This is a genomic window from Paraburkholderia sp. HC6.4b (assembly GCF_014200875.1).
GTDB classification, from domain to species: domain Bacteria; phylum Pseudomonadota; class Gammaproteobacteria; order Burkholderiales; family Burkholderiaceae; genus Paraburkholderia; species Paraburkholderia tuberum.
In genome coordinates, this window is record NZ_JACHDC010000018.1 from 115,343 (window position 1) to 171,190 (window position 55,848).

Here is a 55,848-nt window from a genome sequence, read left to right on the forward strand (position 1 = left end):
CGGGACGGTGCGCGAGTTTTCAAGTGCATCGCGGGGCGTGGGCGGTGTCCCGGCCGCGCCGCCAGACCGGTGGCCACTGCCCGTGAGACACTTTCCCGGGCGGGCCGTCGCTCGCCGCTCGCTCGCGCCACGGAGACCCTGTTCATGTCCGCATCTAACGCTTCAGCGCCGCAATCCCCGCAGCCGGGTCCACGCATCGAGTCGCTCTGTGCGATCACGCTCGCCACCAGCGACATGCAGCGCGCCGTCGCGTTCTACGAAGCGCTCGGCTTCCCGATCAAGTTCGGCGGTCCGCGCGAGGCCTTCACGTCGTTCGCGTTCGGCAGTTCGTATTTGAACCTGATCGCTGATGCGCGCGCGCCGGTCAACTGGTGGGGGCGCGTGATCATCTACGTGTCGGACGTCGACGCGTTCCATGCCAGGGCGGTGGCGGCAGGCTTGCAGCCGACGTTCGCGCCGTCGGATGCGCCGTGGGGCGAGCGCTATTTTCATATCACCGATCCGGACGGCCACGAACTGAGCTTCGCGCAGCCACTGCCCTAGCGGCGGAAGTCGGGGCAAAACTCGCTATCATGGGGTTATCACGCATATGCAGCGGCCGCCCACGCGGTAACACGGCTGACACCTCGCGCTTCGATAATCGAACGCGACCGCGTCGCGCTAGCCGCCGCGCGCCATCCCATTCCTGTTGCGAGGAGAGCCGCAATGAAAGAGCCGGACCCGAGACCCGATATCGAACTGATGGCGGAGCGGCAACGCCGTTTCGAGGAAGACCTCATCGATGCCTACGACGAAGAACTCGAAATGGAGGTCGACGACCGCATCATCGACGGCCCGGCCGGCTTGACGCCCGAGCATCGCGAGGCGCGCAAGCAGTACTTCCGCGAACTGTTCCGGCTGCAGGGAGAACTGGTCAAGCTGCAGGACTGGATCGTCGCGACCGGGCACCGGCTCGTCGTGATCTTCGAGGGGCGCGACGCGGCCGGCAAGGGCGGCGCGATCAAGCGCATCACACAGCGCCTCAATCCGCGCGTGTGCCGCGTGGCCGCATTGCCCGCGCCGAACAATCGCGAGCGCACGCAATGGTATTTCCAGCGCTATGTATCGCACCTGCCGGCGGGCGGCGAGATGGTGCTATTCGATCGCAGCTGGTACAACCGCGCGGGCGTCGAGCGCGTGATGAACTTCTGCACCGACGAGGAATACGAAGAGTTTTTCCGCTCGGTGCCGGAGTTCGAAAAGATGCTGGCGCGCAGCGGCGTGCAGATCCTCAAGTACTGGTTTTCGATCACCGACGAAGAGCAGGAAATCCGCTTCCAGAACCGCATTCACGATCCGCTCAAGCAGTGGAAGCTGAGTCCGATGGATCTCGAAAGCCGGCGCCGCTGGGAAGCCTATACGCTGGCGAAGGAGGTGATGCTGCAGCGCTCGCATATCCCCGAGGCGCCGTGGTGGGTCGTGCAGGCCGTCGACAAGAAACGCGCGCGCCTGAACTGCATTCAGCATCTGCTGAGCCAGGTGCCGTATCACGAGATCGAGCATCCGCAGATCGACTTGCCGTCGCGTGTCTATCACGAAGACTATAGCCGTCAGCCGGTGCCTCAGTCGATGATCGTGCCTGAGCTGTATTAACAGCGGATCGTATGAAATAGCCGGCCAACGAAAAAGCGCGGTACGTATATCAGCGTACCGCGCTTTTCTTCGTGCTTCGCCCCGCCAGATCGGCGAACTCAGAACACCGAACGGAACGCCCAGAACAGCCCGCCCGCGAGCGCGATCGACGCGGGCAACGTCAGCACCCATGCGAGGATCAGACTGCGCACCGTGGCCCATTGCAGACCCGAGCCGTTGGCCGCCATCGTGCCGGCCACGCCGGAAGAGAGCACATGGGTCGTCGACACCGGCAGACCGTAGACGTCGGCGGCACCGATCGTGACCATCGCGACGAGTTCAGCCGACGCGCCCTGGCCGTACGTCAGATGCTGTTTGCCGATCTTCTCGCCCACCGTAACGACGATGCGCTTCCAGCCGACCATCGTGCCGAGACCCAGCGCGATCGCGACCGCCACCTTGACCCACGGCGGAATGAACTTGGTCGCGTGGTCGATCTGCGTTCTGAAGTTGGCGATGACCTTCGCGTCTTCGGGCGAGAACTGCGGCTGATTGGCCTTCTGCATCAGACGGATCGCCTCGGAGGTGACATACATGTTGTTGCGCACGTTATCGACGATGCCTTGCGGCACCGCGGCCATCGAGCCCGACTCGGCGACCTGGCGACCGATCTGCTCGGTCAGCTGCTGCAGCGCCGGCAGCGTGGCGGGCGTCAGCTGACGGGTGCGCACGAAGGCCTCGACGTCGGCGCGCGGATCCGCGGAAGGCGCCGCGCCCTGCGTGTAGCGCGACAGCGTCGCCGCGGTTTGATGCGCGACCGCGACGAAGTTCTGCGTTTGCGCCGGCGTGACCGCCTTGTTCAGCGCGTAGGCGGTGGGCACGGTACCGATCAGGATCAGCATGATCAGCCCCATGCCTTTCTGGCCGTCGTTCGAGCCATGCGCGAACGACACGCCCGTGCAGGTCAGAATCAGCAGGCAGCGAATCGAGAACGGCGGCGGCTCCTTGCCCTTCGGCTCGGCATACAGCGCGGGCACGCGCACGACGGCCTTCAGGATCAGCAGCAGCAGGCCCGCAAGCAGAAAGCCCACGATCGGCGAAAACAGCAGCGACTTGCCGACGCCGAGCGCCTGATTCCAGTCCACGCCACTGGTGCCGTTCGCACCATGCAGCATCTGATTCATCAGACCTACGCCGATGATCGAGCCGATCAGCGTGTGCGAACTCGAAGACGGCAGGCCCAAAGACCACGTGCCCAGATTCCAGATGATCGCGGCGATCAGCAGCGCGAATACCATCGCGAAGCCGGCGCTGCTGCCAACCTGCAGAATCAACTCGACGGGCAGCAGTTGCAGCACGCCGAAGGCGACCGCTCCGCTCGACGTCAGCACGCCCAGAAAATTCCACGTGCCGGACCAGACCACCGCGATATTCGGCGTCAGCGAGTGGGTGTAGATGACGGTGGCGACCGCGTTGGCCGTATCGTGAAAGCCATTGACGAACTCGAAGCCGAGCGCGATCAGCAGCGCGACACCGAGCAGCAGATACGGCAGTACCGAGCTTTCGCGTACGGGCTGCAGATCGTCTATCAGATGAACGCCGCAGTACACGACGCCCGCGATGAGCAGGGCAACGAAAATAACCAGGCCCGCGTTACGGCCTTTGCCGCTGGCGGCGCCTGGTTGCGGATACGAAAGTTCCGGCATGACGTGAGCCCCAAAAAGTGGTCGCAGAGTTCTTGATGCTGCTTTCACTGTGTGTCGCAACGATGACAACTACGTGACGGCATTGGGGGGCGGGAAAAGCAGGCGCGGCGCGCCCTATGCTACGCCGCTCACGCCGGTAAATACTACGCGGGCTGGCGGACGGGAATAGCAAGATGTCCGAACCGAACTAAGCAAGAGCACGAGCGGCGAGCGGGCTTCGGTTGCGCTTACGATGCGCTGACTACTTCGCCGCTTGCGCTGCCACCGAGGGTGCGTTTATAAGCTTGCGCGACGATTTCCGCCGGTACCCCTTGCGACGGATCGCGGCCCATCGATTCGAGCGTTTCGGCGACCCACCCCGGGCTCACCACATTGACGCGGGCCTTGCCTCGCAACTCGAGCGCGGCCGAGCGCGCGAACGCTTCGACACCTGCATTGACGATGCTGACCGCGGCGCTGCCTTCCATCGGCTGTTGCGCGAGCACGCCGCTCGTCAGTGTGAACGAGCCGCCTTGCGACACATGGTCCACGCCGCAGCGCACCAGATTGACCTGCCCCATCAGTTTATTGGCAAGACTAAAAGAAAAGTCTTCGTCGCCAAGCGCCGCGAGCGGCGCGAATTTCGCCGAGCCGGCCGCGCAGATGATCGCGTCGAAGCTGCCGGCTTGCGCATACATCGCTTCGATGCTGCGTTTGTCCGACAGGTCGACGTGCAGTTCGGAGCCTTTGCGGCTCGCGCCGACCACGTCATGTTCCGTGGCGAGCAGCCTCACGATGTGCGAACCGAGCAGGCCGGTCGCACCGACAACGAGTATTCGCATACATCCTCCTAAGGTCTGTTTGCGGCATTTGCCGCACTGCACACTGCATCGTCGCCGGAGCACTCGCCGAACCGTGCAACGCGCGATCCTATCGGTCGAGGATAGACGCTGCCGGCGCGACGCGCCAATGCGTGAGGGAAGAGCCGGCTGACACGCGCCGCGATCCTCCTGAGCATCATTTTTGCTACGCTGGAAGTAAGGTCATGTTTCCCGGGAGCGTCGATGAAGCAAGACAGCGAGACAGTCAACGAGCCGGTAGAGGACGAACCGGCACAGCGAGCCTTCACTTCCTATGCAGCGCCCCTCGTCGATGAGGCGATCCGGCTCGCCAAAGGGGTGCATGGCGACGCGTCACCCGAAGCGCTGCACAAACTGCGCGTTTCACTGCGGCGTTTGCGTTCGTTATGGTGGGCTTTCGCACCGCTGCTCGACAAGGGCGAAAATTCCCGGCAACGCGCGGTCTACAAGTTTCTCGCCACCGCGGCGGGTAAAACGCGCGATTGGGACATCCTGATCGCGTTGCTCAGGCAGCAAGACAGCGGCGCGCAAGCATTGATGCCGAAGCTCGAGCAGGCGCGCCGCGACACACTGGCGACCAGCCGCGAGACGTTGTTGAACGCCGACGTCAAACACCTGCTGCGCGATGCGTTGGCCACCACTTCCGCGCAACTGCAGGCCACGCACGATTCGGCTATTGCGCTGCGCAAATTTGCCGCTCGACGCATAGGGGCGTCGGAGCGCTCATTGAAAAAGCGCATCAAACGCGCGCGCCATGCGAAACGCTCGAATTACGCAGCCTTTCACGATGTCAGAAAAGCGGGCAAGAAACTGCGCTATCTGTTCGAGTTTTTCGGGCCGGTGCTTAAAACCAGCCATAAGCGCACGCTCAAGCGCCTGAAAAAAATCCAGAAGCGCTTCGGCATGCTCAACGATACCGTCGCGAGCGAAACGCTGTTGCGCGACAATGCCGCATCGTTTGCCGACGCGGACCACATCGAAGCCGCGTTGGGTTGGCTCGACAGGAAACGCAAACGCCGCTTGCGCGCGGCGTCGGAGCTACTGGGCTGAGAGAGCGCGTTCGGTCCTCGCTAGCGCGGAGGATCCGCAGCCCAAAATGCACGGCGCACCGCGCTGCGGCCCGAAAGAATAGTCCGCGAAGGAGGCGAGGAGCGTGGCACCGCATGGGCTTTCGCTGCGTCATCGGCTGCGCCTGACGTTGCGCGCCGTTCGAGCCGGGATGACCCGCTATGTGGGCAACCGCCCGTGGGTGGCCGGCATCGCCGGCACGCTCGTCGCGTTGGCGATGTCGATCCTGACGGCGGTGGAGGTCGGCGAAGGCCGCCGCGAAATGCTCGATCATGCGCGCCAGACGTCGCAAAACCTTGTGTCGATCATTTCCGCCGATCTCGCGCGCAACGTCGAAATTTATAGTCTGTCGCTGCAATCGATGGTGGATGCCGCGGGCGATCCGCTCACCTGGACGCTGCCGGTCCCGGTGCGCCAGGCGATGCTGTTCGATCGCGCGACCACCGCCGCGTTTCTCGGCGGCGCGTATATAGTCGGCGCCGACGGTGAAGTGGCCGCCGCGCAGTACGCCGACGCCAACACCACCGTCCATCTCGACGATCGCGAATACTTTCAGGTGCATCAGCGCAATCCGGCGGCGGGCCTGTATTTCTCGCATCCGTTCATGTCGCGGCTGCGTGGCGGCAAGCTGTCGATCGCGCTGACGCGGCGCATCGACGATGCGCAAGGCCGCTTCGCCGGCATCGCGCTGCTCGCGATCCGCATCGAGTATTTCCAGCACCTGCTGGACCGGATCGACACCGGCGAGCAGGGCTCGGTTTTCATCGTGATGGCGGACGGCACGCTGCTCGCGCGCAAGCCGTTCGACGCGCGCGCTATCGGCACCAGCGTCGCCAAGTCGCCGACCTTCGCACCGATGACGGTGCACGACTCCGGCACCTACGTATCGGTCTCGCGGGTCGACGGTGTGCGTCGCATCTTCACCTACACGCACGTACCGGGCACGCCGCTGATCGTGGCCGTCGCGCCCGCTGTCGATGACGTGCTCGCGCCGTGGCAGCGTCGCAGCCACGTGGCCGCCGCGCTGACCATCTCGTTCGGCTCGGTGTTCGTGCTCGTGTCGTGGCTGCTCGCGTTCGCGCTGCGCGACAAACAGCGCGCGCAGGCCGCGCTGCTGCGTCTTGCCGCGACCGATCCGCTGACCGGGCTCAACAATCGCCGCGTGCTCGACAAGCGGCTCGACGACGAATGGAAGCGTGCGCGACGCGAGAACAAGCCGCTGTCGGTGCTGTTCATCGATATCGATCACTTCAAGCGTTTCAACGATACCTACGGCCATGAGAGCGGCGACGAGGTATTGGTCGCGGTGGCTGATTGCATCGCGTCCGTGGTGCGGCGCTCGGCCGATCTGGTCGCGCGCTACGGCGGCGAAGAGTTCGCGGTGGTGCTGCCGGATACGACCGCGCAGGGCGCGTTCGCGGTCGCGGAGCAGATTCGTCGCAAGGTGGAAAACCAGGTCATCGTGCGCGGACACGATGCGCCGCAGGCGGTGACGGTGAGCGTCGGCTGCGCGACGGCGCTGCCGAGCGCCACGGATGTCGCGAACGGACTCGAGCTGATGGCGGCCGCTGATGGACAGTTGTATGTGGCGAAGAACGAAGGGCGCAATCGCACCCGGTCGGCGCAGTGGGACGAGTATTCGGCGACGCAGGGGGTCTCGCGCACGGGGGCGGCGCCTTAACGCCAGGTGTTCGTTCGCGTGAGCGTGAGCGCCTTCCCGGCCCAGATTGTCGCGACGCAGCGCAATTCAGGCGCGCTCCGCACTGCGCGGCGCGAAGCCGCGCAACGTCACCGCCGCTGGTGTTTCGTCCCGCAACGCCGAGCGCGGCCGATCGGCGGCCGAACCATCCGCGTAAGCCAGCAAGCCCACCGGGAAGCCACGCCGCTGCCATGCATCGAGCCCGCCGCGCAGTGCGCGAATCCGCGTGTAGCCATTGCTGCGCATATGTTGCGAGACTTCGAGCGCGGTCGCGCTGTCCGGGCAGATGCAATAGATGACCATGTCGTGCGTGCGCAGCGCGCCGTCGATCTGCTCAGGCGAATGCGGATCGAGCGCGCGCGCGTCGGGAATCTGGCGTCGCAGATCGAGCAGCGGAGCGCCGGGCCGCGCATCGAGCACGCGGGACGGCGCCATGCGGCGCAGGCGGCCGGAGCACCGCCAGCGCCACGGCATGCTCGACGCGGCGGCACTCGCCGATGAGGCCTGCGTCGGCGCGGCCAGCATCGGCTCGGCTTGGGCCGACGTGGCTCGCGTGAACCGGCGCCGTTCGTAATATCGCAGATACAGCCGGTAGAGCAGATAGACGAGCGCCACCGCAAGAAGAATGTCGGCGATCGTGCCGCCGCGCTGCTCGACGAACGCGCGCAGCATATGCACCTCGCGTTCCACGGCCGCGCCGCCGAGCAGCCAGAACGTCGCCCACGCGATCACGCTCGCCAGATCCCATAGTGCGTAGATGCGGATGTCGACGGCGGTCGTACCCATCAGCGGCGGCGTGATCAGGCCGAGGCCGGGCACGAACTTAGAGATCGACACGAGCGGCACGCCATAGCGTTCGAATAGCGCGCGCGCGGTTTCCAGCCTCGTATCGACGGCGGGCGACAAGCGGCCGAGCCACGCGAGCAGTTTGCGTCCATACAGACGGCCCGCCGCGAACCAGGTGCCGTCGCCGATCAATGCGCCCAGCACCGCCGCGCCGAGGGTCGGCCAGAACGCCAGGGTGCCCGCAGCGATCGCCGAGCCCGCGAACAGCAGCATCGGCACGGCCGGAATCGGTACGCCGAGGCGCGTCAGCAGGACGTTGACGAACACGATAGCGCTGCCCCAGGTTGAAACCGCCGACAACGGAAACTCGACCAATTGAGGCGCTCCTGTTGCTGCTGTTGGGCTGGCATGCGTGGACGGCCGGTATCGACCATCGGCCTCAATCGTCAATACGCAACTAACTGTCAACCCCGCGTGCCCACCGCAAGGTGGCCGGCGCGCTTGAAGAGAGTGCGCGCGGACGCGCACGCTGGATTCGCAGGGGCGGGGGCTGCATCGTCAACGAACCACGAGCAGCCCCCGGGTCCACCTCATCAGGCATTCGGCACTGCCACCACGCCCGGATTCCCGACGATCGCCAGAAACTCCCGCCGTGTCGACGGATCGGTGCGGAACGTGCCGAGCATGCGCGACGTGACCATCGTGACGCCCGCCTTGTGCACGCCACGCGTCGACATGCACTGATGCGCGGCTTCGAGAATCACGCCCACGCCGGCCGGCTGCAGCACGTCGTTCAGCGTATCGGCGATCTGCACCGTCATCTTTTCCTGGATCTGCAGCCGTTTCGCGAACGCATCGACGAGGCGCGCGAGCTTCGAAATGCCGACCACGCGATGGTTCGGCAGATACGCGACGTGCGCGCGTCCGATGATCGGCACCATATGGTGCTCGCAATAGCTTTCGAAGCGGATGTCCTTCAGCACGATCATTTCGTCGTAGCCGTCCACTTCGGAGAAGGTACGCGCGAGGATGTCGCGCGGATCGACCTGGTAGCCGACGAAAAACTCGTCGTAAGCGCGCGTCACGCGTGCCGGCGTGTCGATCAGGCCTTCGCGCTGCGGATCGTCGCCGGCCCAGCGCAGCAGCACGCGCACGGCTGCCTCAGCTTCTTCGCGGCTCGGGCGTTCGGCGGCCGCTACGGGTTTGGTCTTCTTTGCCTTGCTGCTGGTCATGCGTCGTCCTCCTGGATCGCGCGTCGACGCTGCGCGACGCGCGGGGTCAGTAACTGAGGTCATTGTTCCATGTTTTGCGCCGAAGGTGCCGATGCCCCTTTCGCGGCCGGGGCAGTCGCGGGCGTGCTGCGCACGGCTACTTCGGCCATTCGTCCATCGCATCGTTGAACAGCTCGGCGACCACGCCGCGCAGCCAACTGCCGCGCGGATCGTTATGAAACTTGCGATGCCAGTGCTGCCGCAGGTCGAAGCGCGGCAGCGGCAGCGGCGGCTCGACGAGCATGATCGACGCATGCTCCGACACGTACGCGAAGCCGATCGCGTGCGGCACGGTCGCGAGCAGATCGGTGCGCGCGAGGATGAAAGGCAGGCTCATGAAGTGCGGCGTTTCGAGCACCGCGCGTCGCTTGATGCGCTTCTTTTCGAGGTACTGCTCGAGCACTTCCTGGCTGCGTCCCTCGGCGCGCACGACCGCATGCCCGGACGCCACGTATTGCTCGAGCGTGAGCGGCCCCTTCGACAGCGGATGTCCGCTGCGCATCAGGCAGATGAAGCGATGCGTGAAGAGCCGCTGCTGAAAGAAGTTGTTGCCCGCCAGGTCCGGAAAATAGCCGACAGCGAGGTCGACATCGCCCGATTCGAGCCCGCGTTCCACTTGCGACGGCGACAGCGTGACCGAGCGCAGTTTCGCGGACGGCGCGCGCTCGGCGAACAGCTGCAAAAGACGCGGCAGAAACACGATTTCGCCGACGTCGGACAGCGCGATCGAAAACGTGTGCGTGCTCGTCGCCGGATCGAAATCCTGCACGTCGAGCATGCCTTTCTCGATGCGCAGCAACGCGTCGCGCGCGGCGGGCAGGATCGCGAGCGCGCGCGGTGTCGGCTCCATGCCTTTCGATGTGCGCACGAACAGCGGATCGTCGAAGTATTCGCGCAGGCGGCCAAGCGCGGTGCTCACGCGCGGCTGGCTCACGCCGAGCTGCTCGGCGGCGCGGCTCACGTTGCGCGTGTCTTCCATCGCGACCAGATAGGGGATCAGGTTCAGATCCAGATGTGTCTCGGACATGCTTGTTATGGCTCGCGGGGCGGGCAGGGCAAGGGAATGCTTATGCCGTATCGCTATAGAGCCTAGTTGAAAAATCGCCCATAAGCATAGTGGGATTTTACGCGGCCGGCATTTTCGCGCGCAGGGCGAGCGCTGGACGAGGGCATCCCGGACCTTCGCCGCCGCGCGTGGCGACCTATGATGAAGGGGGTTTCCCTGCCTTGACAACCCGCCCACAGGACAACCATAATCGCCGAAGCGTTCGCTAAACGAATCCATGTTCACGCAACGAACAATTCAACGGCGAAGCAATCGAAGGCGCCAGCCCGCTCTCCCCCTCGCGAGCCGTCGCCAGCATGCCCGGAGACTGTTTCCGCGCGAGCCTTGCCGGTTACGGCTGTGAGCCCAGCGGCACGTAGCGCCCCCAAAGGAAATTCGACATGATCAACAAGATTTTCGAGACACTTCAATCGGCGGTCGCCGATGTCCACGACGGCGCGACCGTCATGATCGGCGGCTTCGGCACGGCCGGCATGCCGTCCGAATTGATCGACGCGCTGATCGAGCAGGGCGCGCGCAACCTCACCATCGTCAACAACAACGCAGGTAACGGCGATATCGGCCTCGCGGCGCTGCTGAAGGCCAAGCGCGTGCGCAAGATCATCTGCTCGTTCCCGCGCCAGACCGACTCGTATGTGTTCGACGCGCTCTATCGCGCCGGCGAAATCGAACTCGAACTCGTGCCGCAAGGCAACCTCGCCGAGCGCATCCGCGCCGCGGGGGCGGGCATCGGCGGCTTCTTCACGCCGACCGCGTACGGCACCAAGCTCGCCGAAGGCAAGGAAACCCGTCTGATCGACGGCCGTCACTACGTTCTCGAAGCGCCGCTGCACGCGGACTTCGCGCTGATCAAGGCGTACAAGGGCGATCGCTGGGGCAACCTGATCTATCGCAAGACCGCGCGTAACTTCGGGCCGATCATGGCGAGCGCAGCGAAGACCGCGATCGTGCAGGTGTCGGAAGTGGTGCCGCTCGGCGGCCTCGATCCGGAAGAAATCGTCACGCCCGGCATTTTCGTGCAACGCGTGATCGCGGTGCCGCAAGCGGCGCATGCCCCGACGCCCAATCCTCACGACGCTGCTGCCTGACCCGGAGACCGACATGAAGAAACTGACTCGCGATGAAATGGCCAAGCGCGTTGCCCAGGACATCCCTGAAGGCGCTTACGTGAACCTCGGCATCGGCGTGCCGACGCTGGTGGCGAACCACCTCGCCGCCGACAAGGAAATTTTCCTGCACAGCGAAAACGGTCTGCTCGGCATGGGCCCGGCACCGGCGAAGGGCCAGGAAGACGACGAACTGATCAACGCCGGCAAGCAGCACGTCACGCTGCTGACGGGCGGCGCCTACTTCCATCACGCGGATTCGTTCGCGATGATGCGGGGCGGCCATCTTGACTTCTGCGTGCTCGGCGCGTTCCAGGTGTCGGCGAAGGGCGATCTCGCGAACTGGCACACCGGCGCACCCGACGCGATTCCGGCGGTCGGCGGCGCGATGGACCTCGCGATCGGCGCGAAGCAGGTCTACGTGATGATGGACCATCTGACCAAGCAGGGCGAGAGCAAGATCACCGCCGAGTGCTCGTACCCGGTCACCGGTATCGGTTGCGTGACCCGTATCTATACGGACCTCGCAATGATCGACGTCACGAAGGAAGGCCTCGTCGTGCGCGAGATTTTCACGGACATCGGCTTCGACGAACTGCTGAAGCTGACCGGTGTGCCGATGACCGACGGCACGCAGGCCGCGCGCGCGGCCTGATGGTTGGCTGAGGCGTCGCGGCGGCGGTCTGCTTTGCGGCCGCGTCGATGGCGTCTCGTCTGAAAGCGGCATTGCGCGAACGGGCCAGCGCTGACGGGGCGAACTCCTCGTCAGCGCTGGCCTGGCAACTTCAGCGACGGGTTGTCCACGTTTGGCGCACAATACGCAGCACATACTGCGGCATACGCACGGCACGAGCGCGGAGCAAGCGCGCTACGAGCGCTTGCTCCGCCACGGCGTCTGCTTCGAACCGCCGCGCGCCGTGCCGCTTCTTCGCTTCCGATTCCCTCAAACATCGTCGTCACCATGCTCGACTCCAGCGCCCGTCTGACTGGCCTTCTTTGCGGCACACAGCCGATGAACGACATCTGGGCGCCGCGTGCCACGCTGCAGCGGATGCTCGACGTCGAAGCCGCGCTCGCGCGCGCCTCTGCCGCGCACAAAGTCATTCCCGAATCCGCCGTCCCCGCGATCGAAGCGGCCTGCCAGGCCGACCAGCTCGACGCCGACGCGCTCGCACGCGACGCCGCGCTCGGCGGCAACCTCGCGATTCCGCTCGTCAAGCAACTGACTGCACGCGTCAAAGCCGCCGATGCCGAAGCTGGCAAATACGTGCATTGGGGCGCGACGAGCCAGGACATCATCGACACCGCGACGGTGCTGCAACTGCGCGACACTTTCGACCTGCTCGACGGTGGCCTGCAAGCTACCTGCGACGCGGTCGCGAAACTCGCGGCCACCCATCGCGCGACACCGATGATCGGCCGCACGTGGCTGCAACAGGCGCTGCCGATCACGCTGGGTCTGAAGTGCGCGCAATGGCTCGACGCGCTGTTGCGTCATCGCGAGCGGCTCGACGCGCTGCGCGAACGTGTGCTGGTGCTGCAATTCGGCGGCGCGGCCGGCACCCTCGCGAGTCTGCGCGAGGCGGCGCCGCAGGTCACGCAGTCGCTCGCCAAGGAACTCGGCCTCGCGGTACCGACCTTGCCGTGGCACACGCAACGCGATCGCATCGCCGAGACGGCGTCGCTGTTCGGCATGCTGATCGGCACGCTCGGCAAGATCGCGCGCGACGTGTCGCTGCAAATGCAAACCGAAATCGACGAACTCGCCGAACCGGCCGCGGCCGGCAAGGGCGGTTCTTCGACGATGCCGCACAAACGCAACCCGGTCGGTTGCGCGGCGGTACTGACGGCCGCGACGCGCGCGCCCGGCCTCGTGGCGACCGTGTTCGCCGGCATGGTGCAGGAGCACGAACGCGCGCTCGGCGGCTGGCAGGCCGAATGGGACGCGCTGCCGGATCTCGCGCGCCTCGCGGGCGGCGCGCTCGCGAACATCGAACAGATCGCTGCGGGTCTGAACGTCAACGAAGCGCGCCTCGCCGCGAATCTCGACGTCACGCATGGCCTGATCCTCGGCGAAGCGGTGATGCTCGCGCTCGGCGATTCCATCGGCCGGCTCGACGCGCATCATCTGGTCGAGCGCGCATCCAAGGCGGCGATCCGCGACGGCAAGACGCTGTATGACGTGCTCGCCGCCGACGCGGCCGTCACCGAACATCTTTCGATCGAGCGCCTGAAGCAGCTGCTCGATCCCGCTCAATACGTCGGCCAGGCGCACGCATATGTCGACGCCGCCCTGACGCTTCACACCACGCGCGCGCAGCGCGCCCATTCCAAGGAGTAACCGGCATGCCCTACGCCGCAGTCAACGGCACCGAGCTTCACTATCGTATCGACGGCGATCGTCACGGCCACGCGCCGTGGCTCGTGCTGTCGAATTCGCTCGGCTGCGATATGTCCATGTGGACGCCGCAGGTCGCGGCGTTGTCGAAGCATTTCCGCGTGCTGCGCTACGACACGCGCGGCCACGGTCATTCGGAAGCGCCGAAGGGTCCGTACACGATCGAGCAGCTGAGCGGCGACGTGCTCGGCCTGATGGATACGCTGAAGATCGCGCGCGCGAATTTCTGCGGCATATCGATGGGCGGCCTGACCGGCGTCGCACTCGCCGCGCGTCACGGCGACCGCTTCGAGCGCGTCGTGCTGTGCAACACGGCCGCGCGCATCGGCTCGCCGGAAGTGTGGGTGCCGCGTGCCGCGAAGGCGCGCAGCGAAGGCATGTTCGCGCTCGCCGACGCGGTGCTGCCGCGCTGGTTCACGGCAGACTTCATCGAGCGCGAGCCGGTCGTGCTGGCGATGATCCGCGACGTGTTCGTGCATACCGACAAGGAAGGCTACGCATCGAACTGCGACGCGATCGACGCGGCCGACCTGCGGCCCGAAACGCCGGGCATCAAGCTGCCGACGCTCGTGATCAGCGGCACGCACGATCTGGCCGCCACGGCCGCGCAAGGCCGCGAACTTGCGCAGTCGATTCCGGGCGCGCGCTACGTCGAACTCAATGCCTCGCATATCTCCAACATCGAAAAGGCCGGTGAGTTCACGAAGACCGTGCTCGACTTCCTGACGGAGGCAAAATGAACGACGAAGACCGTTACGAAGCCGGTATGGAGGTGCGTCGCGCGGTGCTGGGCAACGCGCACGTCGACCGTTCACTCGCGAACCGCGCCGAACTGACCGAGGAATTCCAGAACCTGATCACGCGCTATGCGTGGGGTGAGATCTGGACGCGTGAAGGTCTGCCGCGTCATACGCGTAGCCTGCTGACGATCGCGATGATGGTGGCGTTGAATCGCAGCGAAGAACTCGCGCTGCACCTGCGTGCCGCCAAAAACAACGGCGTGACGCGCGAGCAGATCAAGGAAGTGCTGCTGCAGACCGCGATCTACTGCGGCGTGCCGGCGGCCAACTCCGCATTCCATCTGGCCGACAAGCTGTTTCGCGAGGATGATGCGGCGGCCGCGGCGGCGAAGTCGTAAGGACTGAGCACACGTAACTGATCCTGCGCATCGCGCAGGATCAGGTCGAAGGTGAGGGCAGGCGTGCTCACGACGGACTCCGCAGCTTACGCAGGAAACGCTGCACGGCCACCCGCACGATCTGCTGCACCCGAAGGTGGGTCGCCTTCGACACCGCGCGCAGTTCATCGAGCAGTTCCTGCGGCAGGTACTGGCGGTAGGAAGGGTTGCGGTAGCGGCCGGCCATTTCAGTTCGTCCATTCCGGCCGGCCGCGACAGATCAGGACTGTCTTGGGTTCAATGCAGGCCAGCGGGCCAGGGCAATGAACCACAGCAGAATGACGTTCACCACCGGAATGAAGGCGAGCAGCGACCAGGCGCCCGCATATCCCGCCTTCTTCAGGATCAGCCATAGCGGGATAATCTCCGCGATGACGACAACAAGAACAAACACCAGCCAGTGCCATATGGAAAGAGCGCCCACGCATACCTCCATTTTTTAAAGTTGACGGGCAGAGCTGAGTATAACGACGCACGGCTGACTCCTTTTTCAATATTTCCGGCCGCCATCGATGCCGCACACCCGCTGCGCTTTACGCGCGTAGTCCTGCAACGCGGTCGGTTTCCGTATGGTCGCATCCCCGTCGCTGGTGATACCGAGAAGATCGTCAGCAGCCGCTGCGTCAAGTCCGGCTGTACCGGCTCCATCAGCTCCAACCATCCGTTCGCATCCGACCGTGCGGGAGGCGGCCAGACACTTCCGCGCCACGCAGCTGGCCGTACTCGACGCGTGCGAAGACTGGGAGGGCGATGGTTACATGCGGCCCGCAACGGGCTTTCGCGCCGGAAGCGGTATCGGATCGATTGCCCGCCTTGGCGACTATCTCGTGGAAGCCTACAGATAGACCCGAACCAGACGTACGGGCCGCGCGGGCAGGGGTGTAATGACTGAAACAGAGCGAGGCAGGGGCCTTATGACGCGCCGCTCGCAGGCAAAAAAAGACCCGCGCGATGCGGGTCCGGGTCTGAACTGGCGCGGTTCACTCGATATGCCTGTACCGAGTGTCCCCGCCGCCACGCTGCAACTGTTTCGAAACGATAAGAAACTGCTCGTCACTAATCGTACACTCCAGTTCGCCTATCTCGTACACAGCAATCAGCTTGATCTTATTTCCGTTTCGCTCCTCAAAGGTAATCTGATAGACCCCGCGCCACATTGGTTCGCCATCCTCATATTTACCGATCTTCTCGGACGCCAGTCGCACGGCCCTTGTTTTCGTAGCATCGAAATCCAGGGAGAGGATGTCAGTTTTTCTTAGCGCCATCTGGGCCACATAGGCCGGAAACCGGTCGCCGCATGGCGGGTATGGTCCGGGTTCCGCCAGGCATAGCGCGGGAAGGGATAGCAGCAGGACTGCAAAAGCGTGTTTCATGGATTCAAAGGACCTCACTCTATCTGCTTGAACATTCTGTCAGCCTCGACTCTTGACAGCAAATGCTTCGAAACGACAAAAACCTCTACGGCACTCATTGAGCATTCAAATTCGCCAGCGTCGTTCACAGCAATCACCTTGACCTTGTTTCCGTTTTTTTCGTGAAAGGTGATGTGATAGACCTCACGCCACAACTGTTCGCCATCCTCATCTTTTCCTATTTTCTCGGACGCCAGTTGCACGGCTTGGGTTTTCGTATAGTCGATACTGCCAAGCATGCCAGCCTTTTTTAGTCTCCCCTCGGCTATGTTGGTCGGCCACCTGTCGCATTGGGGTTCTGGTTTAGATTCCGCGAGGCATAACGCGGGAAGGGATAGCAGCAGGACTACAAGAGTGCGTTTCATGGATGTGCCACCCTAAGCGTTCTGTCGCCACTGTTCCAGATTTGCTTGCGGTATGGCAAGTGCAGAACGATACATCCATTTGATGCGTTGCCGGGGTCAGTCTTGCTGTCGCCGTGGATCATGAAGCCGTCGCGCCCGCCCAAACTCGTTCCCGCAACAGGGTTGAGCCGCATCGAGAACGGTCCAGTTTTAGGGTGCGGAAACGGTGCCGTAATTTCATACAGACCGACGGGGATCGGTCCCAGGTCGCGGACATACTGGCTACCGTGTTTATTTTTGTGTACGCCCTTGCCTGCATATCCGTCATCGGTAATGAATTTGTCATCGTGATACAGCTCGCCGCTCGCATGTTTGTAAATCCACACCATTGTTTTTTTTCTCATTGGTTGTACGAACCAACGATTACACCAGATCATCTGGCCGCACACAATTTTTAAGATGTACGTCAGTTTGATCTGCATCCGCGTATCGAGCCGACAGAGGCAAGTGCAATTGATCGCGAAAGATCACGGCGAATATGAGTATGGGGCCGATTCGTGGGGAAAACAGAACCACGCCGCAACGATTGCCGGCGCAACACAAAGAATGCGAATCAAAGCAACAAAAAAGAACGCGAAGATGCAGCCGCAACGAACGTTCAAAACGCAGATGTGCAAAAGCCGGACGTTACGAAGGTCAGCGCAGTGAAGCCTCAAGCCACGAAAACCGCGGCAAACGAAAGCCGCAAAACGAAAACGCCTGTTACCGTTGTGAAGGAATGCGCGCCGTTCAGGATTGGTATCGAAGGAATCCGCACGGCATTCATTCGCGAATTCGGCGGGCGCCGATATTTTTTATGCGGTAGTCGTCGCTACGACGCTCACCGGCACCTGCACGCACACCGCGCGCAACACCGTCTCCTTGATCACCTCGCGCCAATGCGCGAGCGCCGCCTTGTCCATCAGCGGCTCGCCGAGAAACGCGCCGAGCGTGTACTGATTGGCGTTATAGAAATAGCCGAGCGACGCGATCATCAGATACACGTCGCGCGCCGCGATATCGGCGCGAAACACGTCCTGCGCGCGGCCCGCCTCCAATAGCCTCTGCACGACCGAAATCGCGTAGCCCGAAATCTCCTTGAGCTTCTGCGATTTTTTCGCATGCTTGCCCTGGTGCAGATTTTCGCTCGACAGCAGCGTCACGAACTCCGGGTGATCGAGGTAGTACTGCCAGACGAACTCGACCATCTGTTCGAGGCCATGCACCGGATCGCGCAGATCGAGATCGAGTTTGCTTTCCGCTTCGTTGAACTGCGTGTAGATCGTCTCCAGCACTTCGATGAACAGCTGCTCCTTGCTGCCGAAGTAGTAATAGATCATCCGGTCGTGCGAACGCGCGGCCTTCGAAATACTTTCGATGCGGCCGCTCGCATAACCCTGCTTCGCGAACACCCTGATGGCCGCCTTCAGGATCTTGGCGCGCGTGTCCTGCGCCTGTTTCGCGCGGATACCGATGGCGCCCGGCTTGCGGGCGGCGGTGGGGCTCATGACGGTCTCGGATCTCGTTGTCAGCGTAGGTTTGAACGGCGGGCGCGCAGACTCAGCAGGCCGATGCCGCATTGCACCATGATCCCGCGTGACGGAAAACACGTTGCACAGTCGATTTTGATCGAGTAGATTTCAATCGAGTTTGGTGTAGAAGATACTACATGAACGGTGAGTGACCGCAACATGAAAATGGGCGGCCCACGCGGAAATGCCCTGAAACCGGGACGATTCGCGCACCAAGCAGCACCGCCAGCCATGTCGCGCCTGTGATGTCGTACGGAACCCCACGATGACAGAACATACGAAGGTCGATTTCGGTGCAGAGAGTGTCGATCGCGATACCGCGTCGACGCCGGGCCCAACCGTGCTCGAAAAGTCGGCGTCGCGCAGCGAGCGCATGGCCTCGAACAAGATCGAATGCAATGCGTGTCCGGTGCTGTGCCAGATCTCGGAAGGGCGCACCGGCGCGTGCGACCGTTATGCGAATGCGGATGGGCGGTTGATACGCGTCGATCCGGTGGTGTTTCTGTCGCGTGCGAACGATGCCGACGCCGATCCGGCAAATGCGGCGATCGAATTCGGCACAGCCCCCGCCGCGGACCCAGGCACCACCGAACCCGCGCTGTTCGTCACCGGCGTCGGTGCCTCCTCGACCTATCCCGACTACAAGCCCGCGCCGTTCATCGTCGCGTCGAAGCTCGACGACGTCGACATGGTCACCGTCGTCACCGAAGGCATCTTCAGCTATTGCAGCTTCAAGGTGAAGATCGACACCGACCGCTTTCTCGGCCCCGAACAGGCCAACGTGCGCTGCGACGGCGAGATCGTCGGTCACGTGAGCACGGCCGAATACGGCTCGCAGATGCTGAGCCTCGGCGGCGTCCATCATCTGACCGGCGGCAGCAAGAAAGAAGGCCGCGTGACCTGCGACATGATGCTCGCGCTCGGCAACAAGGAGGCGGTCGAGCTTGGTATCGACGGCGGCGCCAGTCTCGTGATTCGCGCCGGCGTCGCGCCGATCGTCGACGGTGTCGAGGAGCAGCGCATGCGCGTCGGCTGCGGCTCCGCGACGATCGGTATCTTCGCGAAGCAATGGTTCGGCCACGTCGATGAGGTGGTGGTCGTCGACGATCACATTACGGGCGTGCTGACCGAGCACCAGGCGGGCCGCTGCCTCGGCATGACGCGCTCGGGACTCAAGATACGCGGCCGCAAATCGACGCCGGGCCGCTATTTCCAGGTTGCCAATCCCGGCACCGGTTGGGGGGGCACCGACATTCAGGACCCGCTCGCGATCGTCGAAGGATTCGATCCGTCGGTCGCGAAGCCGGGCATGCGCGTGCTGATGGTCTCGACGACCGGCGAACACGCGCAATGGTACGAACTCGACGCACAGCTCGTGCCGCGCATCGCGCCGATGCCCGACGCGGTGCGCCGCACGGTCGAGCGGATCGGCGAGAACTGCGAGCCGTCGCTCGCGACGGTGCTGTTTCTCGGCGGCGCGGGCGGCAGTCTGCGCGCCGGCGCGACCGAGAATCCGGTGCTGCTCACGCGCGCGATCAAGCGCAAGCACGTCAACGTCACGTGCGGCGGCGCGCCGGCTTATGTGTGGCCGGGCGGCGGCATCACCGTGATGGTCGACGTGACGCGCATGCCGGACCGCTCGTTCGGCACGGTGCCGACACCGGCGCTCGTCGCGCCGATCGAATTCACGATGACGTACGACACGTACCGCGATCTCGGCGGCCACGTCGAGGCGGTGCGCTCGTTGCAGAGCGTGCTCGCGAGCGGGCCGACGCATACGGAAGGCGCGCCGCTCGCGCGGCGGACGCTGGCTCGCGATCCGGACAATCCGTGGCCGCCTGCAATGCCCGGTTAAGCACCCTGACTAAAAATCACGCGATGACCCCCACCCGAACCCGCCTCGACGAACACCGCTGGCATTGGCAGCACGGGCCGATCGACCTGATCCTCGGCGCCGACGGCGAGCCCGACGCGGTGCGTGCCGCATATGACGCATGCTGGGAGCGCTTCAGCCCTGTGCTGGAAGAGCTGGTCCGCGAATTGAACGCGCTTCGGCAACCAGTGCAGGCTGTGGCGGCACGACATGATTGCCCGCTTCGAGGGCCGGTCGCGACGCGTATGTGGCATGCGTGTCATCCGCATCGTTCGAGCTTCATCACGCCGATGGCCGCAGTCGCGGGCAGCGTCGCCGACGAACTGATCGCCGCGTTCGCGCGCGACGGCATCGCGCGTGCGTTCATCAACAACGGTGGCGACATCGCGCTGCACCTGGCGGCGGGGCAGAAGTATCGGGTGGGCGTGTTGGCGGACCTCGCGCAAATTTCGGGCACGCGTTTCGCGCACGACCCTGCGCTCGACGCGCATCTGACGCTCGACGCTCGGCAGCCGATTCGCGGCGTCGCGACGAGCGGCTGGCGCGGCCGCAGCTTCAGTCTCGGCATCGCCGACAGCGTGACCGTGCTCGCGCGCGATGCCGCGAGCGCCGACGCCGCCGCGACGATGATCGCGAACGCGGTCGATCTCGACCATGCGGGAATCGTGCGGCGTCCGGCGTCGTCGCTGAAGGACGATAGCGATCTCGGCGATCTGCTGGTGACCGTCGACGTGCCGCGTCTGCCGCAGCCGCTGATCGATTTCGCGCTCGCGCGCGGCGTCGATGTCGCGAAGCGGTTGCGCGACCAGGGTTTGATCGAAGGCGCCGCGCTGTTCCTGCAAGGACGGGCGCGGGTCACCGGCATCGACGATTCACGCGCGTTGTCCGCCACGCGCGCTTCACTGACAACGGAGGCTCCGTGTTCGAAATACGCCGCGTGCTGACGCACGTCGAAGACATCTTCCACGAGTTCGGCCCCGCGCCCGCGCAGCCGCTCAGACGAGGCGCGATCGCCGCGGTGATGACGAATCCGTTCGCGGGCCGCTACGAGCCGAAAATAGAACCCGCGATGGAAGCGCTGAAGCCGCTCGGCTTCGAGATGGCGCAACGGCTGCTGACGGCGATGGCGGTGCCGCATGCGTCGATCGAAAGCTATGGGAAGGGCGCGATCGTCGGCGCGCGCGGGGAACTCGAGCACGGCGCGCTATGGCACGTGCCCGGCGGCTACGCGATGCGCGAGCTGCTCGAAAAGCACGGCGTGCCGACCCACGCGATCGTACCGTCGACGAAGAAGGTCGGCGCGCCGTCCACCGCGCTCGACGTGCCGCTCACGCATGTCAACGCGAGCTACGTGCGCAGCCACTTCGATGCGATCGAAGTACGCGTGCCCGGCGCGCCCGCCGCCGACGAGATCGTCTACATCCTCGTGATGAGCACGGGGCAGCGCGTGCATGCGCGGGTGGGCGGCCTCGCGAAAGAGGCGATCGTCGGCAAGGACGGCTTGCGCTGAAGCGGCGCGCGGCAACCATACTGCAAGGCAACGAAACTCGGAGAGCGCAAATGGCAATCAGGCTTCGCAAGCTGGTCGTGCAGGTCGACGAAACACGCATCGAAATGGGCCAGACCGTCGAGCCGCCCGCGCGCCGCGCGGTCGCGATCGCGGTGATCGATAATCCGTATGCGGGCCGCTATGAGGCGAAGCTCGACGCGCTGATCGAAGCTGGCGAGGAACTCGGCGCGCTGCTCGGCAAGCGCTGCGTCGAGGCGTTGGGCATCGCGCCGGGCGAAGCGCAAAGCTACGGCAAGGCGGCGATCGTCGGCGAGGCGGGCGAGCTCGAACATGCGGCCGCGATCCTGCATCCGAAGCTCGGCGCGCCGCTGCGCGCGGCGGTCGAGAAGGGCGCGGCGCTGGTGCCGTCGGCGAAGAAGATCGGCACGCTCGGCACCGCGATCGACGTGCCGCTCGGCCACAAGGACGCCGCCTACGTGCGCAGCCATTTCGACGCGATCGAGGCGCGCGTGGCCGATGCGCCGCGCGCGAACGAAATCGTCGTGGCGGTCGCGGTGACCGCGTCGGGCCGGCCGCTGCCGCGCATCGGCGGCCTGCAGGCGAACGAGATCAAAGGCGAGGACGGCCTGCGCTGAGCGATCGTTTTTTTCAGCCGCCTGTTTGCCGTCGCTTGTTTTGCGGGTTGTTTCGCTGGTAGTGTCCTGCCGTTGACGCGGGCGCGCATGGTGCCGCCCGCGCTGCAACGTCCGCCGATCGGGCCGCTGCGCATGTTGCGCGCGCGCCGTTCGGCGAGCTGCCGAGGGTCGCGATGCTTTCGAATCTGCTGGTACAACTGGTCAATGGACTCGCCGACGCGTCGACGCTGTTTCTGGTCGCCGCCGGTTTGTCGTTGATCTTCGGCGTGACGCGCATCGTCAACTTTGCGCACGGCTCGTTCTATATGTTCGGCATTTACGTCGCGTATAGCATCGCGAGCCGCTTTGGCCACACGGCGGGCGGCTTCTGGCTGTCGGTGCTCGCCGCCGCGCTCGCGGTCGCGGTGTTGGGCGCGCTCGTCGAAATCGTCGTGTTGCGGCGGATCTATCAGGCGCCGGAGTTATTCCATCTGCTCGCCACGTTTGCGCTCGTGCTGATCTTTCGCGACGCCGCACTATGGCTTTGGGGCCCCGACGATCTATTCGGCCCGCGCGCGCCGCATCTCGCGGGCGCGGTCGACTTTCTCGGCCATCCGCTGCCCACGTACGACATCGCGCTGATCGTGATCGGTCCGGTCGTCTTGCTGCTGCTGTGGTACGCGTTGACGCGCACGCGTTGGGGCACGCTCGTGCGCGCCGCGACGCAGGATCGCGAGATGCTCGGCGCGCTCGGCATCAATCAGGCGTGGCTGTTTACCGGCGTGTTCTTCGTCGGCGCGTTTCTCGCGGGACTCGGCGGCGCGCTGCAAGGGCCGCGCATGTCGGCGAACCTGTCGCTCGACCTCGAGACGATCGGCAATGCGTTCGTGGTCGTCGTGGTCGGTGGCATGGGTTCGATTCCGGGCGCGTTCGTCGCGGCGTTGCTGATCGCCGAGATCAAGGCGCTGTGCATCGGTATCGGGCACGTGACGATCTTCGGCATCGATTTATCGCTGAGCCGCTTCACGCTGGTGGCCGAATTCGTCGTGATGGCGGTCGTGCTGGTGGTGCGGCCTTGGGGTCTGCTCGGCCGCGCGAGCGCCGCGGTGCGCGCGATGGGTACGCCGGAAACGCCATTGCGTCCGGCGGGCAGGCGTCTGAAGGGGCTGGCCGCCTTCGTGTCGCTGGTGCTGGTTCTGGCGCCGCTCGCGGCCAACGCGTTTCCGTACATGCCGGTGCTGCTGGTTGAAATCCTGATCGCGGTGCTGTTCGCGGCGAGTCTGCATTTCATCATGGGTCCGGGCGGCCTGCATTCGTTTGGCCATGCCGCGTACTTTGGACTTGGCGCTTACGGCGCGGCGCTGTTTCTGAAGGTGCTGAATCTGCCGATGGAAGCCGCGTTGCTGCTCGGGCCGCTGCTCGCGGTGGTGGGCGCGCTCGTGTTCGGCTGGTTCTGCGTGCGCCTGTCTGGTGTCTATCTGGCGATGCTGACGCTCGCATTCGCGCAGATCGTCTGGTCGGTCGTGTTCCAGTGGGACGACGTGACGGGCGGCAGCAACGGCATTCTCGGTCTATGGCCGTCGAACTGGCTGTCGTCGCCGGTCGCGTTCTACTACTTGACGTTAGCGTGCGCGGTGCTCGGCGTGTGGCTGCTGCGCCGCATGCTGTTCTCGCCGCTCGGCTATGCGATGCGCGCGTCGCGCGATTCCGCGCTACGCGCCGAGGCGATCGGCATCGACGTGAAGCGGGTTCAGTGGGCGTCGTTCGTGATCGCGGCGCTGTTCTGCGGACTCGCCGGATCGCTGTACGCGTTTTCGAAGGGCAACATCTCGCCCGAAGTGATCAGCGTGAGCCGCTCGGTCGATGGCCTCGTGATGGTGCTGCTCGGCGGCTTGCAGACGTTGAGCGGGCCGATCGTCGGCGCGGCCGTGTTTACGTGGCTGCAGGACACGGTCGCGCGCCAGACCGACTACTGGCAGGCGCTGCTAGGCTTCGCGATCCTGCTGCTGGTGATCGCGTTTCCACAGGGTATCGTCGGCTTCATTCGCGAGCGTTTCGGCGACGCGAACGGCGATCAGGCCGACAAGACCAACGGCGGCGCCGCGTCGCCGTCGCAACGGGCCGCCGCGGTCAAGGAGGGGCTATGAGCCTGCTGCGCGTAAGCGGTCTGTCGAGATCGTTCGGAGGACTGAAGGCGGTCGATAACGTTTCATTCGATCTCGAAGCGGGTCAACTGCTGGCGCTGCTCGGCCCCAACGGCGCGGGCAAATCGACTTGTTTCAACATGGTCAACGGCCAGTTGCAGCCGTCGTCGGGTTCGATTCTGCTCGACGGTCATGAACTCGTCGGCATGCGGCCGCGCGATATCTGGCGGCGCGGCGTCGGCCGCACGTTCCAGATCGCCGCGACGTTCAACTCGATGACGGTGCTCGAAAACGTGCAAATGGCGCTGGTGTCGCGCGAGAAAAAGACCTTCGGCCTCTGGAAGCCAGCGGGCTCGCACCATGCCGACGAAGCGTTCGCGCTGCTCGAACAGGTCGGCATGGGCGCGCACGCGAAGCGCGCGTGCGGCGTGCTCGCGTACGGCGACGTGAAGCGCGTCGAGCTTGCGATCGCGCTCGCGAACCGGCCAAAGCTGCTGTTGATGGACGAACCGACCGCCGGCATGGCGCCGAAGGAGCGCAACGAATTGATGGCGTTGACCAAGCGGCTGGTGACCGAACACGAGATCGGCGTGCTGTTCACCGAACACAGCATGGACGTCGTATTCGCGTACGCCGACCGGATGATCGTGCTCGCGCGCGGCAAGCTGATCGCCGAAGGCGACGCCGACACGATCCGCAACGACGCACGCGTGCAGGAGGTCTATTTCGGCACCGGCAAGACGTTCCGGCCGCACGCGCCACTGCAAGACGCGTCAGGCAGCGTGCGGGATCGTGGAGCATTGCAATGAGCGAACCGATGCTGAAAGTCTCCGGCCTCAATGCGTTCTACGGTCGCGCCCACATCCTGTTCGACGTCGGCCTCGAAGTCGGCCGCGGCGAGGTGGTCGCGCTGATGGGCCGCAACGGCGCCGGCAAATCGACGACGATGAAAGCGGTGATGGGACTGCTGCCGCGCCGCCACGGCGAAGTGACGTTTCGCGGCCAGAACATCAGCGCGCTCGCACCGTTCAAGATCGCGCGCATGGGCGTCGGTTTCGTGCCCGAGGACCGCCGCGTGTTCGCGGACCTGACGGTGATGGAAAACCTCGACACGGGCCGCCAGCCGCCGCGCGAAGCCGCGCCGCAATGGACGCCCGACAAGCTGTTCCGCCTGTTTCCGAATCTCGGCGAAATGCCGAAGCGCCCCGGCGGCCAGATGAGCGGCGGCGAGCAGCAGATGCTGACCGTGTCGCGCACGCTAATGGGCAATCCGTATCTGGTGCTGCTCGACGAACCGTCCGAAGGCGTCGCGCCGGTGATCGTCGAGCAGATGGCGAACATGATTCTCGAACTGAAACGCGAAGGGCTATCCATTCTGTTATCCGAACAGAATCTGCACTTCGCCGAGCTGGTCAGCGACCGCGCGTATGTGCTCGAGAAAGGGCAGATCCGTTTCAGCGGGACGATCGGCGAACTCGCACGGAACGAAACAGTGAGGCGCGCTTATCTGAGCGTGTGAATTCATCGGGTAGTGTCGGCGAAAGGAGAGGCAGATGGCGGCAGAGACGTTGACAGGCTTGTCGGGCAAGGTCGCGGTAACGAACATCGGGCTGCTGCTGTCGGGCGATATCGATCAGCCGATTCTCGACGCGGACACGCTGGTGATCGACGACGGCGTGATCGTCGCGCTCGGCCGCGAGAAAGACTGCGATCTCGAAGGCGCGCGCACGACGGTCGACTGCAAGGGCACGACGGTCGCACCGGGCCTGATCGACTCGCACGTGCATCCGGTGTTCGGCGACTGGACGCCGCGCCAGAATCAGCTCGGCTGGATCGAGTCGAATCTGAACGGCGGCGTGACGACGATGATCTCGGCCGGCGAAGTGCATTTGCCTGGCCGTCCGAAAGACGTGCTCGGCGTGAAGGCGCTCGCGATCACCGCGCAGCGCTCGTTCGACGGCATGCGCGCGGCCGGCGTCGGTGGCGGCGTCAAGGTGCTGGCGGGCGCGCCGGTGATCGAGAAGGGCATGGTCGAGCAGGACTTCAAGGAGCTGTCCGAAGCCGGCGTGAAGCTGCTCGGCGAAGTCGGCCTCGGCAGCGTGAAGGGCGGCGAGGAAGCGCAACAGATGGTCGCGTGGGCGCGCAAGTACGGTATCCAGAGCACGATTCACACGGGCGGTCCGTCGATTCCGGGCTCCGGCCTGATCGATCGGGACGTGGTGCTCGCCGCCGATGCCGATGTGATCGGCCACGTCAATGGCGGCCATACGTCGCTGTCGTACCGGCACGTGTGCGATCTGTGCGAGCAGTCGAGCCGCGCGCTCGAAATCGTCCACAACGGCAACGAGCGGATCGCGTTGCTGACCGCGCGCCATGCGATCGAACTGAAATGCCCGCACCGGATCATTCTCGGCACCGATAGCCCGGCCGGCTCCGGCGTGCAACCGCTCGGCATTCTGCGCATGATCGCGCTGATTTCGAGCCTCGCCGACGTCCCCGCCGAAATCGCGTTCTGCTTTGCGACCGGCAATACCGCGCGGCAGCGCCACCTGCGCCAGGGGCTGATCGAGGTGGGCCGTCCCGCCGATCTCGTGTTCATGGACCGCGCGCAGCATACGGCCGCCGACACGCTGCTCGAAAGCGTGCAACTCGGGGATATTCCGGGTGTGGGGATGGTGATGATCGATGGTCTGATCCGCTGCCGGCGCAGCCGCAATACGCCGCCCGCGACCGAAGTGCCGGTGGTGCTGTGAACGCGCGGCGCGACAGGGTGCTCGCATCATGACGAACCGCGCCGCTCAGCTCGTGCTGAAGGTGAACGGCGCGACGCATGTGGTCAGCGCGGCGGCGCAGACACCGCTGCTCTACTTGTTGCGCAACGATCTCGCGCTGAACGGGCCGAAGTTCGGTTGCGGTCTCGGCGAATGCGGCGCCTGCACCGTGCTGCTCGACGGCATGCCGACGCGCGCCTGCGTGACGACCGCCGAAGTCGCGCTGGGCCGCGAGATCACGACGCTCGAAGGGCTCGGCACGCGCACCGCGTTGCATCCGGTGCAGCAGGCGTTCATCGACGAACAGGCCGCGCAATGCGGCTACTGCCTGAACGGCATGATCATGACCGCGAAGGCGCTGCTCGATCGCGATCCGCATCCGAGCGTCGCGACGATCCAGCGCGAGCTGTCGCGCAATCTGTGTCGCTGCGGCACGCATGTCGAGATCGTGCGCGCGGTGCAGCGCGCGGCGCAATTGCTCGACGCGCAAACGGACGTGGACGACGGAGCGCGCGTATGACCGGGCCGGACTTCAGCGTCGATCGTCGTGGCGCGACGCCGTCGCGCAAGCAGTTGTACGACGCGCACAGCGTGCTGCTCGTCGCGCGGCCGCCGCATGCACCGGTCAAGGCCGCGCGCGGCCAGCCGGGTTCGCGTTCTTCGTTCGTGCCGACCGAGGCGGATCTGTTTCTGGTCGTGCGAGACGATGGCAGCGTGGTCGCGTTCAACGGTCACGTGGATCTTGGCACCGGCATTGGCACCGCGCTCGCGCAGATCGTCGCGGAAGAACTCGATGTGCCGTTGACGCGTGTGTCGATCGTGCTCGGCCATACCGGCGAAGCGCCGAACCAGGGACCGACGATCGCCAGCGCGACGATCCAGATTTCGGCGGTGCCGCTGCGGCAGGCGGCGGCGCAAGCGCGTCAGTATCTGGTCGCGCAAGCGGCCGCGCGCCTGAATGTAGACGCGAACGATCTCGACGTGCAGGACAGCCGCGTGTTTCCACGCGATGGCGACCCGGCGCAGGGCATTCACTATGGCGAGCTGATCAAAGGCCAGCGTGTCGAACTGCTGCTGTCGAACGATGCACCTTTGAAACCGCCGCACGCGTACCGCGTCGTCGGTAAAAGCGCGCCGCGTGTCGACATTCCCGCGAAGGCGACCGGTGAGCTGAGCTTCGTGCACGACGTGCGCGTGCCCGGCATGCTGCATGGACGCGTGGTGCGGCCGCCTTATGCGGGCGTCGCGCAGGGTGAGTTCATCGGGCATAGCCTGCTGGAAGTGAACGAAGCGGCGATTCGCGATTTGCCTGGCATCGTCAAGGTGGTCGTGATTCGCGATTTCGTCGGTATCGTCGCCGAGCGTGAGGAGATTGCGCAACAGGCGGCGCAGCGGCTCGACGTGCGCTGGAAAACGGTCGATGGCCTGCCGCCGCTCGACACGAGCGAGCAGGTCGAAGCGGCGTTGCGCGCGAATCCGGCGACGCGGCGCGATCTGGTGATCGAAGGCGACGTGGATGCGGCGTTCGCGCAAGACCCGTCGCGCATGTTGGAACGCACTTACGTGTGGCCGTTCCAGATGCATGCATCGATCGGCCCGTCGTGCGCGGTCGCGGACTATCGCAACGGAGACGGCGACGACACGCAGCTGAAAATCTGGTCCGGCACGCAGAACCCGCATTCGCTGCGCGCCGACCTCGCGTTATTGCTGACGCTCGACGAAGCGCGCATCGACATCGTGCGGATGGATGCGGCGGGCTGCTACGGACGCAATTGCGCGGACGACGTCGCCGCCGACGCCGCGCTGCTGTCGCGCGCGGTCGGCGCGCCGGTGCGCGTGCAGCTCTCGCGCCAGGACGAACACGCGTGGGAACCGAAGGGCGCCGCGCAACTGATGGACGTACGCGGCGCGCTCACCGCCGAAGGCGAACTGGCCGCCTACGACTTTGCGACGCGCTATCCGTCGAACGACGCCCCCACGCTCGCGCTGCTGCTGACCGGCACGATTGCCGCGCAGCCGCAGGTGTTCGAGATGGGCGACCGTACGGCCGTGCCGCCGTACGACTATCGCAGCATGCGCATCGTCTGCGACGACACGCCGCCGATCGTGCGCGCCGCGTGGCTGCGCGGCGTGTCGGCGTTGCCGAACACGTTCGCGCACGAGTCGTTCATCGACGAACTGGCCGAGCAGGCCGGCGTCGATCCGGTCGAATTCCGCCTCAGGCATCTGACCGATCCGCGCGCGATCGACCTCGTCAAGGCGGTCGCGGCGAAAGCCGGGTGGGAACCGCGCGAACCCGCGTTCATAACGCGCGGCGAGGACGACGAAGACGGCAACATCGCGCGCGGCCGCGGCATCGCGTACGCGCGCTACGTGCACAGCAAATTCCCGGGGTTCGGCGCCGCATGGTCCGCGTGGGTCGCCGATGTCGAAGTCGATCGCAACAGCGGCGAACTGGCGGTTACGCGCGTCGTGGTCGGCCAGGACACCGGCACGATGGTCAATCCCGATGGCGTGCGTCACCAGATTCACGGCAACGTGATCCAGACGACGAGCCGCGCGCTGAAGGAGCAGGTCAGTTTCGGCGACAACGCGGTGACGAGCCAGGAGTGGGGCGCGTATCCGATCCTGACGTTCCGCGAAGTGCCGGTGATCGACGTCGTGATGATGCCGCGCCACGGCGAGCCGCCGATGGGCGCCGGCGAGTCGGCGTCGCTGCCCGGCGCGGCCGCCATCGCCAATGCGCTGTACGACGCGACGGGGGTGCGTTTCCGTCGCCCGCCGTTCACGCCGGAAAAGATCCGCGCCGCGCTCGCCGACGCGCAGGCGCAAGACGCGGCGGCGGCGCGCAGGAAAAAGCGCTGGCGGCGCGGCTTTTTCGGCTTGTTGGCCGCGGGCGCGGTCGGCTGGCTTGGCGCGCTGTCGTTCGCGTCCGGTTCCAGCGCGCCGCTTGCGCCGATCACGCCGCCGCTTGCAAGCGCGTTTGCGCCGGAACTGGTCGCGCGCGGCAAGCTGCTCGCGTCGCTCGGCAATTGCGCGGTTTGCCATACCGCCCACAACGGCGTGCCGAACGCCGGCGGCAAGCCGCTCGCGACCCCGTTCGGCATCGTCTACAGCACCAACCTCACGCCCGACGGCCAGACCGGGATCGGCCACTGGTCGCTCGAAGCGTTCGTGCGCGCGATGCGGCACGGCATCAGCCGCGACGGTCATCGGCTGTATCCGGCGTTTCCGTACACGTCGTTCCAGAACATTTCCGATGACGATCTGCACGCGCTCTACGCGTATGTGATGTCGCAAACGCCGGTGCGCAGCCGGCCGCCCGAAACGAAGCTCGCGTTTCCTTTCAGCGTGCGTCCGCTGATGGCTGCATGGAACGGCCTGTTTCTCGGCCGCACCGCGTTTACCGCCAACCCCGCGCAGAGCGCGCAATGGAATCGCGGCGCGTATCTGGTGAATGGCCTTGGCCATTGCAGCGCGTGCCACACGCCGCGCAACGTGTTCGGCGCCGAGAAAACCGGCGCGGCGTTCATGGGCGGAGGCAGCGCCGAGGGCTGGGAAGCGCCCGCGCTGTCGGCGTTGTCGAATGCGCCGGTGCCGTGGAGCGAGGACGAACTGTTCCGCTATCTGCGCGACGGTCACGCGCCGTTGCACGGCGTCGCGGCCGGGCCGATGGCGCCGGTGATCGGCGATCTCGCGGCGCTGCCCGACAGCGATATCCGCGCGATGGCCGTCTATCTCGCGTCGCTCAATCCGCTGGAGCCGAACGCCGATCCGGCCTTGACCGCGCGCGAATACGAACAGGCCAGCGCGATGACGGGCGCGCCGGTCACGGCGGGTGCGCGGCTTTTCGACGGCGCGTGCGCCGCGTGCCATCACGCTGGCAGCGGACCTCAGTTGTTCGGCGCACATCCGTCGCTGGCGCTGAACACGAACCTGCACGGCCCGACGCCGGACAACCTGATTCGCGTGATTCTCGACGGCATCGACTCGCCTGCGCGGCCCGAACTCGGTACGATGCCGGCTTACCGCGACAGTTTCAACGACGCCCAGGTCGCCGAGCTCGTGTCGTTCCTGCGCGCGCAGTTCGCGGGCGGCAAGCCGGCATGGCAGGACGTCGCCGCGAACGTGGCCAGAATCCGCGCGGAACCACGCGAGCAATGAGCCGCCAGCCGTCGTCCGAAGGTGCGCAGGTCCACGCGCTTGCACGTCCTCAGGTTCGCATGTCTGACTAAAACCACCATTCCTTCTGATAACGGAGAAACGCATGACCACGCGCGCAGGATGGATCTCTCGCCTCATGGTGTCGACCGTGTGCTCGTTTGCCGCGCTCGGCGCGAGCGCACAGCAGACCATCAAGATCGGTGAGATCAATAGCTACAAGGCGCAGCCCGCCTTTCTCGGGCCTTACAAGCAAGGCTGGAATCTCGCACTCGAGCAGGTGAACGCGGCGGGTGGCGTGCTCGGCAAGCAGCTCGAAGTTATTTCGCGAGACGACAACGGCAACCCCGGCGACACGATCCGCGTCGCCCAGGAACTGATCGCGCGTGAGCAGGTGCAGGTGCTGTTCGGCGGCTTCCTGTCGAACACCGGCCTCGCGCTCGCCGACTTCGCGAAGCAGAAGAAGATCTTCTTCCTCGCGGCCGAACCGCTGACCGACAAGATCGTCTGGGCCGATGGCAATAAATACACGTACCGTCTGCGTCCTTCGACCTACATGCAGGTCGCGATGCTGGTGCCCGAGGCCGCGAAGTTGAAGAAGAAGCGCTGGGCGATCGTGTATCCGAACTACGAGTACGGGCAATCGGCGGTGGCGACCTTCAAGAAGCTGCTGACGGCCGCGCAGCCGGACGTGCAGTTCGTCGTCGAACAGGCGACGCCGCTCGGCAACGTCGACGCGGGCGCCGTGACCCAGGCGATCGCCGACGCGAAGCCCGACGCGATCTTCAACGTGCTGTTCGGCGCCGACCTCGGCAAGTTCGTGCGCGAGGGCAATACGCGCGGGCTCTTCAAGGACCGCGCGGTGGTGTCGCTGCTGACCGGCGAGCCCGACTACCTCGATCCGCTCGGCGCCGAAGCGCCGACCGGCTGGATCGTGACCGGCTACCCGTGGTATTCGATCGATACGGCCGCGAACAAGCAGTTCGTCGACACGTATCAGGCGAAATATCACGACTATCCGCGGCTGGGCTCGGTGGTCGGCTATTCGGCGCTGATGTCGATCGCGGACGGCATCAAGAAGGCGGGTTCGACCGATCCGGACAAACTCGCCGCCGCGTTCAAGGGGCTCAACGTGCAGACGCCCTTCGGCCCGATCATGTACCGCGCGCAGGACAATCAGTCGACGATGGGCGCGTATGTCGGCGTGACCGGCGTGAAGGACGGCAAGGGTGTGATGACGTCGTACCGCTATGTGGATGGCGCGAGCGTGCAGCCATCGGACGCCGAGGTGAAGAAACTGCGCCCGGCGGATTGAGTACGTGGCGCGCGGCGGTCCGTCGTGACTGCCGCGCAATGGCCGCGCGAGTGTTGGTGAATGCACGTCCGCAGCGGCTTTTGCCACGAGCGGGCGGCTTTGAAAACGGCGCTTGCCGTCGGCGAAACCTACTCTTCCGCGTCGTGCTCCGTGACGAAGCGCTTCAGATAAGCGAGCACGGCCGCTTCCATCGCGCGATGATCGGCGGTGTTTTTCGAGCCCGCGTTTTCTTCATCGCCGAACAGTGTGGACGGCGCGTTGTGCACGTCCACTTCCTGCCCCTCGCGGAATACGCGAATTTCGTGGACGTCTTCGACGTACTCGGCGATCCAGTGCACGCCCTCGATATGTGTGCCAGCGCGAACCGTAACTATCTTCATGGCTGTCTCCATGCAAGGCGGCCGATTTGAGTTAGCGCTTCGGCGCTTACTCCTGTCCCATGTCCACCACCATACGCCGTCCCGCCGACGCACGCGAGTCCCGCCGCGCAACCGCCGCCGGAGCATGGCGCGGATGGGCGCTCCGGCACGCTCGTTGCTGAATGATGGAGACTCACCCACAACCGGAGAACCGTCATGCCAGAGCAGAAAACCTTGAAGCGTGCCGCGGCCGATAAACGCGCCGGCAAATCAGCGAGTACTCAAGCGGGAGAGTTCGTCAAGGAACAGGTGGACAAGGTCCGCGCCGGCAAGCACGGCGTGCGCTCGCCGAAGCAGGCGATCGCGATCGGGCTGTCCGAGGCGCGGCGCGCGGGCGTCGACCTGAAGCCGCCGAAGAAGGGCGCCACGAGCGAGGCGACCCGCAAGAAAGCGCAGAAGGACAGCGCGGCGGGCAAGCACGAAGGCGCCGCGAAAAAGAGTGCGAGCAAGGAGTCGAGCGCGAAACGCTCGCGTGTGTCGGAGAGCGTGCTCAAGCGCGAGAGCAAGGCCGGGGCGTCGTCGGCGGCGATGTCGAAGCAGGCGAAGTCGGCGGCGGCCAAGCGGCCAGCCGCGAGCCGCTCGGCCGCAGCCAAAAAGGCCGCTGCGACGAAGGGCGCGGCTGGACGCTCCGCTGCCGCGAAAAAGGCCGCGCAAACGCGGGCGTCGCGCGCGCATCACTGAGCTTGCGGCTCGCAAAGCGGCAGCAATAAAAAAGAGCGGCGCACGCATGCGCGTGCCGCCGCTCTTTCGTCGTCGCTTGGTGGCGCGCTTGCGGGCCTTCTTACTGCACCGTCGCCAGCACCTCGCCAACGGTGCGGAAGAGCCGCGCGATCTGCTCTTCGTCGATGATCAGCGGCGGGGAGAGCGCGAGGATGTCGCCGGTGAAACGGATCAGCACGCCTGCCTCGAAGCATTTGACGAACGCCTCGTAGGCGCGCGCGCCCGGCGCTCCGTCGCGCGATTCGAGCTCGATGCCCGCGACGAGGCCGAGATTGCGCACGTCCTTCACGTGCTTCGCGTCGCGCAGCCCATGCGCGGCGGCTTCGAACGTCGGCGCGAGGCTGGCCGCGCGCTCGAACAACTGGTCGCGGCGGTACAGATCGAGCGTCGCGATCGCGGCCGCGGCAGCCGCCGGATGCGCCGAGTACGTGTAGCCGTGGAACAGCTCGATCGCGCCCGGCGCGCCGCTACCCACGACCGTGTCGTGGATCGTGCGGCTCGCCGCGACCGCGCCCATCGGAATCGACGCGTTGTTGATCGCCTTCGCCAGCGTGATCAGGTCCGGCGTGACGCCGAAGTGTTCGCTCGCGGTCGCCTTGCCGAGGCGGCCAAAGCCCGTGATTACTTCGTCGAAGATCAGCAGGATGCCGTGCTTCGTGCAGATCTCGCGCAGCTTCTGCAGATAGCCTTGCGGCGGAACCAGCACGCCGGTCGAGCCGGCCACCGGTTCGACGATCACCGCGGCGATCGTCGAAGCGTCGTGCAGCGCGACGATGCGCTCCAGCTCCTCGGCCAGATGCGCGCCCCATGCGGGCTGGCCCTTCGAGAACGCGTTGTGTTCGAGGTTGTGCGTGTGCGGCAGATGATCGACCGCCGGCAACAGCGCCCCCGAAAACGTCTTGCGATTCGGCGCGATACCGCCGACCGAAATCCCGCCGAAACCGACGCCGTGATAGCCGCGCTCGCGGCCGATCAGACGCGTGCGCTGGCCTTCGCCGCGCGCGCGATGGTAGGCGAGCGCGATTTTCAGCGCGGTGTCGACCGATTCGGAGCCCGAGTTCGTGAAGAAGATGCGATCGAGCCCTTCCGGCATCAGCTCGGCAACCTTCTTCGCCGCTTCGAACGCAAGCGGGTGGCCCATCTGGAAGGTCGGCGCGAAGTCGAGCGTCGACAGCTGCTGGGTGATCGCGGCGACGATTTCATCGCGGCCATGACCGGCGTTCACGCACCACAGCCCGGCGCAACCGTCGAGAATCTCGCGCCCGTCGGTGCTTCGGTAGTACATGCCCTTCGCCGATTCCAGCAGGCGCGGCGCGGCCTTGAACTGGCGGTTGGCGGTGAAGGGCATCCAGAAGGACGACAGATCGTCGATGACGGGGCGCGAAGTCATGGCATCTCCTCGAAGTGGTGTCGGTTGGGGCTTTAAGCGTAGCCAAACTGTAGCCCTCGCGGTTTAATGGCGGCATAAACAGTTGACCAAGTGTGGTGTCAACTGTGCTGGCGGATTCGCGCGTACTGTTCCGGTAAGCGGGCGGTCCGCGGTCCGTCTTTTTGCCCCTCGTTTTTCGCCCGAAACATGATCGAACTGGACCTTCAACGCGACCGGCGCGCGGCGCCGACGCTCGTCGAACAGGTCGTGCAGAGCTTCGCGCGCGCGATCGACTCGCAATCGCTGCGCGCGGGCGCACTGCTGCCGTCGGTGCGGCAGCTTGCCCAAAGCCACGCGCTGAGCACCTTCACCGTGACCGAGGCGTACAACCGGCTGGTGTCGATGGGCCTCGTGGTCGCGCGGCGCGGCTCCGGCTATCGGGTGGCGGCGCGCTCGTCGTCCACGCGCGCGGCCGTCGCCGACTGGACGCCGCCGAGCCTGACGGCGACGTGGTTGCTGTCCGACGTGTTCGCCGATCACTCGGTGCCGATCAAGGCGGGCTGCGGCTGGCTGCCGAGCGAATGGACCAACGAGAGCGGCCTGCAGCACTCGCTGCGCGCGCTGAGCCGGGTGCCGGCCGCGCGGCTCGGCGACTATGGCCATCCGTACGGCTTCGCGCCGCTGCGCGAGCGCATCGCCGAACAACTCGACCGGCGCGGGCTGCCTGTCGACGTCGCGAACGTGCTGCTCACCCAGGGCGCGACGCAGGGGCTCGATCTGATCGTGCGCACGCTGCTGCGCGCGGGCGATGCGGTGATCGTCGAAGATCCCGGCTACTGCAATCTGCTGCAGATCCTGAAGCTCGCCGGGCTGGTCGTGCATGGCGTGCCGCGCACGCCGGCCGGCGTCGATACTGACGCTCTCGCAACGCTGGTCGCGCGGCACAAGCCGAAGGCGATCTTCGTCAACACCACGCTCCAGAATCCGACCGGCGCGACCTTCGGCATGTCGGCCGCGTTCCGCTTGCTGCAGATCGCCGAGCGCGAGCGCATCTGGGTGATCGAGGACGACGTGAGCCGCGAACTCGCGCCGGCCGGCGCGCCGCTACTGGCGGCGATGGAAGGCTTGCAGCGCGTGTTGCACGTCGGCGGCTTTTCGAAGACGGTGACGCCGTCGCTGCGCTGCGGCTATGTGGTGGCCGAGCAGGCGGTGCTGCGCGAACTCGCGCGCACGAAGATGGCGGTGGGGCTGACGTCGTCGGAAACGATCGAGCGGATCGTCGACAAGGTGCTGGTGGAAGGGCGTTACGCGCGCCACGTCGAGATGGTCAACGAACGGCTCAAGCTCGCGCACGTGGCACTCGAAGAACGGCTGGACGCGCTCGGGCTCGAGGTGTTTCACCGGCCGCGCGCGGGGCTCTTCATGCTGGCGCGTCTGCCGATCGAAGCGGAGCGCGCCGCCGAGGTCGCGACCGCCGCGCTCGCGCACGGCATCTGGCTCGCACCGGGCTCCTACTTCCGTCCCGACGACGCGCCGAGCGCGTGGTTCCGCTTCAACGCGCCGTATTCGAGCGACGACGCGTTGTGGCGCTTCATCGAGCGGGTCGGGGAGGGGGCGTGGTAGACGCGGCGGCGCGCGTCGAAAGCTCAGCCGCCGTGCCCGATCAGCTTCAGCGCGATCGGATACAGCGACGCGACCAGCAGCAGCGCCATCGCGATGTTGAAGACGCGCAGCCGCTTCGGGTTCGACAGCACCTCGCGCATCGCGGTGCCGAAACCGGCCCACACGCAGATGCACGGAAAGCCGATCACATAGAACACCGCGGCCATCGCGGCGGCGTTCATGCCGAAGCTGTTGCTCAGGTGAATCGTCGTCGCGGCGGTCAGCACCATCATCCACGCCTTCGGATTGACCCACTGAAACGCGATCGCCTCGTGAAAGCGCATCGGGCGACGCTCGCCGTTCCTGAGCTTCAGTTCGCCCGACGTGCCGATTTTCCACGCCAGATACAGCAGATAAGCGACGCTGACGACTTCGAGCACCGTATACAGCACGGGGAAATGCACGAACGCCTCGCCGAGGCCGATGCCGACCGACAACATCAACAGCACCACGCCGACGCTGATGCCGGACAGATGGGGCAGCGTGCGGCGAAAGCCGAAATTGACGCCCGACGCGAGCAGCATCGTGTTGTTCGGACCGGGCGTGATCGAGGTGACGAGCGCGAACAGGATGCCGGCGGGCAGCGCGCTGAGAGTGACGAAAGACATGGGGGCTCCGGTGTCGCCAACAGAAAACGGTGAGGTTCATTCTAGCGACAGAGGCCGGTACAGTACCTGTACGGTTTTGAAAATGATGTCCAGTACGGATCGATGATGACTTGATTGGCCGGAAAGCGTCGCCACGCGGCGTTTCAACACTCGGTAGTTAACATATGTTGCATTTATTTTTTTAATGGCAACATATGTAGACGGCTGGCGCAGCAGCCCGCCATCCATCAGGAACCTGCCGCACGATTGGAGATACCCATGAAAATGATGAATTGGTCCACTGTTGCCATGCTCGTGGCGGCAACGTTGGCGAGTCCGGGCGCGTTCGCGCAGGACGCGACGTCCACGCTCGCGAAGATCCAGCGAAGCGGCGTGATCGCGATTGGCCATCGCGAGACGTCGGTGCCGTTCTCGTACGTCGACGCGAACAACGAGGTGGTCGGCTTTTCGCAGGACCTGTGCAACAAGGTCATCGATGCGGTCAAGGCGAAAACGAAGCGTCCGGACCTCAAGGTGCGCTTCATCCCGGTCACCTCGCAGAATCGCATTCCGCTCGTGCAGAACGGCACGGTCGATCTCGAATGCGGCGTGACGACCAATCTCGTCGCGCGCCAAAGCCAGGTGGCGTTCGCCGACACGTTCTTCGTCGCGACGACGCGTCTTCTCACGCGCAAGGACTCGGGCATCAAGGACTTTCCGGATCTCGCGGGCAAGACGGTCGTGACGAATCAGGGCACGACGTCCGAGCGCATCCTGCGCAAGATGAACGAGGACAAGAAGATGAACATGCAGATCATCAGCGCGAAAGATTACGGCGAAGGGCGTCTCACGCTCGAAAGCGGCCGCGCCGTCGCGTACATGATGGATGACGTGTTGCTTGCCGGCACGCGCACGCTGACCGCGAAGCCGTCGGACTGGATCATCACCGGTACGCCGCAATCGTCGGAAGCGTATGGCTTCATGTTGCGACGCGACGATCCGGAGTTCAGAAAGCTCGTCGACGACACGCTCGAACAGGTGATGAAAGGACCGGAAATCCACACGATGTACGACCGATGGTTCATCAAGCCGGTGCCGCCGAAGAACATCAGCTTCGACTTTCCGATGAGCGATTCGCTGAAACAGCTTTACGCGACGCCGAACGACAAGGCGCTCGAATAACGGCTTTGGCCGCTATTGCGCGTAGGAATGGTTTCTAGTGGCAGTCTTTTGCTCTTTCCTCTATACCTGGCTATAGGCGGCGCGTTTCGGTTGAACGTCGCCTATAGCGGGAACGGAGGGGCAAAGTGAAGAGGCCGATGGAATCTTCGCGGCGCGGACGGATTTTCCCCAGTGGAATTCTTCGTGCCGCGCTGGCGTTGGCAAGCGGCGTATTCATGGTGTCCGCAAACGCCGACGCACAAACGCGCGCGATTACGATCGTATCGGGCACCTATGGCGAGAATTGCGGCGCGCCGCGCGGCAACCTGACTCGTGAGCTCGAGCGTCATTGCAACGGACGGGAAACTTGCGATTACGCGCTGCCCGGCCTGCACAAAGGCGGCACGACGATGGCATGCCCACGCGACTTCCACGCCGAATGGCATTGCGACCACGCGGACTTCCACACGGCGGCGCTGGGTCCCGGCGCGAAATCGGGCGACACGCTCGTGCTGGGTTGCGTCGAGTCGCGTGGTGCGGGCAAATAGCTCCATGCGCGAATAAAAAGGCCGAGGCCCTAACGGGGCTCGGCCTTTGATTTTTGCTGCGGTCTTTTTAGCGGGCTTTCCGAACCGGCGTGAAGCGCCGCTTGCTGAACGACGGCCCGATACGACGGAAACGTTCCCGTTTGTGCTCTTCTTCGAAGTGCGCGAGCGACGGCTTGACCAGATCGCTGCGCGACACGATGCCTACCAGACGCATGCTGTTGCGATCGGCGACCACCGGCAGGCGTTCGAGCCCGAGCACGGCGAGCCGCGTCGCCACCAGCCGGCAGGTTTCGGATGACAAGGCAAACTCGGTGTTGTGTTGCGCGAACACGTCGGCGAGCGTCATCGCGCGCTTGCGTTCCGTGTCCTCGGCGCAGAAGCGTTCGAGCGACATGCGGTCGGCCACGCCGATCACCGCGCCGTCGCGCACCACCGGATACGCGCGGCGCAGCTGGTTCGCGCCGAACAGCGTCTGCAGCGTTGCGCCGACCGTCGTGGCGGCATCGACCGATTCGACCGAGGCGGTCATCACTTCGTCGACATAGTGGCGCTCGAGCGGATCGACGCCGTACTCGCGATAGATGTGATAGCCGCGTCGCGCGATTTTCTCGGTCATGATCGAGCGCCGCATCACGACCGTGGAGAAGCCGTGCGCGATCAGCGTTGCCGTCAGCAGCGGCAACAGCGCGTTGGCGTCGTGCGTGAGGCCGAACGCGAACACGATGGCCGTCAGCGGCGCGCCGAGCGTGGCACCAAGCGTCGCGGCCATGCAGACGAGCGGCCACAGCGCCGGTTCGCTGCCCGGGAGCCAATGCGCGAGCACCGTGCCGAGTCCGGCACCGAGCATCAGGAGCGGTGCGAGCACACCGCCCGACGTGCCCGAGCCGAGCGCGATGACCCACATCACCGCCTTCACGGCGAGCAGCAAAAGGGCGACCTGCACTGCAATGTGCTGATGCAGCAGATCGCCGATCACGTCGTAACCGACGCCGAGCGCGCGCGGTTCGAGCCAGCCGCCGATGCCGACGACGATGCCGCCGAGCGCTGGCCACCACATCCAGTGGATCGGCAGCTTGCCGAACAGGTCTTCCACCTTGTAGAGCGAGGCGGACAGGCCGGACGCCAGCGCGCCCGACAACCCGCCCGCGACCGCGCACGACAGCAGCGACCAGCCATCGGGCGCGGCAGTCTGTAGCGGAAACAGCGGACCTGTACCGAAGAAAATCACGCGGGCGAAGCCAGCGACCGCGCACGCCACCGCGACTGGCAGGAAGCTGCGCGGCCGCCATTCGAACAGCAGCAGTTCGACCGCGAGCAGCACGGCCGCGAGCGGCGTGCCGAACACCGCGGTCATGCCGGCCGCCGCGCCCGCTACGAGCAGCGTCTTGCGTTCCGCCGCCGTGACCTTCACGCACTGCGCGATCAGCGAGCCGAGCGCGCCGCCGGTCATGATGATCGGGCCTTCCGCGCCGAACGGCCCGCCGCTGCCGATCACGATGCCCGACGACAACGGCTTGAGCACCGCCACTTTCGGCGACATCTTGCTCTTGCCGAACAGGATCGCCTCGATCGCCTCGGGAATGCCGTGGCCGCGAATCTTTTCGGAACCGAAGCGAGCCATCAGCCCGACGATCAAACCACCGATCACCGGCACGCCGATCACCCAAATGCCAAGCGTATTGGTGGCGGCCGAGCGGTCGACGAACGACAGCGTGCCGAAGAAAAACAGATTGGTGAACAGGCGAATCACGTTCAGCAGAATAAAGGCGGCAATCGTGCTGACGAAGCCGATGCCTGCGGCGAGCGCGAAGATGCCGGGCAGCCGTGCATTCGCCGAGAAGTCGCGTTTGTGGGAATCCATGCTCATGGTTAGTCGAGGTCGATCCGTGGAACCTGGAAGGAGCCTTCGAGCGATCTCAATTCGGCGCGATGCAGTTCCGCAAGCCGTTCGAGTACCCGTTCTCCCGCTCTTTCGATGTGTACTTCAACCTGGCGGCGATCGGTCTCGCTGACCTGGCGGCGCACGAGATTCAGTGCCTCGCAGCGCGATACCAGCGCGACGACGCCGTGATGTTGCGCCTGCAGACGCTCCGCGAGTTCGCCGACGGTCGCCCAGTCGCGCTCCGGATAGCCCTTGATGTGCAGCAACAACAGGTATTGCAACGGCGTGATGCCCTCGCTTTGCGCGGCCTGCTCCGAGAAGCGCTCGAAGCGCCGCATCTGATAGCGAAACTGCGACAACTGCTCGAAATCGCTCTTAACGAGCTTGCGAGTCCGTACTTTCATGGCAAATCCGCCGATGCGAAGAAAACCGAAAATATATCACGTCATGATGTACTTGGGCGAATTGCGGCCGTCGCAACGGCATCGCGCGGCAGGTCTCCTCGGTCTTTTAGTTGAAAATCAGGCCGCCTCGCGGGCTCGGGTGGCGGTTTGCCGATACAGGCCGGAGATCAGGTCCACCTGCGTGATCATGCCGACCACGCGGCCCGCGCGATCGAGCACCGGGATGTGGTGATGGCCGAAGTTCGCGAACATCGGCACCAGTTCCGTGATCGGATCGGTGGCGGCGACGGTGCAGACGTCGGTGGTCATCACGCTGCCGACGTTCGACGTGCGAAGCGCATCGCCGCGCAGCCAGCCGTCGAAGTAGTTCAGGATCGGGCCGAGCGCGCCGAAGCTTCTTCTGTCGACGAAATCGGCGCGCGTGACGATGCCTAGCAGTTTCTGCGCCGCGTCGACGACCGGCAGCGCCTTCACGTTGTGGCGCTTGAACAACTGCCATGCGGCGGCGGCGCGCGTGCCCGGCGATACCGACACGAGGTGGCGCGACATCACGTCTTCGCAGCGCAGTTCGTTGAAGCTGCGCGAGAACGCCTGAAGCTGCGTTTCGCGCAGCAGCGAATAGAGATCGTCGGTGTCGATGTCGAGCAGTTCGTCACGGCGCCCGAGCACGGCTTTGACGTCTTCGCGCGTGAAGCCGACGCGCGCGGCTTCGTCGGCGGCCTGGCTCGGCGTCGCGCGGTCCTGGCGTCCCGCATGCGGATAACGGTGGCCGGTTGCCGCGTGATAGACGAGCGCCGCGAACAGCAGCGCGGCCGACTGGATCGCGATCGGTTCGAGCACGAAGCGGTAGCCGAGCGCATGAATGACCGGGCCGCCCAGCACCGCGGTCAACGCGACCGCGCCCGACGGCGGGTGCACGCAGCGCAGCGCGAACATGCCGGAGATCGACAGCGCCACCGCGAGGGCGGCCGCCAGCGTCGGATCGCCGATCAGCATCGCGCAGGTTACGCCGACCGTCGCGGACACGAGGTTGCCGCCGATGATCGACCACGGCTGCGCCAGCGGGCTCGCGGGCACCGCGAACAGCAACACGGCGGAAGCGCCCATCGGCGCGACAAGCAGCGGAATATTTGCGACAGGGCCGAGCAGCAGATACATCAGACCGCCGGTGAACGCGATGCCGAGAAGCGCGCCGAGGCACGAACGCGCACGCTCGTGCCATTTCACGGTGACCGGTGCAGGGAGAAAGCTGGCAAGCCAGCCGAGAGCAGGAGAGCGGGACAAGATAGGAGCAGAAAGTAGTCGATGATGCCGGGCCCGACATTACCGGGGAAACCCTGGCAACGCGAATACAGTCTGGTCATGATTATATGTCAATATGATATAAAAGTTCTCCGCCCCCCGCGCGGCGCGTGGAATCTGTCGCATCTCGCAGACAGTCGAGAACACAGCCGACGTGCTTCAGCATGGCCCTTAAATCACCCCTCGGCGCGTTCTTTTTTGTCACGTCGTGATATAAAATGAGAGCAGACGGATTGAGAGGACTCGTTGGCCCGTTGCCTGATAGACCGATAAAGGAGCCATCATGATGATCACATTTCAATCGACGGCGTCGCCGGATGTCGTCATGCTCAGGGACCTCGCACAATATCTGCTTGGTCTGATCGGCAAGCGGCTCGGCGCGCGGGGCGTTATCAGCCACGACGAGCTGCCCCGCGCGATCGATCGGCTCGAAACCGCCATCACCGAAGACGCGGCCGCGGAAACGACCCTCGAAGCATTGCACTGCTCAACCAGTAATCAACGCGAGTCGCGCAACCGGCTGTCGCAGCGCGCGTGGCCGTTTCTGGACATGATGCGTGCGGCGCGCGACTCGGACGCGGACATCATCTGGGGGCTGTAGTTCGTCGAGGGAATCGCGATGAAACGACTTGCGTCGTGTCGACGTTTCGCAATCGTCCTCATTTCGGTTTGCGCCGTTCCGCTTGCCTATGCGTTCTCACCCGCGCAGCAGACCGGCCGATACCCGCAGCCGGTGTGCGGCTCTTGCACCGCATCGTGCGGCACGGGGGTGCGAAGCAGTGTGATCGGCGTGTATGGCGGCACCGTTGTCGACCAGTTGTCCAGCGGAGCGGTGGTGCTCGTGAAATGGCCGAACGGTTCGCCGCACGAGGCATGGACCGCTCGGTCGCATGGCTATGGTTTGCCCGTCGATCCCGCGGCAAACGCTGCTCATGTTTTCTTTCTGTGGCCTGAGTCGTAGCGCGGTGTTCCTGATCGGCGGCGCCGAGCAACCCGCTATTTCAGGGCAGGGATTCGGTGGCCGCCGAAACTCGCGAATAGTGCCTGTTTGACGGCGTTTCTGTCGGTATTTGCGTGCATCGGTGTCGCGCGGTATATATCACGAACTGACATATAATTAATTGATCACGTGCCGCACGGCGCAAGGAGATTCTCATGTCGAGCTTCAAGCGCATTCTTCTCTGCTACGACGGAACTCGCGAAGGACAACACGCGTTGAAGGACGGTGCCGCTCTCGCGCAAGACCTGAACGCAGAAGTGCACCTGCTTTCCGTGCTCAACAATACGGCGTGGATGCAGGGCGCGGACATCACGTCCGCGGTGCCGGTCGATTTCATCAACGAATCCGCCAAAACGCTGCTCGACGAGGGCCTACAGAAGCTCGCCGCACGCGGAATTCGCGCGACCGGTCATCTCGCGATCGGCGAACCGCTCGATGAGATTCCGTTTTTCGCTAACGATCTGAAGGCCGATCTGGTCGTCGTCGGTCATCGTCGCAGTCACGGACTCGCGCGATGGTGGGGTGGCCGGCACGACGGGCTGCTGCTCGATCGCGTGACGTGCAGCGTGCTGGTCACGATGGGCGCGGCAACCGGTGCGCCGGCCGCAGCCGCAGGCACGGGCGAGACCGCGCGGTCCGCCGAACATTCATGAGCGTGTGTTGTGTGTTTCGTTGGCACGGAGGCACACCATGAAAGACGTCGACGAACGGTTCAATCATCCTCAGCCCGTCAGGCACAGCGATAACGAAAAGAGCAAGCTGCCGCAGCGCGCCGCCGATGCGCAGCGGCCGAAGAAGAAACCCGAAGGCGAGCCGCCGGTCGAGTGACGAGGGGCGGCGCCACGCCGTTCAGTTCGCGCGGAAACACTAAAACGCTGCCAGCCCGAAAGCCTGGCAGCGTTTTAGTCATGCATGCAAACCGCTGGCACAGGCGACCGACATCACGTCAGACAATCAGAAGTCGGTGCTGACCGACAACAGGAACGTACGCGGTGCGCCCTGGGTCAGGTACGTCGTCGCGCCGTAGGCCGACACGGCTGACCAGTACGCCTTGTTCGTCACGTTCTGCACGGTGGCGCGCAACGTCGTCCTCTTGCCGTAGATGGACGTCTCGTAACGCGCCCCCAGGTCGAAGCGGTTCCACGACGGGATCGACAGCGTGTTGGCCGCGTTCGCTTCCTGCGCGCCGGTATGGATCCAGCGCGCGTTGACCGCGAGCCCCGGCACCATCGGAATGTCGTAATCGGCGCCCAGGTTGAACAGGAAAGTCGGCACGCCCACCGGACGGTTGCCGTCGTAGGTTCCGCCTTGTGTATTCTCGAGCGTCGCGTCCATCAGCGAAGCGCCGGCCAGCAGACGCAGGCCCTTGAGCGGCTCGCCGTGCACTTCGGCTTCGAGACCGCGATGGCGCTCGTTGCCGTTCAGGCCATAGATATGCGTGGCCGGGTCGGTGAACGCCGACGGCTGTTCGATCTGGAAAGCGGCAAACGACGCACCGAGCCTTTCGGTGTCGTACTTGACACCCACTTCCCACTGCTTCGTGCGGACCGGCGCCAGTTGTTGACCGTAGTTCAGCGTGCCCGCCGGCGCGATGCTGCCCGCGGCAAGCGCTTCGCTGCGGTTCGCGAAGATCGACACGTTCTGCGTCGGGCGCAGAACGAGGCCGAACAGCGGCGTCGTGATGCCGTCGCTGTAGTTGCCGCTGCCGATGCCCGTGTTGTCGTAGTTGGCCGTCGCGATCTGCTGGCGACGCGCGCCGACCGTGAACAGCACCCGGTCATGCAGGAAGCCGAGCGTGTCGGACGCGGACACGCTGCGGATCACCGTGGTGGCCGTCATGCCCGGATCGGCCAGGTTGCCGCCTGACATCGTCGTGGCCGGGTAAGGCGTCTGCACCGTGTTGTAGAGCGAGACCGGGCCCATGAAGGCGTAGGTCCACGCGGAGTTGGTGTTCTCGCTCGTGATGGCGCCGCCCGCCGCAACCCTATGCGACACCGGGCCAGTGTCGAAGCGGCCGCGCACGCCGACTTCGGCGGAGCTCGAATTCTGGTTGTACGGCACGCCGAGACGGGCACCGGTGACGCCGGTCGACGAATAGGTCGGCGAGTAGTACTCACCTTGCTCGACCGTGCGGCGCACACCACCGGTCGCATAGGCGGTCCAGCCAGGCAGGAAGTCGTATTCGGCCTTCAGGATGCCGACGGTGTCTTCGAGGTTCGTGTACGACCAGTTCTGCGCGTAGTTGTAAGTTGCCGGCGGCACGGCGGGAATCGCGTCGGTGAAGTAGACGACCGTGCGGCCGTCGCTGACGTGCTCGCGCTGATACAGGAAGTCGCCGGACAGACGCAGCTTGTCGCCGCGCCAGTCGAGCGCGACGGCCGTAGTGTTGTCGCGGCGGTGTTCGCCGTCGATGCTCGTCTCGCCGTCACGATTCGCCTGGTTCACGCGGATCCCGAACTGGCCTTCGCTGCCGAAGCGTCGGCCGACGTCCACCTGCGCGCCGAACTCGCCGGAGCCGCTGGTTGCGAGTGTCACGTTGGTGGTCGGCGTGTCCTCCGCTCTCTTCAGCTGCACGTTCACGCCGCCGCCGATCGCCGAGCCCGTCGGCGAAGCACCGTTCAGGAACGCGTTGGCGCCCTTGAACACGTCGACCCGCTCGACCGCCGCGGTCGAGACCAGTTGGCGCGGCGTAACGCCGTACAGACCGTTGATCGAGATGTCGTCGGCATTGAGCTGGAAGCCGCGAATCACGAACACTTCCGAGAAGTTGCCGTAGCCGTACGCGGTTCGCACCGACGGGTCGTTTTCGACCACGTCGGCGAGCGTGCGCGCCTGCTGATCCTTGATCAGCTTGGCCGTGTAGGTCGTCATGCTGTACGGCATGTCGATGTTGCGCTGCTTGCCGAGCACGCCGTAGTCGGCGCCGCGCGCGACCTGGCCGCCCGCGTATGTCGGCGACAGGTCGCCGGGCAACTCTTCGACGGCGGCCGCCTGAACCTTGATGGCGGGCAGCGTGCCGTCGGCGGCGGGGGCGGAGTCGGTGGATTGAGCGAACGCGCTGGCCGGGACACTGAAAGCGACGGCGATGGCGGCAAGGATGGTGGCGCGATGCAGAGTGGCTTGAGCAGGCGTGGCCTGCGGGCGATTCCAGCGTGAAACGGACATGAATTGGAAAGTAGGCGTGGTCGTCGATCTTCCGTCCCGGGGCGCTAGTTGGAATCCGGGCGGCATTTTTCCTGGTTGCACGCGCGGATGATGCCATTTATGTAAGCAGTCCGAGCGCAGAACGAAAGGTTCGGCGGAATTATAGTGCAAATAGGAATCATTCCTATTGTAGAGGCGCAACGATTTACGGAACTGATGGCAAAAGTGGATGTTTTCGATGACGTCGAGCGGCCGCGACGCGCGGGTTTGACGCCGCCGCAGCCGCGGTACAGCGCTTGCTACCCACCGAAAGGTTTACTCGCAGGCCGCCATACATGCCACGAAATCCGACTACCTGCCAGAGGTGGAGCGCCCGAGAGATCCAGCTATTGCACGGCGTGCCGCGCGTACTCGTCATCGACGACAACGAGAACGCCGCCGAAGCGCTTGCCACCTGGCTTTCCTACGAGGGCGTCGAGGCGCGCGCCGCGACAGGCTGCACCGCGGCGCTGCACTGCGTGCGCAACTGGGTGCCCGACGTCGTCGTGCTCGACATCATGATGCCGGAGCGCGACGGCTACGAAACGGCGAGCGCGCTGCGCCGCTATCTGCCGACGCACAGCCTCGGCATCGTCGCGTTTACGTCGCTAGACGAGGACCACGTGAGGCAAACCGGCCGCGAGCGCCACAACTTCGACGGTTATTGCCAGAAGGGCACGGCGCCGGCCACGCTGCTCGCCCTGCTGCGAGGGTTGTGGCGCGGCTAGCGACGGGGGCGCGCGTCGATAAAAAAACGCGGCGGCGTGGACATCGCTCCACACCGCCGCGCTTTTCAACCCCGCTCTTTAGTCGGACCCGCAACCCGCCGCGCTCAACCGCTCAGCTCTTTCGCGCGGTCTGCATCCAGCCGGCTTGCACGCCGAACTGCGCGATCTGTTTCGCGACTGCATCGGCGAGGCGCTTTGCATCGTCCGACACGCCCGCGCGCTTCGTTTCGGTCACGCCGTGCAGGCCCGCGCCGGCCGCTGCCGCGGTCGCGACGGTGCCGGCCGCCGCGCCGACCCCGGCGGTTTCGACCATGCCGGGCATCTTGCCGCTGTCCGCGTTGGCCGTGAAGCTCTGCACGACACGCGGCGTGCCGTCCGCGGGCTGGTAGACGATCCGCACCGCGCTGCTCACCTCGCTCTTGCCCGCGCCCAAGCCGATCAGCGTGCGGCGGCGGCGATTGCCGGCGTCGATCGTCTCGAAGCTGCCTTGCACGAGCAGCACGTTCTGGCCGGCGGGCACCGGCGCGTCGGTGCGCACCGCGTGCAGTCCCATCGCCTGCAGCTGATGGACGATCTCGTCGGCGACCTGCTCGCGCACCTGGGCGGCATCGGCAACCTGCTTCTGCGCGTCCGACGAGCCCGACATCTGCGTCTTCAGTTTTTGCAGCATGCCGCCGTTGTCGAGCTTGACCTGCTGCGGATCGGCATCGAACGTGTAGACGTAGATCGTGTCCGGATGCATCGTCGATTGCGTGCCTGCGTCGGCCGTCGCGGACGTGCTCGTCGCGCTCAGATTCGTGACGCTGGCGCCGGCGCAGCCGCTCAGCAGCGCGCCGCCGCACACGAATGCCATGCAGGTGAAACGGGCGGCGTTCTTTTTGATGAAGTTCACTGAAGTCAACATGATGATCCTGTGGTCGGCACGCGGTGCCAGTCTGTTCGAGTCCATCGCCGATGATCGGGCAACCGTGGGATCGTCGATCATCGGCGAAGGGATTCGCACGTGAAGCCTTTCGATCTCATGCGTCTGTGATTCGTCACGCACCGGCAGCGAACGAAGTATGGGTGAGCGGCTCGCCGAACTCCATTCAACAATTATTTCGAGCGATGTCACGGCGAGACGAAGAAGAGCGCGCGGACGTCGAGCCGCCGATCAGCTCAAAGCGAGCTTGACGATGCAGCACAGGACGAAAACTAGCAGGGCGGCGGCAATGGCCATGTCCATTGGATAGCGCATTCCTTCACCCTGCCCTGACGTTGCGGAGCTCCTATCGTAATCACCTGACGGAAGATGAAAAGCATCAGTGAAGCGCCAATGTGGGACAGGCAACGTAGTCCCGGAAAGCCGCGCGGGGCGGGGCTGCGGGAGCGCACGGACGAGATGCGGCGATGCAGCGGTCGCTCGATCGCGCTCGCATGCTCCGGCGCAAAGAAAAAGCGCCACGTGGCGCGGCGCTTTATTCGCAATTCGCGATGAGAATTTATTGCGGTTGTGCCGCTGGCTGACCCGGCGGCGTGCCATGCGGGGCCTTGTTCGCCGCCACGAGATCTTCGGCGAGACTCGTGCGTAGCGTCGCGATCGCCTGCTCGGGATTGGCGGGCTTCAGCTGCTCGCGCGCTAGCGAGTCGTACACGTAGTGACGCAGCATCGGGTCCTGGGTCTTGTTCAGCACGTCGTGGTAGACGGCGACGATCTCGCCTTCATGACCGTTTAGCGCGTATAGACGGCGCAGTTGTTCGAGATCATTGATCACCGCGAAAGCTGGGCTCGGGTGACCCCTCATCGGACCATGCCCCGGCGGCCCGTCGCCGCGCGGGCCGCCGTCGCGCATAGCGGCGGGCGGGGGCGGCGGCATGCCGTCGTCGGCGAGCGCGGCCGTCGCGATGATGCCAAGAACCGCGGCCACGGCCGCGCCGAAGAATGCGTTTCTCATGATGTCGCTCCCATCGAAAACAGCGCCGGCGCCACGATGGACCGGCTCCTCGCAACGATAGTCGACCCGCTGATTCGTCGGGTTACGAAAGCCATTCAGTAACTTTCCGAGCCTTTCGCGGCGCGCGGCCTAGCGGAGCGCGGCGTAGCGGCGCGCGGCTCTGCGGCGCAGACCCCGAAGCGACGCACGTTGCCGTGAACCGGTTTTCGCCAGGGTGAGTCCGCTGGCGCAACCCAGCCGGATAGCGCATGATTGCTCCGATGTGCCGTGCGACCCCAAAAGCACCTTGCTGTGGCGGCACGCGCGGCACACGCAGCCGCCGGCATCGGCGTCGCGCCTGGTGCGGGCGACGCAGAGGCGATGAGTCTTCAACCGCAAGGAGGATTTCGCATGGACCGACCCGATGCAGCCAATCCGTTTGGCGATCTAACCAAAATGCTGGAGCAGTTCAAGCTCCCCGGCTTCGACGTGCCCGCCATCATGGAAGCGCGCCGAAAGGACATGGAAGCGCTGGTTCAGGCGAATCAGACAGCATTCCAGGGGATGCAGTCGCTCGCGCAGAAACAGGCCGACATGCTGCGCACCACGCTGGGCGAGCTACAGGCGCTGACTGCGCAGCTCACGGCGGCCGGCACCGCGCCGTCGAGCAAAACCGCGGAGCTGATCCAGCAGAGCCTGCACAAATCGCTCGCCGACATGCAACAGCTTGCACAAGCTGCGTATCAGACCCAGGCGGAGTCGTATGGGGTGATCGCGAAACGCGTCGAGGAGAACGTGCAGGAGTTGAAGTCGCTTCTTCAGCAACAGAAGAAGTAGCGCACGCCGCGAGTTCCGGACGATCTATGACGCGGAGGGCCGCCAGGCCCTCCGCTTTTTTTGCCCGTCGGGATTTGCGTTGCAAGCCTCATGTAGCCAGAGGAATGCGGACTCCGCCCGCTCGTTATTCAGCAGACGCTTACATCGATGAACAAGCGCTGCTCACGTTCGCAACTTTTACGCGTGGCGGCCGCAATTTCCGCAGTCGGTCAGTTCTAAATGTCAGACGGAAACCGAATAAGCGTCAAAGCATTGTCGCCAAAAGGCTTTTGCCCACGCTGATCAAACCCGGTCGATCGATTCAACAACTCCGAACAGTTTCAATCGCGCCGCAAACGCTTGCCACGCGCCATTCCCCTGACTAAAGTTTCGCCTCGCCTTTCCGTAGACGCATTCACGCAGCCAAACCGGCGTGAAGGCAACCGGCTTTGCCGGTCAGGTGTGCGCCCCTAGTCTCGCGTTTGTGATCGGCTACATGCAGGTCGCGGCGTTTCACCTCGAAGGAAATCTCTTGAAACCGATGCTTCTCACCCGCATTGCCTGCGCAATGCTCGGGGCAAGCTGCGCGTTGCCGTTCGGCGCGCACGCGACGCTCGGCCAGAACGCCAGCACCGTCGACGGCGATCGGACGCGCCTGCATGCGGTTGCTCGCGCGGCCAGCGCACAGGGCGCGTATTCGGTGTATGCGCTGACGCTGCCGTCCGGCACCGAGGTGCGCGAATACGTGGCGGCCAACGGCATCGTGTTCGGCGTCGCGTGGGATGGTCCGACGCTGCCCGATCTGAAGGCAATGCTCGGCGCGTCCTTCGATGCCTACGTCGCCGCCAGCGCGGCGCGCCGCGGCGCGCCGCTCGCGGTCTCGAACAGTGACCTCGTGGTGTTCTCGAGCGGCCATCTGCGCGCGTTCACCGGCTACGCCTATCTGCCGCAGGCGGTGCCCGCGGGCGTCGACGTCAGCGTTATTCAATAACGGAGCGAATCATGCGATCCAGGTCTTCGTGGATGACTCTGCTGGGCGCGGCGCCCCTCGTGGTTCTGGCGCTGCTGTTGAGCGCGTGCGGCGGCGGCGGGGGCGGCAGCGCGAGCACCACGGCCAATTCGAGCACCTCCAGCAACTCGAACGGTTCGGGCAGCTCGACCAGCTCGTCGGGTTCGACCGTGACCAACACGTCGCCGTCGCCGCAGGTGCTGGCCGCCAACGCGGTGCGCGTGACGGTCGACTCGGGCGTCAGCAACGTGCCGAACATGCCGTTCGTCAGCATCACGATCTGCGCGCCCGGCACCAGCAACTGCCAGACGATCGATCACGTGCTCGTCGATACCGGCTCGTGGGGCGTGCGCGTGTTCGCGTCGCAATTGCCCGCGTCGATGAGCCTGCCGCAGCAGCAGGACGGCTCGGGCAACCTGGTTGCCGAATGCATGCAGTTCTTCGACGGCTACACGTGGGGCGCGGTGAAGCTCGCCGATGTGCAGATCGCCGGCGAGAAAGCCGCTGCGCTGCCGATCCAGGTGATCGATCCGGGCTACGCGTCGCTGCCGGGCGATTGCGCGGCCGTCGGCGCGGCGCGCAATACGCCGGCCGCCTTGCAGGCGAACGGCATTCTCGGCATCGGCGTGTTCAAGCACGACTGCGGCGCGAACTGCGTGCAGCAGGCGATCCCCGCGACCTACTATGGTTGCGGCGGCACCAGCTGCACGTCGATACCGCTCGCGCAGACGTACCAGGTCGCCAATCCGGTGCCGTACTTCGCGACCGACAACAACGGCTCGATGCTCAGTCTGCCTACCGTGCCGGGCGGCGCGCCATCGGTGTCGGGGCAACTCGTGTTCGGCATCGGCACGCAGAGCAACAATGCGCTCGGCGGGGCGCAGGTGGTCGGTGTGAGCCCGTCGAACGGCACGTTCACGACGGTGCAGAACGGCACCACGTATACGCGCAGCATTATGGACAGCGGCTCGACGGGACTCTTCTTCCAGACCACCTTGATGCCGGCCTGCGCGAGCCCGAACAGCGCTTATTACTGCCCGAGCTCGACGCAGCAGTTGAGCGCGATGATCGAAGGCGTGAATGGCACGACGAGCGCGGTGACGTTCAGCGTCGGCAATGCGATGTCGATCGCGCAGACTGATAGCGGCGACTCGGCATTGCCGCTGCTCGCGGGCCCGGCATTCGTCACGTCGACGGTGTTCGACTGGGGGCTGCCGTTCTTCTACGGTCGCAATGTCTACGCGGCGATCGAGCAGCAGTCGACGCCCGGTGGGACGGGGCCTTATGTGGCGTACTGAAGTGGCGTACCGAAGTCGCGTATTGCAGTGGCGAGCCGAGCGCGTGTAGCCGGTTGCTCGCGGCTCGATGATGAGCGTCATAAGCGCCCGCTGCCGGCTGGTCCGGCGGCGGGCTTTTTTATGCGCTTGCTGGCTCGCGGTCGCCCCGCTTGTCGCGCTTGTCACCCGCTGCCGCGATCACGCGATGCACAAAGCGCAGCTTGTCGACCACCGGCGCGGCGAGCGTGAACGGATAGCCGTCGGGCATGCCGAGACTGCGATTCAGACTGTTCAGCGCATAGGTGAGCGGAAACCAGCGCTTCATCAGATTGCCGAAGCTCGCGTCCTCGACCGGCGTGCGGTCGGTCAGCGTCGGCTCGCTCGGATCGTCGGGCAGCAGCGCGAGGCCGTAAGACGTCGACGTGTCGAGCACGTCGACGATCAGCAGATAGTGCGCCCATGTCTCCGCCCAGTCTTCCCACGGATGCATCGTCGCGTAAGCGCTGATGTACGACGCCTGCCAGTCGGCCGGCGCGCCGTCGCGATAGTAGGCGTCCAGCGCTTCGCCGTAGTCGGCCTGCTCGTCGCCGAACAGCTTGCGAAACGGTTCGAGCCAGCGCGGCTCGGTTTCGATCAGGTGGCGGAAAAAGTAGTGGCCCGTCTCGTGGCGGAAGTGGCCGAGCAGCGTGCGGTACGGCTCGCCCATCGCGGCGCGCACTTTCTCGCGATGCGCGTCGTCGGCCTCGGCGATGTTCAGCGTGATCAGCCCGTTGTCGTGACCGGTCATCACGGGCTTGCCGGCGCCGCCGTCGGCGAGAAATTCGAAGGCGAGACCGCGCTCGGGGTCCGCGTCGCGCGATCGCACGTCGAGGCCAAGCTCGCCCAGCGTGTACAGCAGACGCCGCTTCGCGACTTCGAGCCGGTACCAGTAGAGCCGGTTTTCCGGTTCGCTCAGGTTCGGAATCGTGCTGGTCAACTGGCAGGCGTGGCACAGCGTGTCGGGCGAATCGGCTGGGATCATCCAGTTGCAGACGTTTTCGACCGCGTAGTTGTGGCATTGTCGGAACAGCGCGCCATTCGCCTCGGGATGCAGGCTGCGCCAGCGGCCGTCGCCGGCGTCCCCGAACGCGCTGATTTCCCGCAGTTCAGGCAGATAGCCGAGCAGCGACTCGCAGCGCTCGCAGCGGACGTTCTCGTAGAACACGAGGTGCGCGCAGCGATTGCAGTGGAAAGTTTTCATCGGGCGGGCCTCGTGATCGGTGCTATGTCGTTTGCGATGATGAGCCATGGTAAGCGCCATCATCAACGCGATAGCGGACGAAAGCCGGTCGCAATCTTCATGCCGCGATTGCCAGACGTCACCGCTTTAACGCACAGTACGGTCATGATCGTGCATCGGCGCTGCGCCGCTTTGGTGCACGGTCCGAGGCGAGCCCGCGGCAGGGCGCGAGGTACGCAACGCAAACGCAGTTCAGACAACACCAAACGATTCATACGGGTTTGTCCAGCAACGGCATAGAGCTTGCTTTTTTGGCGGGCTGCCCCCCTTCGTCGAGGAGTCCGGAGTGTCCATACGCGTCGCGTTGCATCACGTTACTCATTACCGCTACGACAGGCTGGTCACGCTGTCACCCCAGGTCGTGCGGCTGCGGCCCGCGCCGCATTGTCGTACGCCGATCCTGTCGTACTCGATGCGCGTCGAACCCGCGAGGCACTTCATCAACTGGCAGCAGGACGCGTTCGCCAACTATCAGGCGCGGCTCGTGTTTCCCGAGCAGACCCGTGAGTTCAAGGTGAGCGTCGATCTGGTCGCCGAAATGGCCGTCTACAACCCGTTCGACTTCTTTCTCGAACCATCGGCCGAGCAAGTTCCATTCGACTACGCGCCGGAGCTGGCGGCCGAACTCGCGCCCTACCGTGTGAAGCGGCCGATGACGCCGCGCTTCGCCGGGTTCGTCGCGAGCATCGACCGCACGCCGGCCGGTACCGCGAACTTCCTGGTGGCGCTGAACCAGCGGCTGCAACGCGAGATCCGCTACCTGATCCGGATGGAGCCGGGCGTGCAGACGCCGGAGGAAACCTTGACCAATGCGGCGGGCTCGTGCCGCGATTCGGGCTGGCTGCTCGTCGAGACGCTGCGGCAGCTCGGCTTCGCGGCGCGCTTCGTGTCGGGCTATCTGCTGCAGCTCGCGCCCGACCTCAGATCGATCGACGGCCCGAGCGGCACCGAGGTCGACTTCACCGACCTGCACGCGTGGTGCGAGGTCTACCTGCCAGGGGCGGGCTGGATCGGGCTCGATCCGACCTCGGGGCTGTTCGCGGGGGAAGGGCACATACCGGTCGCGTGCACGCCGGAGCCGGGCAGCGCGGCGCCGATCTCGGGTGCGGTCGACGAAAGCGAGGTCGAGTTCGGACACACGATGTCGATCGAACGCGTGCTCGAGTCGCCGCGCGTCACGAAGCCGTATAGCGAAGCCGCGTGGCACGACGTGCTGAAGATGGGCGCGCGGGTCGACTACGAACTCGCCGACATGGACGTGCGACTGACGATGGGCGGCGAGCCGACCTTCGTATCGGTGCGCGATCGCGACGCCGCCGAATGGAACACCGACGCGCTTGGACCCACCAAGCGCGGCTACGCGGTCGCGCTGGTGGACCGGCTGCGCGAGCGCTACGGCGCGAACGGCTTCCTGCATATCGGCCAGGGCAAGTGGTATCCGGGCGAGCAACTGCCGCGCTGGGCGATGTCGCTGTACTGGCGCGCCGACGGCCAGCCGTGCTGGCACAACCCGGCCCTGTTCGCCGACGAACGCGAGCCGGGCCGCTACACGGCCGCCGACGCGCAACGCTTCATCGCGCATCTGGCCGCGAAGCTGTCGCTCGACCCCGACTGCATCCAGCCCGGCTACGAAGACACCTGGTACTACCTGTGGCGCGAGCGCCGCCTGCCGGTGAACGTCGATCCGTTCGACGCGCGTCTGGACGACGAGCTCGAACGCGTGCGACTGCGGCGCGTGTTCGACGCGGGGCTCGCGAGTCCGTCAGGCTACGTGCTGCCGCTCGGCCGCGAGCGCGGCGCGCCGGGCATCACGCCGACGTGGATCACGGGCCGCTGGTTCTTCCGCGACGACCGCATGTATCTGATTCCCGGCGATTCGCCGATGGGCTACCGGCTGCCGCTCGAATCGCTGCCGTGGGTCTCGAAGACCGACTATCCGTATCAGCACGCGCACGATCCGTTCGCACCGCCGCAGCCGCTGCGCACGGCCGCGCAGTTGCGCGTGCAGTACGAAGGCGGGCGCGCGGGCCGGCAGATCGCCGAGGAACAGACGAGCGCGCGGCAGGCGGCCGCGCTGTCGCTGCCGGCGGCCGATCTGCTGAGCGGCATGCCGTACGGCGGCGTGCTCGCGTATGCGTCGCAGCGCC

At 65.1% G+C, this 55,848-nt stretch carries 53 protein-coding genes (1 of these 53 running past the window's edge); 32 read left to right on the forward strand and 21 right to left on the reverse strand.

Annotation, left to right across the window (positions count from 1 at the left end; genetic code table 11):
• Positions 1 to 144: 144 nt before the first annotated feature.
• Positions 145 to 543 carry a VOC family protein gene (locus HDG34_RS25975; protein WP_184063334.1) on the forward strand — a complete coding sequence of 133 codons (399 nt, stop codon included), beginning with the start codon at positions 145 to 147 and terminating at the stop codon, positions 541 to 543.
• Positions 544 to 705: 162 nt separating this feature from the next.
• Positions 706 to 1,632, forward strand: coding sequence for a polyphosphate kinase 2 (gene ppk2, locus HDG34_RS25980; RefSeq protein ID WP_184063337.1), 927 nt, complete (start codon positions 706 to 708; stop codon positions 1,630 to 1,632).
• A 98-nt stretch (positions 1,633 to 1,730) separates the two neighbouring features.
• On the opposite strand, the gene HDG34_RS25985 is transcribed toward ppk2, so the two are convergent.
• Positions 1,731 to 3,317, reverse strand: coding sequence for an inorganic phosphate transporter (locus HDG34_RS25985; RefSeq protein WP_184063341.1), 1,587 nt, complete (start codon positions 3,315 to 3,317; stop codon positions 1,731 to 1,733).
• A gap of 227 nt (positions 3,318 to 3,544) precedes the next feature.
• Positions 3,545 to 4,138, reverse strand: coding sequence for a short chain dehydrogenase (locus HDG34_RS25990; RefSeq protein ID WP_090807273.1), 594 nt, complete (start codon positions 4,136 to 4,138; stop codon positions 3,545 to 3,547).
• Between the two features lie 222 nt (positions 4,139 to 4,360).
• Between HDG34_RS25990 and HDG34_RS25995 the strand changes: the two genes are divergently transcribed.
• Both HDG34_RS25995 and HDG34_RS26000 read left to right on the forward strand, forming a co-directional pair.
• On the forward strand, positions 4,361 to 5,206 hold the full coding sequence (locus HDG34_RS25995; protein ID WP_184063345.1) for a CHAD domain-containing protein: 846 nt from the start codon (positions 4,361 to 4,363) through the stop codon (positions 5,204 to 5,206).
• Positions 5,207 to 5,309: 103 nt separating this feature from the next.
• The gene (locus HDG34_RS26000; protein WP_184063360.1) at positions 5,310 to 6,905 is read left to right on the forward strand and encodes a sensor domain-containing diguanylate cyclase; all 1,596 of its coding nucleotides are present in this window, start codon (positions 5,310 to 5,312) and stop codon (positions 6,903 to 6,905) included.
• Positions 6,906 to 6,971: 66 nt separating this feature from the next.
• On the opposite strand, the gene HDG34_RS26005 is transcribed toward HDG34_RS26000, so the two are convergent.
• The 3 genes from HDG34_RS26005 to HDG34_RS26015 all read right to left on the reverse strand — a co-directional run bounded on the left by HDG34_RS26005 (position 6,972) and on the right by HDG34_RS26015 (position 10,007).
• The gene (locus HDG34_RS26005) at positions 6,972 to 8,084 is read right to left on the reverse strand and encodes a VTT domain-containing protein (RefSeq protein WP_184063363.1); all 1,113 of its coding nucleotides are present in this window, start codon (positions 8,082 to 8,084) and stop codon (positions 6,972 to 6,974) included.
• Positions 8,085 to 8,302: 218 nt separating this feature from the next.
• Positions 8,303 to 8,941, reverse strand: a complete 639-nt coding sequence (folE, locus tag HDG34_RS26010) for a GTP cyclohydrolase I FolE (protein ID WP_184063367.1) — start codon at positions 8,939 to 8,941, stop codon at positions 8,303 to 8,305.
• Positions 8,942 to 9,077: 136 nt separating this feature from the next.
• Positions 9,078 to 10,007 (reverse strand): LysR family transcriptional regulator, encoded by a 930-nt coding sequence (locus HDG34_RS26015; RefSeq protein WP_090807267.1) that lies wholly within the window; start codon positions 10,005 to 10,007, stop codon positions 9,078 to 9,080.
• A 419-nt stretch (positions 10,008 to 10,426) separates the two neighbouring features.
• Here HDG34_RS26015 and HDG34_RS26020 point away from each other — a divergent pair, with 419 nt between their 5' ends.
• From HDG34_RS26020 to pcaC, 5 genes are all read left to right on the forward strand, one after another.
• Complete coding sequence (locus tag HDG34_RS26020; RefSeq protein ID WP_062131411.1) at positions 10,427 to 11,134, forward strand: 3-oxoacid CoA-transferase subunit A; 708 nt, start codon at positions 10,427 to 10,429, stop codon at positions 11,132 to 11,134.
• A gap of 13 nt (positions 11,135 to 11,147) precedes the next feature.
• A complete protein-coding gene (locus tag HDG34_RS26025) occupies positions 11,148 to 11,807 on the forward strand; it encodes a 3-oxoacid CoA-transferase subunit B (protein ID WP_184063370.1) in 660 nt (219 codons plus the stop codon).
• A gap of 306 nt (positions 11,808 to 12,113) precedes the next feature.
• Entirely contained in the window at positions 12,114 to 13,493 is a 1,380-nt protein-coding gene (locus HDG34_RS26030) for a 3-carboxy-cis,cis-muconate cycloisomerase (RefSeq protein WP_184063373.1), read from the forward strand.
• A 5-nt stretch (positions 13,494 to 13,498) separates the two neighbouring features.
• Positions 13,499 to 14,290 (forward strand): 3-oxoadipate enol-lactonase, encoded by a 792-nt coding sequence (pcaD, locus tag HDG34_RS26035; RefSeq protein WP_090807263.1) that lies wholly within the window; start codon positions 13,499 to 13,501, stop codon positions 14,288 to 14,290.
• Positions 14,287 to 14,688: a 4-carboxymuconolactone decarboxylase gene (gene pcaC / locus HDG34_RS26040; RefSeq protein ID WP_184063376.1), complete on the forward strand. Its 402-nt coding sequence runs from the start codon at positions 14,287 to 14,289 to the stop codon at positions 14,686 to 14,688. The genes pcaD and pcaC overlap by 4 nt, the downstream gene beginning before the upstream one ends.
• A gap of 67 nt (positions 14,689 to 14,755) precedes the next feature.
• Here the strand turns inward: pcaC and HDG34_RS26045 are convergent, their stop codons facing one another.
• The 6 genes from HDG34_RS26045 to HDG34_RS26070 all read right to left on the reverse strand — a co-directional run bounded on the left by HDG34_RS26045 (position 14,756) and on the right by HDG34_RS26070 (position 18,030).
• Positions 14,756 to 14,914, reverse strand: coding sequence for a hypothetical protein (locus HDG34_RS26045; RefSeq protein ID WP_184063379.1), 159 nt, complete (start codon positions 14,912 to 14,914; stop codon positions 14,756 to 14,758).
• A 33-nt stretch (positions 14,915 to 14,947) separates the two neighbouring features.
• Positions 14,948 to 15,151 (reverse strand): hypothetical protein, encoded by a 204-nt coding sequence (locus HDG34_RS26050; RefSeq protein WP_184063382.1) that lies wholly within the window; start codon positions 15,149 to 15,151, stop codon positions 14,948 to 14,950.
• A gap of 556 nt (positions 15,152 to 15,707) precedes the next feature.
• Positions 15,708 to 16,100, reverse strand: a complete 393-nt coding sequence (locus HDG34_RS26055) for a hypothetical protein (protein ID WP_184063218.1) — start codon at positions 16,098 to 16,100, stop codon at positions 15,708 to 15,710.
• 14 nt (positions 16,101 to 16,114) lie between these two features.
• Positions 16,115 to 16,504 (reverse strand): hypothetical protein, encoded by a 390-nt coding sequence (locus tag HDG34_RS26060; protein WP_184063385.1) that lies wholly within the window; start codon positions 16,502 to 16,504, stop codon positions 16,115 to 16,117.
• Positions 16,501 to 16,965 (reverse strand): DUF2778 domain-containing protein, encoded by a 465-nt coding sequence (locus tag HDG34_RS26065; RefSeq protein ID WP_260321342.1) that lies wholly within the window; start codon positions 16,963 to 16,965, stop codon positions 16,501 to 16,503. The genes HDG34_RS26060 and HDG34_RS26065 overlap by 4 nt, the downstream gene beginning before the upstream one ends.
• A 372-nt stretch (positions 16,966 to 17,337) precedes the next feature.
• A complete protein-coding gene (locus tag HDG34_RS26070) occupies positions 17,338 to 18,030 on the reverse strand; it encodes a TetR family transcriptional regulator (protein ID WP_184063388.1) in 693 nt (230 codons plus the stop codon).
• Between the two features lie 289 nt (positions 18,031 to 18,319).
• Here HDG34_RS26070 and HDG34_RS26075 point away from each other — a divergent pair, with 289 nt between their 5' ends.
• The 11 genes from HDG34_RS26075 (at position 18,320) to HDG34_RS26125 (ending at position 32,442) form a co-directional block, all read left to right on the forward strand.
• A complete protein-coding gene (locus HDG34_RS26075; RefSeq protein ID WP_184063391.1) occupies positions 18,320 to 19,909 on the forward strand; it encodes a 6-hydroxynicotinate reductase in 1,590 nt (529 codons plus the stop codon).
• Between the two features lie 23 nt (positions 19,910 to 19,932).
• On the forward strand, positions 19,933 to 20,871 hold the full coding sequence (locus tag HDG34_RS26080; protein WP_184063394.1) for a UPF0280 family protein: 939 nt from the start codon (positions 19,933 to 19,935) through the stop codon (positions 20,869 to 20,871).
• Entirely contained in the window at positions 20,847 to 21,437 is a 591-nt protein-coding gene (locus tag HDG34_RS26085) for an amino acid synthesis family protein (protein ID WP_184024978.1), read from the forward strand. The genes HDG34_RS26080 and HDG34_RS26085 overlap by 25 nt, the downstream gene beginning before the upstream one ends.
• Positions 21,438 to 21,487: 50 nt before the next feature.
• A complete protein-coding gene (locus HDG34_RS26090; RefSeq protein WP_184024981.1) occupies positions 21,488 to 22,072 on the forward strand; it encodes an amino acid synthesis family protein in 585 nt (194 codons plus the stop codon).
• Positions 22,073 to 22,245: 173 nt separating this feature from the next.
• Positions 22,246 to 24,198, forward strand: a complete 1,953-nt coding sequence (locus tag HDG34_RS26095) for an ABC transporter permease (RefSeq protein ID WP_184063398.1) — start codon at positions 22,246 to 22,248, stop codon at positions 24,196 to 24,198.
• Positions 24,195 to 25,004: an ABC transporter ATP-binding protein gene (locus HDG34_RS26100; RefSeq protein WP_184063401.1), complete on the forward strand. Its 810-nt coding sequence runs from the start codon at positions 24,195 to 24,197 to the stop codon at positions 25,002 to 25,004. The genes HDG34_RS26095 and HDG34_RS26100 overlap by 4 nt, the downstream gene beginning before the upstream one ends.
• Complete coding sequence (locus HDG34_RS26105; protein ID WP_184063404.1) at positions 25,001 to 25,714, forward strand: ABC transporter ATP-binding protein; 714 nt, start codon at positions 25,001 to 25,003, stop codon at positions 25,712 to 25,714. Before HDG34_RS26100 ends, HDG34_RS26105 begins: the two co-directional genes overlap by 4 nt.
• 34 nt (positions 25,715 to 25,748) lie before the next feature.
• Positions 25,749 to 26,948, forward strand: a complete 1,200-nt coding sequence (locus HDG34_RS26110; protein WP_090807235.1) for an amidohydrolase family protein — start codon at positions 25,749 to 25,751, stop codon at positions 26,946 to 26,948.
• 28 nt (positions 26,949 to 26,976) lie between these two features.
• Positions 26,977 to 27,486: a (2Fe-2S)-binding protein gene (locus HDG34_RS26115; protein WP_018423557.1), complete on the forward strand. Its 510-nt coding sequence runs from the start codon at positions 26,977 to 26,979 to the stop codon at positions 27,484 to 27,486.
• Entirely contained in the window at positions 27,483 to 31,130 is a 3,648-nt protein-coding gene (locus HDG34_RS26120) for a molybdopterin cofactor-binding domain-containing protein (RefSeq protein ID WP_184063407.1), read from the forward strand. Before HDG34_RS26115 ends, HDG34_RS26120 begins: the two co-directional genes overlap by 4 nt.
• A 103-nt stretch (positions 31,131 to 31,233) precedes the next feature.
• The gene (locus tag HDG34_RS26125; protein WP_090807229.1) at positions 31,234 to 32,442 is read left to right on the forward strand and encodes an ABC transporter substrate-binding protein; all 1,209 of its coding nucleotides are present in this window, start codon (positions 31,234 to 31,236) and stop codon (positions 32,440 to 32,442) included.
• A 128-nt stretch (positions 32,443 to 32,570) separates the two neighbouring features.
• Here HDG34_RS26125 and HDG34_RS26130 read toward each other — a convergent pair whose 3' ends face one another.
• Positions 32,571 to 32,822, reverse strand: coding sequence for a hypothetical protein (locus HDG34_RS26130; RefSeq protein ID WP_018423554.1), 252 nt, complete (start codon positions 32,820 to 32,822; stop codon positions 32,571 to 32,573).
• 195 nt (positions 32,823 to 33,017) lie between these two features.
• On the opposite strand from HDG34_RS26130, the gene HDG34_RS26135 reads away from it, so the two are divergent.
• Positions 33,018 to 33,542 (forward strand): DUF6496 domain-containing protein, encoded by a 525-nt coding sequence (locus HDG34_RS26135; protein ID WP_090807227.1) that lies wholly within the window; start codon positions 33,018 to 33,020, stop codon positions 33,540 to 33,542.
• Positions 33,543 to 33,642: 100 nt separating this feature from the next.
• Here the strand turns inward: HDG34_RS26135 and HDG34_RS26140 are convergent, their stop codons facing one another.
• Positions 33,643 to 34,971 (reverse strand): aspartate aminotransferase family protein, encoded by a 1,329-nt coding sequence (locus HDG34_RS26140; RefSeq protein ID WP_184063411.1) that lies wholly within the window; start codon positions 34,969 to 34,971, stop codon positions 33,643 to 33,645.
• A 186-nt stretch (positions 34,972 to 35,157) separates the two neighbouring features.
• On the opposite strand from HDG34_RS26140, the gene HDG34_RS26145 reads away from it, so the two are divergent.
• The gene (locus HDG34_RS26145; protein ID WP_184063414.1) at positions 35,158 to 36,573 is read left to right on the forward strand and encodes a PLP-dependent aminotransferase family protein; all 1,416 of its coding nucleotides are present in this window, start codon (positions 35,158 to 35,160) and stop codon (positions 36,571 to 36,573) included.
• A gap of 23 nt (positions 36,574 to 36,596) precedes the next feature.
• On the opposite strand, the gene HDG34_RS26150 is transcribed toward HDG34_RS26145, so the two are convergent.
• Positions 36,597 to 37,220 (reverse strand): LysE family translocator, encoded by a 624-nt coding sequence (locus HDG34_RS26150; protein ID WP_184046544.1) that lies wholly within the window; start codon positions 37,218 to 37,220, stop codon positions 36,597 to 36,599.
• A gap of 258 nt (positions 37,221 to 37,478) precedes the next feature.
• On the opposite strand from HDG34_RS26150, the gene HDG34_RS26155 reads away from it, so the two are divergent.
• Both HDG34_RS26155 and HDG34_RS26160 read left to right on the forward strand, forming a co-directional pair.
• Positions 37,479 to 38,381, forward strand: a complete 903-nt coding sequence (locus HDG34_RS26155) for a glutamate/aspartate ABC transporter substrate-binding protein (protein WP_184063417.1) — start codon at positions 37,479 to 37,481, stop codon at positions 38,379 to 38,381.
• A gap of 215 nt (positions 38,382 to 38,596) precedes the next feature.
• Positions 38,597 to 38,908, forward strand: a complete 312-nt coding sequence (locus HDG34_RS26160; RefSeq protein ID WP_244145126.1) for a hypothetical protein — start codon at positions 38,597 to 38,599, stop codon at positions 38,906 to 38,908.
• A gap of 67 nt (positions 38,909 to 38,975) precedes the next feature.
• Here the strand turns inward: HDG34_RS26160 and HDG34_RS26165 are convergent, their stop codons facing one another.
• The 3 genes from HDG34_RS26165 to HDG34_RS26175 form a co-directional block, all read right to left on the reverse strand.
• Positions 38,976 to 40,775, reverse strand: a complete 1,800-nt coding sequence (locus HDG34_RS26165; RefSeq protein ID WP_184063423.1) for a chloride channel protein — start codon at positions 40,773 to 40,775, stop codon at positions 38,976 to 38,978.
• 2 nt (positions 40,776 to 40,777) lie between these two features.
• Positions 40,778 to 41,194 carry a MarR family winged helix-turn-helix transcriptional regulator gene (locus HDG34_RS26170; protein WP_184007094.1) on the reverse strand — a complete coding sequence of 139 codons (417 nt, stop codon included), beginning with the start codon at positions 41,192 to 41,194 and terminating at the stop codon, positions 40,778 to 40,780.
• 117 nt (positions 41,195 to 41,311) lie between these two features.
• A complete protein-coding gene (locus HDG34_RS26175) occupies positions 41,312 to 42,478 on the reverse strand; it encodes an HPP family protein (protein ID WP_184063426.1) in 1,167 nt (388 codons plus the stop codon).
• 301 nt (positions 42,479 to 42,779) lie between these two features.
• On the opposite strand from HDG34_RS26175, the gene HDG34_RS26180 reads away from it, so the two are divergent.
• From HDG34_RS26180 to HDG34_RS26190, 3 genes are all read left to right on the forward strand, one after another.
• On the forward strand, positions 42,780 to 43,097 hold the full coding sequence (locus tag HDG34_RS26180; protein ID WP_018423542.1) for a DUF1840 domain-containing protein: 318 nt from the start codon (positions 42,780 to 42,782) through the stop codon (positions 43,095 to 43,097).
• 554 nt (positions 43,098 to 43,651) lie between these two features.
• Positions 43,652 to 44,149, forward strand: coding sequence for a universal stress protein (locus HDG34_RS26185; RefSeq protein ID WP_184063430.1), 498 nt, complete (start codon positions 43,652 to 43,654; stop codon positions 44,147 to 44,149).
• A gap of 37 nt (positions 44,150 to 44,186) precedes the next feature.
• Positions 44,187 to 44,324 (forward strand): hypothetical protein, encoded by a 138-nt coding sequence (locus tag HDG34_RS26190; RefSeq protein ID WP_184063433.1) that lies wholly within the window; start codon positions 44,187 to 44,189, stop codon positions 44,322 to 44,324.
• A 126-nt stretch (positions 44,325 to 44,450) separates the two neighbouring features.
• On the opposite strand, the gene HDG34_RS26195 is transcribed toward HDG34_RS26190, so the two are convergent.
• The gene (locus tag HDG34_RS26195; RefSeq protein ID WP_184063436.1) at positions 44,451 to 46,661 is read right to left on the reverse strand and encodes a TonB-dependent siderophore receptor; all 2,211 of its coding nucleotides are present in this window, start codon (positions 46,659 to 46,661) and stop codon (positions 44,451 to 44,453) included.
• Positions 46,662 to 46,975: 314 nt separating this feature from the next.
• On the opposite strand from HDG34_RS26195, the gene HDG34_RS26200 reads away from it, so the two are divergent.
• Positions 46,976 to 47,407, forward strand: a complete 432-nt coding sequence (locus HDG34_RS26200; protein ID WP_184063438.1) for a response regulator — start codon at positions 46,976 to 46,978, stop codon at positions 47,405 to 47,407.
• 112 nt (positions 47,408 to 47,519) lie between these two features.
• Here HDG34_RS26200 and HDG34_RS26205 read toward each other — a convergent pair whose 3' ends face one another.
• Both HDG34_RS26205 and HDG34_RS26210 read right to left on the reverse strand, forming a co-directional pair.
• Positions 47,520 to 48,311: a DUF4410 domain-containing protein gene (locus HDG34_RS26205; RefSeq protein WP_184063440.1), complete on the reverse strand. Its 792-nt coding sequence runs from the start codon at positions 48,309 to 48,311 to the stop codon at positions 47,520 to 47,522.
• A gap of 577 nt (positions 48,312 to 48,888) precedes the next feature.
• Positions 48,889 to 49,341 (reverse strand): hypothetical protein, encoded by a 453-nt coding sequence (locus HDG34_RS26210; protein WP_184063443.1) that lies wholly within the window; start codon positions 49,339 to 49,341, stop codon positions 48,889 to 48,891.
• 390 nt (positions 49,342 to 49,731) lie between these two features.
• On the opposite strand from HDG34_RS26210, the gene HDG34_RS26215 reads away from it, so the two are divergent.
• From HDG34_RS26215 to HDG34_RS26225, 3 genes are all read left to right on the forward strand, one after another.
• The gene (locus HDG34_RS26215; protein WP_184063446.1) at positions 49,732 to 50,157 is read left to right on the forward strand and encodes a phasin family protein; all 426 of its coding nucleotides are present in this window, start codon (positions 49,732 to 49,734) and stop codon (positions 50,155 to 50,157) included.
• Between the two features lie 520 nt (positions 50,158 to 50,677).
• A complete protein-coding gene (locus HDG34_RS26220; RefSeq protein ID WP_184063567.1) occupies positions 50,678 to 51,127 on the forward strand; it encodes a DUF2844 domain-containing protein in 450 nt (149 codons plus the stop codon).
• An 11-nt stretch (positions 51,128 to 51,138) separates the two neighbouring features.
• Positions 51,139 to 52,443, forward strand: coding sequence for a DUF3443 domain-containing protein (locus HDG34_RS26225; RefSeq protein WP_184063449.1), 1,305 nt, complete (start codon positions 51,139 to 51,141; stop codon positions 52,441 to 52,443).
• Positions 52,444 to 52,561: 118 nt separating this feature from the next.
• Here HDG34_RS26225 and HDG34_RS26230 read toward each other — a convergent pair whose 3' ends face one another.
• Complete coding sequence (locus HDG34_RS26230) at positions 52,562 to 53,662, reverse strand: putative zinc-binding metallopeptidase (RefSeq protein ID WP_184063452.1); 1,101 nt, start codon at positions 53,660 to 53,662, stop codon at positions 52,562 to 52,564.
• A gap of 325 nt (positions 53,663 to 53,987) precedes the next feature.
• Here HDG34_RS26230 and HDG34_RS26235 point away from each other — a divergent pair, with 325 nt between their 5' ends.
• Positions 53,988 to 55,848, forward strand: the 5' portion of a protein-coding gene (locus HDG34_RS26235; RefSeq protein ID WP_184063455.1) for a DUF2126 domain-containing protein. The gene runs 1,625 nt beyond the window's last position; 1,861 of the gene's 3,486 nt are visible here — the first part of the coding sequence; it begins with the start codon at positions 53,988 to 53,990; its stop codon lies off the right edge, out of view.

What these genes read in the sequence shown, in the direction of transcription:
- HDG34_RS26155 (WP_184063417.1), top strand. Translation starts at nt 37,479, where the DNA reads ATGAAAATGATGAATTGGTCCACTGTTGCCATGCTCGTGGCGGCAACG.
- HDG34_RS26110 (WP_090807235.1), top strand. Translation starts at nt 25,749, where the DNA reads ATGGCGGCAGAGACGTTGACAGGCTTGTCGGGCAAGGTCGCGGTAACG.
- HDG34_RS26210 (WP_184063443.1), bottom strand. Translation starts at nt 49,341, where the DNA reads ATGAGAAACGCATTCTTCGGCGCGGCCGTGGCCGCGGTTCTTGGCATC.
- HDG34_RS26025 (WP_184063370.1), top strand. Translation starts at nt 11,148, where the DNA reads ATGAAGAAACTGACTCGCGATGAAATGGCCAAGCGCGTTGCCCAGGAC.
- HDG34_RS26135 (WP_090807227.1), top strand. Translation starts at nt 33,018, where the DNA reads ATGCCAGAGCAGAAAACCTTGAAGCGTGCCGCGGCCGATAAACGCGCC.
- HDG34_RS26065 (WP_260321342.1), bottom strand. Translation starts at nt 16,965, where the DNA reads ATGCAGATCAAACTGACGTACATCTTAAAAATTGTGTGCGGCCAGATG.
- HDG34_RS26075 (WP_184063391.1), top strand. Translation starts at nt 18,320, where the DNA reads ATGACAGAACATACGAAGGTCGATTTCGGTGCAGAGAGTGTCGATCGC.
- HDG34_RS26095 (WP_184063398.1), top strand. Translation starts at nt 22,246, where the DNA reads ATGCTTTCGAATCTGCTGGTACAACTGGTCAATGGACTCGCCGACGCG.
- folE (WP_184063367.1), bottom strand. Translation starts at nt 8,941, where the DNA reads ATGACCAGCAGCAAGGCAAAGAAGACCAAACCCGTAGCGGCCGCCGAA.
- HDG34_RS26030 (WP_184063373.1), top strand. Translation starts at nt 12,114, where the DNA reads ATGCTCGACTCCAGCGCCCGTCTGACTGGCCTTCTTTGCGGCACACAG.
- HDG34_RS25975 (WP_184063334.1), top strand. Translation starts at nt 145, where the DNA reads ATGTCCGCATCTAACGCTTCAGCGCCGCAATCCCCGCAGCCGGGTCCA.
- HDG34_RS26070 (WP_184063388.1), bottom strand. Translation starts at nt 18,030, where the DNA reads ATGAGCCCCACCGCCGCCCGCAAGCCGGGCGCCATCGGTATCCGCGCG.
- HDG34_RS26200 (WP_184063438.1), top strand. Translation starts at nt 46,976, where the DNA reads ATGCCACGAAATCCGACTACCTGCCAGAGGTGGAGCGCCCGAGAGATC.
- HDG34_RS26160 (WP_244145126.1), top strand. Translation starts at nt 38,597, where the DNA reads ATGGTGTCCGCAAACGCCGACGCACAAACGCGCGCGATTACGATCGTA.
- HDG34_RS26195 (WP_184063436.1), bottom strand. Translation starts at nt 46,661, where the DNA reads ATGTCCGTTTCACGCTGGAATCGCCCGCAGGCCACGCCTGCTCAAGCC.
- HDG34_RS25985 (WP_184063341.1), bottom strand. Translation starts at nt 3,317, where the DNA reads ATGCCGGAACTTTCGTATCCGCAACCAGGCGCCGCCAGCGGCAAAGGC.
- pcaC (WP_184063376.1), top strand. Translation starts at nt 14,287, where the DNA reads ATGAACGACGAAGACCGTTACGAAGCCGGTATGGAGGTGCGTCGCGCG.
- HDG34_RS26165 (WP_184063423.1), bottom strand. Translation starts at nt 40,775, where the DNA reads ATGAGCATGGATTCCCACAAACGCGACTTCTCGGCGAATGCACGGCTG.
- HDG34_RS26125 (WP_090807229.1), top strand. Translation starts at nt 31,234, where the DNA reads ATGACCACGCGCGCAGGATGGATCTCTCGCCTCATGGTGTCGACCGTG.
- HDG34_RS26145 (WP_184063414.1), top strand. Translation starts at nt 35,158, where the DNA reads ATGATCGAACTGGACCTTCAACGCGACCGGCGCGCGGCGCCGACGCTC.
- HDG34_RS26090 (WP_184024981.1), top strand. Translation starts at nt 21,488, where the DNA reads ATGGCAATCAGGCTTCGCAAGCTGGTCGTGCAGGTCGACGAAACACGC.
- HDG34_RS26120 (WP_184063407.1), top strand. Translation starts at nt 27,483, where the DNA reads ATGACCGGGCCGGACTTCAGCGTCGATCGTCGTGGCGCGACGCCGTCG.
- HDG34_RS26230 (WP_184063452.1), bottom strand. Translation starts at nt 53,662, where the DNA reads ATGAAAACTTTCCACTGCAATCGCTGCGCGCACCTCGTGTTCTACGAG.
- HDG34_RS26225 (WP_184063449.1), top strand. Translation starts at nt 51,139, where the DNA reads ATGCGATCCAGGTCTTCGTGGATGACTCTGCTGGGCGCGGCGCCCCTC.
- pcaD (WP_090807263.1), top strand. Translation starts at nt 13,499, where the DNA reads ATGCCCTACGCCGCAGTCAACGGCACCGAGCTTCACTATCGTATCGAC.
- HDG34_RS26115 (WP_018423557.1), top strand. Translation starts at nt 26,977, where the DNA reads ATGACGAACCGCGCCGCTCAGCTCGTGCTGAAGGTGAACGGCGCGACG.
- HDG34_RS26130 (WP_018423554.1), bottom strand. Translation starts at nt 32,822, where the DNA reads ATGAAGATAGTTACGGTTCGCGCTGGCACACATATCGAGGGCGTGCAC.
- HDG34_RS26020 (WP_062131411.1), top strand. Translation starts at nt 10,427, where the DNA reads ATGATCAACAAGATTTTCGAGACACTTCAATCGGCGGTCGCCGATGTC.
- HDG34_RS26055 (WP_184063218.1), bottom strand. Translation starts at nt 16,100, where the DNA reads ATGAAACACGCTTTTGCAGTCCTGCTGCTATCCCTTCCCGCGCTATGC.
- HDG34_RS26220 (WP_184063567.1), top strand. Translation starts at nt 50,678, where the DNA reads ATGCTTCTCACCCGCATTGCCTGCGCAATGCTCGGGGCAAGCTGCGCG.
- HDG34_RS26215 (WP_184063446.1), top strand. Translation starts at nt 49,732, where the DNA reads ATGGACCGACCCGATGCAGCCAATCCGTTTGGCGATCTAACCAAAATG.
- HDG34_RS26100 (WP_184063401.1), top strand. Translation starts at nt 24,195, where the DNA reads ATGAGCCTGCTGCGCGTAAGCGGTCTGTCGAGATCGTTCGGAGGACTG.
- ppk2 (WP_184063337.1), top strand. Translation starts at nt 706, where the DNA reads ATGAAAGAGCCGGACCCGAGACCCGATATCGAACTGATGGCGGAGCGG.
- HDG34_RS26045 (WP_184063379.1), bottom strand. Translation starts at nt 14,914, where the DNA reads ATGGCCGGCCGCTACCGCAACCCTTCCTACCGCCAGTACCTGCCGCAG.
- HDG34_RS26170 (WP_184007094.1), bottom strand. Translation starts at nt 41,194, where the DNA reads ATGAAAGTACGGACTCGCAAGCTCGTTAAGAGCGATTTCGAGCAGTTG.
- HDG34_RS26150 (WP_184046544.1), bottom strand. Translation starts at nt 37,220, where the DNA reads ATGTCTTTCGTCACTCTCAGCGCGCTGCCCGCCGGCATCCTGTTCGCG.
- HDG34_RS25990 (WP_090807273.1), bottom strand. Translation starts at nt 4,138, where the DNA reads ATGCGAATACTCGTTGTCGGTGCGACCGGCCTGCTCGGTTCGCACATC.
- HDG34_RS26190 (WP_184063433.1), top strand. Translation starts at nt 44,187, where the DNA reads ATGAAAGACGTCGACGAACGGTTCAATCATCCTCAGCCCGTCAGGCAC.
- HDG34_RS26180 (WP_018423542.1), top strand. Translation starts at nt 42,780, where the DNA reads ATGATGATCACATTTCAATCGACGGCGTCGCCGGATGTCGTCATGCTC.
- HDG34_RS26060 (WP_184063385.1), bottom strand. Translation starts at nt 16,504, where the DNA reads ATGAAACGCACTCTTGTAGTCCTGCTGCTATCCCTTCCCGCGTTATGC.
- HDG34_RS25995 (WP_184063345.1), top strand. Translation starts at nt 4,361, where the DNA reads ATGAAGCAAGACAGCGAGACAGTCAACGAGCCGGTAGAGGACGAACCG.
- HDG34_RS26140 (WP_184063411.1), bottom strand. Translation starts at nt 34,971, where the DNA reads ATGACTTCGCGCCCCGTCATCGACGATCTGTCGTCCTTCTGGATGCCC.
- HDG34_RS26185 (WP_184063430.1), top strand. Translation starts at nt 43,652, where the DNA reads ATGTCGAGCTTCAAGCGCATTCTTCTCTGCTACGACGGAACTCGCGAA.
- HDG34_RS26015 (WP_090807267.1), bottom strand. Translation starts at nt 10,007, where the DNA reads ATGTCCGAGACACATCTGGATCTGAACCTGATCCCCTATCTGGTCGCG.
- HDG34_RS26205 (WP_184063440.1), bottom strand. Translation starts at nt 48,311, where the DNA reads ATGTTGACTTCAGTGAACTTCATCAAAAAGAACGCCGCCCGTTTCACC.
- HDG34_RS26105 (WP_184063404.1), top strand. Translation starts at nt 25,001, where the DNA reads ATGAGCGAACCGATGCTGAAAGTCTCCGGCCTCAATGCGTTCTACGGT.
- HDG34_RS26080 (WP_184063394.1), top strand. Translation starts at nt 19,933, where the DNA reads ATGACCCCCACCCGAACCCGCCTCGACGAACACCGCTGGCATTGGCAG.